The 56108-nt window shown below is 60.3% G+C and carries 53 protein-coding genes, 1 tRNA gene and 1 pseudogene (1 of these 55 cut by a window edge); 29 read left to right on the forward strand and 26 right to left on the reverse strand.

All coding sequences use genetic code 11. The features are described from left to right. From JNB85_RS18035 to JNB85_RS18055, 5 genes are all read left to right on the forward strand, one after another. Positions 1 to 1528, forward strand: partial view of a formate dehydrogenase beta subunit gene (locus JNB85_RS18035; RefSeq protein WP_220335692.1) — the 3' portion only. Its footprint begins 29 nt before the window's first position; the window shows 1528 of its 1557 coding nt (coding positions 30-1557); its start codon lies beyond the left edge, outside the window; it ends in the stop codon at positions 1526 to 1528. A gap of 3 nt (positions 1529 to 1531) precedes the next feature. Beyond that, on the forward strand, positions 1532 to 4411 hold the full coding sequence (gene fdhF / locus JNB85_RS18040; RefSeq protein WP_220335693.1) for a formate dehydrogenase subunit alpha: 2880 nt from the start codon (positions 1532 to 1534) through the stop codon (positions 4409 to 4411). Beyond that, positions 4411 to 5238, forward strand: a complete 828-nt coding sequence (fdhD, locus tag JNB85_RS18045; RefSeq protein ID WP_220335694.1) for a formate dehydrogenase accessory sulfurtransferase FdhD — start codon at positions 4411 to 4413, stop codon at positions 5236 to 5238. Before fdhF ends, fdhD begins: the two co-directional genes overlap by 1 nt. Then, a complete protein-coding gene (locus tag JNB85_RS18050; protein ID WP_183749510.1) occupies positions 5228 to 5473 on the forward strand; it encodes a formate dehydrogenase subunit delta in 246 nt (81 codons plus the stop codon). Before fdhD ends, JNB85_RS18050 begins: the two co-directional genes overlap by 11 nt. 92 nt (positions 5474 to 5565) lie before the next feature. Further along, on the forward strand, positions 5566 to 7224 hold the full coding sequence (locus tag JNB85_RS18055) for an OFA family MFS transporter (RefSeq protein WP_220335695.1): 1659 nt from the start codon (positions 5566 to 5568) through the stop codon (positions 7222 to 7224). A gap of 237 nt (positions 7225 to 7461) precedes the next feature. Here the strand turns inward: JNB85_RS18055 and JNB85_RS18060 are convergent, their stop codons facing one another. From JNB85_RS18060 to rocF, 3 genes are all read right to left on the reverse strand, one after another. Further along, positions 7462 to 7938, reverse strand: coding sequence for a chemotaxis protein CheW (locus tag JNB85_RS18060; protein WP_029868938.1), 477 nt, complete (start codon positions 7936 to 7938; stop codon positions 7462 to 7464). A 349-nt stretch (positions 7939 to 8287) separates the two neighbouring features. Continuing rightward, the gene (rocD, locus tag JNB85_RS18065) at positions 8288 to 9487 is read right to left on the reverse strand and encodes an ornithine--oxo-acid transaminase (protein WP_220335696.1); all 1200 of its coding nucleotides are present in this window, start codon (positions 9485 to 9487) and stop codon (positions 8288 to 8290) included. Positions 9488 to 9500: 13 nt separating this feature from the next. Continuing rightward, positions 9501 to 10436 (reverse strand): arginase, encoded by a 936-nt coding sequence (rocF, locus tag JNB85_RS18070; protein WP_220335697.1) that lies wholly within the window; start codon positions 10434 to 10436, stop codon positions 9501 to 9503. Positions 10437 to 10559: 123 nt separating this feature from the next. Here rocF and JNB85_RS18075 point away from each other — a divergent pair, with 123 nt between their 5' ends. After that, complete coding sequence (locus JNB85_RS18075) at positions 10560 to 10997, forward strand: Lrp/AsnC family transcriptional regulator (protein ID WP_220335698.1); 438 nt, start codon at positions 10560 to 10562, stop codon at positions 10995 to 10997. A gap of 22 nt (positions 10998 to 11019) precedes the next feature. On the opposite strand, the gene JNB85_RS18080 is transcribed toward JNB85_RS18075, so the two are convergent. From JNB85_RS18080 to JNB85_RS18090, 3 genes are all read right to left on the reverse strand, one after another. Then, complete coding sequence (locus JNB85_RS18080) at positions 11020 to 17124, reverse strand: translocation/assembly module TamB domain-containing protein (protein ID WP_220335785.1); 6105 nt, start codon at positions 17122 to 17124, stop codon at positions 11020 to 11022. Between the two features lie 78 nt (positions 17125 to 17202). Next, a complete protein-coding gene (locus JNB85_RS18085) occupies positions 17203 to 19128 on the reverse strand; it encodes an autotransporter assembly complex protein TamA (RefSeq protein ID WP_220335699.1) in 1926 nt (641 codons plus the stop codon). A 173-nt stretch (positions 19129 to 19301) separates the two neighbouring features. After that, the gene (locus JNB85_RS18090) at positions 19302 to 19556 is read right to left on the reverse strand and encodes a YMGG-like glycine zipper-containing protein (RefSeq protein ID WP_183749516.1); all 255 of its coding nucleotides are present in this window, start codon (positions 19554 to 19556) and stop codon (positions 19302 to 19304) included. 331 nt (positions 19557 to 19887) lie between these two features. Between JNB85_RS18090 and hemA the strand changes: the two genes are divergently transcribed. Beyond that, positions 19888 to 21102 (forward strand): 5-aminolevulinate synthase, encoded by a 1215-nt coding sequence (gene hemA / locus JNB85_RS18095; RefSeq protein ID WP_220335700.1) that lies wholly within the window; start codon positions 19888 to 19890, stop codon positions 21100 to 21102. A gap of 33 nt (positions 21103 to 21135) precedes the next feature. Here hemA and dxr read toward each other — a convergent pair whose 3' ends face one another. Continuing rightward, positions 21136 to 22311 carry a 1-deoxy-D-xylulose-5-phosphate reductoisomerase gene (gene dxr, locus JNB85_RS18100; protein WP_220335786.1) on the reverse strand — a complete coding sequence of 392 codons (1176 nt, stop codon included), beginning with the start codon at positions 22309 to 22311 and terminating at the stop codon, positions 21136 to 21138. A 377-nt stretch (positions 22312 to 22688) separates the two neighbouring features. Between dxr and JNB85_RS18105 the strand changes: the two genes are divergently transcribed. Together JNB85_RS18105 and JNB85_RS18110 are read left to right on the forward strand one after the other, a co-directional pair. Beyond that, positions 22689 to 23336, forward strand: coding sequence for a hypothetical protein (locus JNB85_RS18105; protein WP_220335701.1), 648 nt, complete (start codon positions 22689 to 22691; stop codon positions 23334 to 23336). A gap of 56 nt (positions 23337 to 23392) precedes the next feature. Continuing rightward, complete coding sequence (locus JNB85_RS18110) at positions 23393 to 23683, forward strand: BON domain-containing protein (protein WP_183828664.1); 291 nt, start codon at positions 23393 to 23395, stop codon at positions 23681 to 23683. A gap of 205 nt (positions 23684 to 23888) precedes the next feature. On the opposite strand, the gene JNB85_RS18115 is transcribed toward JNB85_RS18110, so the two are convergent. Together JNB85_RS18115 and JNB85_RS18120 are read right to left on the reverse strand one after the other, a co-directional pair. After that, on the reverse strand, positions 23889 to 24050 hold the full coding sequence (locus JNB85_RS18115) for a hypothetical protein (RefSeq protein ID WP_220335702.1): 162 nt from the start codon (positions 24048 to 24050) through the stop codon (positions 23889 to 23891). Between the two features lie 102 nt (positions 24051 to 24152). After that, positions 24153 to 24401, reverse strand: coding sequence for a hypothetical protein (locus JNB85_RS18120; RefSeq protein ID WP_220335703.1), 249 nt, complete (start codon positions 24399 to 24401; stop codon positions 24153 to 24155). A gap of 144 nt (positions 24402 to 24545) precedes the next feature. Between JNB85_RS18120 and JNB85_RS18125 the strand changes: the two genes are divergently transcribed. After that, positions 24546 to 25052, forward strand: coding sequence for a DUF2937 family protein (locus JNB85_RS18125; RefSeq protein ID WP_220335704.1), 507 nt, complete (start codon positions 24546 to 24548; stop codon positions 25050 to 25052). Between the two features lie 8 nt (positions 25053 to 25060). Here JNB85_RS18125 and JNB85_RS18130 read toward each other — a convergent pair. Both JNB85_RS18130 and JNB85_RS18135 read right to left on the reverse strand, forming a co-directional pair. Further along, a tRNA-Arg gene (locus JNB85_RS18130) sits at positions 25061 to 25137 on the reverse strand. A 72-nt stretch (positions 25138 to 25209) separates the two neighbouring features. After that, positions 25210 to 26373 (reverse strand): M20 aminoacylase family protein, encoded by a 1164-nt coding sequence (locus JNB85_RS18135; protein ID WP_220335705.1) that lies wholly within the window; start codon positions 26371 to 26373, stop codon positions 25210 to 25212. A 155-nt stretch (positions 26374 to 26528) separates the two neighbouring features. On the opposite strand from JNB85_RS18135, the gene JNB85_RS18140 reads away from it, so the two are divergent. Both JNB85_RS18140 and JNB85_RS18145 read left to right on the forward strand, forming a co-directional pair. Continuing rightward, the gene (locus tag JNB85_RS18140; protein WP_220335706.1) at positions 26529 to 27671 is read left to right on the forward strand and encodes a D-alanyl-D-alanine carboxypeptidase family protein; all 1143 of its coding nucleotides are present in this window, start codon (positions 26529 to 26531) and stop codon (positions 27669 to 27671) included. Between the two features lie 9 nt (positions 27672 to 27680). After that, the gene (locus tag JNB85_RS18145) at positions 27681 to 28832 is read left to right on the forward strand and encodes a CobW family GTP-binding protein (RefSeq protein ID WP_220335707.1); all 1152 of its coding nucleotides are present in this window, start codon (positions 27681 to 27683) and stop codon (positions 28830 to 28832) included. A 12-nt stretch (positions 28833 to 28844) separates the two neighbouring features. Here the strand turns inward: JNB85_RS18145 and JNB85_RS18150 are convergent, their stop codons facing one another. From JNB85_RS18150 to JNB85_RS18170, 5 genes are all read right to left on the reverse strand, one after another. Next, a complete protein-coding gene (locus tag JNB85_RS18150; protein WP_220335708.1) occupies positions 28845 to 29069 on the reverse strand; it encodes a sulfurtransferase TusA family protein in 225 nt (74 codons plus the stop codon). A 5-nt stretch (positions 29070 to 29074) separates the two neighbouring features. Then, positions 29075 to 30301, reverse strand: a complete 1227-nt coding sequence (locus JNB85_RS18155; RefSeq protein ID WP_220335709.1) for a L,D-transpeptidase family protein — start codon at positions 30299 to 30301, stop codon at positions 29075 to 29077. A gap of 185 nt (positions 30302 to 30486) precedes the next feature. Further along, positions 30487 to 31440, reverse strand: coding sequence for an acetyl-CoA carboxylase carboxyltransferase subunit alpha (locus tag JNB85_RS18160; RefSeq protein ID WP_220335710.1), 954 nt, complete (start codon positions 31438 to 31440; stop codon positions 30487 to 30489). Between the two features lie 62 nt (positions 31441 to 31502). Continuing rightward, complete coding sequence (gene xerD, locus JNB85_RS18165; protein WP_220335711.1) at positions 31503 to 32456, reverse strand: site-specific tyrosine recombinase XerD; 954 nt, start codon at positions 32454 to 32456, stop codon at positions 31503 to 31505. Positions 32457 to 32460: 4 nt separating this feature from the next. Beyond that, entirely contained in the window at positions 32461 to 32637 is a 177-nt protein-coding gene (locus JNB85_RS18170; protein WP_007822234.1) for a hypothetical protein, read from the reverse strand. Between the two features lie 146 nt (positions 32638 to 32783). On the opposite strand from JNB85_RS18170, the gene JNB85_RS18175 reads away from it, so the two are divergent. The 4 genes from JNB85_RS18175 to JNB85_RS18190 are packed head-to-tail and all read left to right on the forward strand — an operon-like array spanning position 32784 to position 36349. Beyond that, positions 32784 to 33374 carry a shikimate kinase gene (locus tag JNB85_RS18175; RefSeq protein WP_220335712.1) on the forward strand — a complete coding sequence of 197 codons (591 nt, stop codon included), beginning with the start codon at positions 32784 to 32786 and terminating at the stop codon, positions 33372 to 33374. After that, complete coding sequence (aroB, locus tag JNB85_RS18180) at positions 33371 to 34501, forward strand: 3-dehydroquinate synthase (protein WP_220335713.1); 1131 nt, start codon at positions 33371 to 33373, stop codon at positions 34499 to 34501. The genes JNB85_RS18175 and aroB overlap by 4 nt, the downstream gene beginning before the upstream one ends. Further along, entirely contained in the window at positions 34501 to 35811 is a 1311-nt protein-coding gene (locus JNB85_RS18185; protein ID WP_220335714.1) for an HlyC/CorC family transporter, read from the forward strand. The genes aroB and JNB85_RS18185 overlap by 1 nt, the downstream gene beginning before the upstream one ends. Before the next feature lie 58 nt (positions 35812 to 35869). Further along, entirely contained in the window at positions 35870 to 36349 is a 480-nt protein-coding gene (locus tag JNB85_RS18190) for a DUF2938 domain-containing protein (protein ID WP_220335715.1), read from the forward strand. A 3-nt stretch (positions 36350 to 36352) separates the two neighbouring features. Here JNB85_RS18190 and JNB85_RS18195 read toward each other — a convergent pair whose 3' ends face one another. Continuing rightward, entirely contained in the window at positions 36353 to 36634 is a 282-nt protein-coding gene (locus tag JNB85_RS18195) for a BolA family protein (protein ID WP_112545555.1), read from the reverse strand. A 104-nt stretch (positions 36635 to 36738) separates the two neighbouring features. Between JNB85_RS18195 and JNB85_RS18200 the strand changes: the two genes are divergently transcribed. The 5 genes from JNB85_RS18200 (at position 36739) to JNB85_RS18220 (ending at position 42225) form a co-directional block, all read left to right on the forward strand. Further along, a complete protein-coding gene (locus JNB85_RS18200) occupies positions 36739 to 37359 on the forward strand; it encodes a J domain-containing protein (protein WP_007822228.1) in 621 nt (206 codons plus the stop codon). A 313-nt stretch (positions 37360 to 37672) separates the two neighbouring features. Further along, complete coding sequence (gene cobS, locus JNB85_RS18205) at positions 37673 to 38665, forward strand: cobaltochelatase subunit CobS (RefSeq protein ID WP_220335716.1); 993 nt, start codon at positions 37673 to 37675, stop codon at positions 38663 to 38665. 12 nt (positions 38666 to 38677) lie between these two features. Further along, positions 38678 to 40579, forward strand: coding sequence for a cobaltochelatase subunit CobT (gene cobT / locus JNB85_RS18210; protein WP_220335717.1), 1902 nt, complete (start codon positions 38678 to 38680; stop codon positions 40577 to 40579). A gap of 21 nt (positions 40580 to 40600) precedes the next feature. After that, positions 40601 to 41599, forward strand: coding sequence for an esterase-like activity of phytase family protein (locus tag JNB85_RS18215; protein ID WP_220335718.1), 999 nt, complete (start codon positions 40601 to 40603; stop codon positions 41597 to 41599). 74 nt (positions 41600 to 41673) lie between these two features. Then, positions 41674 to 42225: an AAA family ATPase gene (locus JNB85_RS18220; RefSeq protein WP_220335719.1), complete on the forward strand. Its 552-nt coding sequence runs from the start codon at positions 41674 to 41676 to the stop codon at positions 42223 to 42225. Between the two features lie 295 nt (positions 42226 to 42520). On the opposite strand, the gene JNB85_RS18225 is transcribed toward JNB85_RS18220, so the two are convergent. Next, entirely contained in the window at positions 42521 to 43156 is a 636-nt protein-coding gene (locus JNB85_RS18225; protein ID WP_220335720.1) for a VUT family protein, read from the reverse strand. 135 nt (positions 43157 to 43291) lie between these two features. Then, positions 43292 to 43588: a 50S ribosomal protein L28 gene (gene rpmB, locus JNB85_RS18230; RefSeq protein WP_007822210.1), complete on the reverse strand. Its 297-nt coding sequence runs from the start codon at positions 43586 to 43588 to the stop codon at positions 43292 to 43294. Between the two features lie 241 nt (positions 43589 to 43829). Here rpmB and JNB85_RS18235 point away from each other — a divergent pair, with 241 nt between their 5' ends. Together JNB85_RS18235 and yddG are read left to right on the forward strand one after the other, a co-directional pair. Continuing rightward, a complete protein-coding gene (locus JNB85_RS18235) occupies positions 43830 to 44612 on the forward strand; it encodes a DUF3108 domain-containing protein (RefSeq protein WP_220335721.1) in 783 nt (260 codons plus the stop codon). 34 nt (positions 44613 to 44646) lie between these two features. Next, positions 44647 to 45543, forward strand: coding sequence for an aromatic amino acid exporter YddG (yddG, locus tag JNB85_RS18240; RefSeq protein WP_220335722.1), 897 nt, complete (start codon positions 44647 to 44649; stop codon positions 45541 to 45543). Here yddG and JNB85_RS18245 read toward each other — a convergent pair. Continuing rightward, complete coding sequence (locus JNB85_RS18245) at positions 45540 to 45980, reverse strand: cupin domain-containing protein (RefSeq protein WP_220335723.1); 441 nt, start codon at positions 45978 to 45980, stop codon at positions 45540 to 45542. The genes yddG and JNB85_RS18245 overlap by 4 nt on opposite strands. Positions 45981 to 45982: 2 nt before the next feature. After that, complete coding sequence (gene gloB, locus JNB85_RS18250; protein ID WP_220335724.1) at positions 45983 to 46753, reverse strand: hydroxyacylglutathione hydrolase; 771 nt, start codon at positions 46751 to 46753, stop codon at positions 45983 to 45985. A 54-nt stretch (positions 46754 to 46807) separates the two neighbouring features. Between gloB and JNB85_RS18255 the strand changes: the two genes are divergently transcribed. The 4 genes and pseudogenes from JNB85_RS18255 to JNB85_RS18270 all read left to right on the forward strand — a co-directional run bounded on the left by JNB85_RS18255 (position 46808) and on the right by JNB85_RS18270 (position 50123). After that, complete coding sequence (locus tag JNB85_RS18255) at positions 46808 to 47584, forward strand: class I SAM-dependent methyltransferase (RefSeq protein WP_220335725.1); 777 nt, start codon at positions 46808 to 46810, stop codon at positions 47582 to 47584. Positions 47585 to 47683: 99 nt separating this feature from the next. Continuing rightward, positions 47684 to 48781 carry a histidinol-phosphate transaminase gene (gene hisC, locus JNB85_RS18260; protein ID WP_220335726.1) on the forward strand — a complete coding sequence of 366 codons (1098 nt, stop codon included), beginning with the start codon at positions 47684 to 47686 and terminating at the stop codon, positions 48779 to 48781. Next, positions 48757 to 49704 (forward strand): annotated as a pseudogene (locus tag JNB85_RS18265) (prephenate/arogenate dehydrogenase family protein); the annotation flags it as partial. The gene hisC and the pseudogene JNB85_RS18265, both read left to right, overlap by 25 nt. Before the next feature lie 2 nt (positions 49705 to 49706). Continuing rightward, positions 49707 to 50123 (forward strand): GNAT family N-acetyltransferase, encoded by a 417-nt coding sequence (locus JNB85_RS18270; RefSeq protein ID WP_220335728.1) that lies wholly within the window; start codon positions 49707 to 49709, stop codon positions 50121 to 50123. On the opposite strand, the gene JNB85_RS18275 is transcribed toward JNB85_RS18270, so the two are convergent. Further along, entirely contained in the window at positions 50120 to 51136 is a 1017-nt protein-coding gene (locus JNB85_RS18275) for a DUF2125 domain-containing protein (RefSeq protein ID WP_220335729.1), read from the reverse strand. The two genes, JNB85_RS18270 and JNB85_RS18275, sit on opposite strands and share 4 nt — an antisense overlap. Positions 51137 to 51185: 49 nt before the next feature. On the opposite strand from JNB85_RS18275, the gene JNB85_RS18280 reads away from it, so the two are divergent. Then, complete coding sequence (locus JNB85_RS18280) at positions 51186 to 51719, forward strand: gamma-glutamylcyclotransferase (protein WP_220335730.1); 534 nt, start codon at positions 51186 to 51188, stop codon at positions 51717 to 51719. Here the strand turns inward: JNB85_RS18280 and JNB85_RS18285 are convergent. From JNB85_RS18285 to ftsE, 4 genes are all read right to left on the reverse strand, one after another. Next, a complete protein-coding gene (locus JNB85_RS18285) occupies positions 51716 to 52513 on the reverse strand; it encodes a lysophospholipid acyltransferase family protein (RefSeq protein WP_220335731.1) in 798 nt (265 codons plus the stop codon). The genes JNB85_RS18280 and JNB85_RS18285 overlap by 4 nt on opposite strands. A gap of 193 nt (positions 52514 to 52706) precedes the next feature. Then, positions 52707 to 53420, reverse strand: coding sequence for a YdcF family protein (locus JNB85_RS18290; protein ID WP_220335732.1), 714 nt, complete (start codon positions 53418 to 53420; stop codon positions 52707 to 52709). A 67-nt stretch (positions 53421 to 53487) separates the two neighbouring features. Beyond that, entirely contained in the window at positions 53488 to 54435 is a 948-nt protein-coding gene (locus tag JNB85_RS18295; RefSeq protein WP_420852279.1) for a cell division protein FtsX, read from the reverse strand. 67 nt (positions 54436 to 54502) lie between these two features. Continuing rightward, positions 54503 to 55162, reverse strand: a complete 660-nt coding sequence (ftsE, locus tag JNB85_RS18300; protein ID WP_183749604.1) for a cell division ATP-binding protein FtsE — start codon at positions 55160 to 55162, stop codon at positions 54503 to 54505. A 205-nt stretch (positions 55163 to 55367) separates the two neighbouring features. Between ftsE and JNB85_RS18305 the strand changes: the two genes are divergently transcribed. Next, positions 55368 to 56030, forward strand: coding sequence for a hypothetical protein (locus JNB85_RS18305; protein WP_220335734.1), 663 nt, complete (start codon positions 55368 to 55370; stop codon positions 56028 to 56030). Positions 56031 to 56108: the final 78 nt, after the last annotated feature.

Below are 56108 nucleotides of genomic sequence, written 5' to 3' on the forward strand. Positions count from 1 at the left end.
TGCCGCAGCGCTCTCGCTCGGGGCCGAGAAGGTGGCAAAGGCGATTACCCAGGAGATCGCCGCCCGCGGCCTCGATGCGACCGTCGTGCGCAACGGCTCGCGCGGAATGTTCTGGCTGGAGCCGTTGGTCGAGGTTGAGGTTTCCGGGAAACGAGTCGGCTATGGGCCAGTCAAGGCGAAGGATGTCGCGGGGCTGTTCGATGCGGGACTGCTGGACGGTGGGGCGCATGCGCTCTGTCTTGAGGAGGTCGAGGACCTGCCTTTCCTAAAGGGCCAGACCCGTCTCACCTTTGCCCGCTGCGGCATTACCGATCCGCTTTCGCTTGAGGATTACGAAGCGCATGGGGGGCTCGCCGGTCTTCGCCGCGCACTGTCGATGCAGTCTGCCGATATCGTCAAGGAAGTCACCGATTCCGGCCTTCGCGGCCGCGGCGGCGCCGGTTTTCCGACCGGCATCAAATGGAAGACGGTGCTCGATGCGGCGGGTTCGCGCAAGTATATCGTCTGCAATGCAGATGAGGGCGACAGCGGTACCTTCGCCGACCGGATGATCATGGAGGGCGATCCCTTCGTGCTCATCGAAGGCATGGCGATTGCGGGGTTGGCAACGGGAGCCACGAAAGGTTTCGTCTATACGCGTTCGGAGTATCCGCATGCCATCGCCACGATGACGGAGGCGGTGGAGATCGCCCGCAAGGCCGGCATTCTCGGCACTTCGGTGCTCGGCTCCGGCAAGACCTTCGACATGGAGATCCGCACTGGTGCAGGCGCTTATGTGTGCGGCGAGGAGACGGCGCTGCTCAACAGCCTTGAAGGCAAGCGGGGGGTCGTGCGCGCCAAGCCGCCGCTGCCGGCGCATAAGGGCCTGTTTGACTGTCCGACCGTCATCAATAACGTCATCTCGCTCGCCTCTGTGCCTGTGATCATGGACAAGGGGGCTCCCTTCTATCGCGATTTCGGCATGGGCCGGTCACGCGGCACCATTCCGCTGCAGATCGCCGGTAACGTGAAATATCGCGGTCTTTATGAAACCGCCTTCGGCCTGTCGCTCGGCGATATCGTCGAGAAGATCGGCGGAGGTACGGCGTCCGGCCGGCCAGTGAAAGCGGTGCAGGTGGGCGGGCCGCTCGGAGCCTATTTCCCGCGCGCGCTCTTTGACACGCCGTTCGACTACGAGGCCTTTGCGGCCAAGGACGGCCTAATCGGCCATGCCGGCCTCGTCGTCTTCGACGATACTGCCGATATGCTGAAGCAGGCCCGTTTCGCAATGGAATTCTGCGCAGTGGAAAGCTGCGGCAAGTGCACGCCCTGCCGCATCGGCTCGACACGCGGCGTCGAAACCGCCGACAAGATCGCGCAGGGCGTCGATCCGGAAAGGAACCGCGAGCTGCTGGCCGACCTCTGCAATACGATGAAATTCGGTTCGCTCTGCGCGCTCGGCGGCTTCACGCCCTATCCCGTGATGAGCGCCATGACGCACTTTCCCGAAGATTTTGCCCCGACTCCTCTCATAGAAGCGGCCGAATAGACCATGTCTCTTGTTCACGAAATCGACTACGGAACGCCGGCCTCGAAATCCGAAACGATGGTGACGCTGACCATCGACGGCCGTCAGGTGACAGTTCCTGAGGGGACCTCGATCATGCGCGCCTCTATGGAGGCCGGCATCGAAGTGCCGAAGCTCTGCGCGACCGATATGGTCGATGCCTTCGGTTCCTGTCGCCTCTGTCTGATCGAGATCGACGGCCGCAATGGAACGCCTGCTTCCTGCACCACGCCGGTGGCATCCGGCATCGTCGTCCATACGCAGACCGAGCGGCTGAAGAATATCCGTCGCGGCGTCATGGAGCTTTATATCTCCGACCATCCGCTCGACTGTCTGACCTGCGCTGCCAACGGTGACTGCGAGCTGCAGGACATGGCCGGCGCCGTTGGTCTTCGGGACGTGCGTTATGGCTATGAGGGCGACAATCATGTCAAGGCCCGCAACAATGGCGAGATCAATCTGAAATGGATGCCGAAGGACGAGTCCAATCCCTACTTCACCTATGATCCGTCAAAGTGCATCGTCTGCTCCCGCTGCGTGCGCGCCTGCGAGGAAGTGCAAGGCACTTTCGCGCTGACGATCGAAGGGCGCGGTTTTGATTCGTGCGTTTCACCCGGCATGCACGAGCATTTCGTCGAGTCCGAATGTGTGTCCTGCGGCGCCTGCGTACAGGCCTGCCCCACGGCGACGCTGACGGAAAAATCGGTCATCCGCATCGGCCAACCGGAACACTCGGCCGTGACGACCTGCGCATATTGCGGCGTCGGCTGCTCCTTCAAGGCGGAAATGCGTGGCGAGGAGCTGGTGCGCATGGTGCCGTGGAAGGACGGTCAGGCCAACCGCGGCCATTCCTGCGTCAAGGGCCGCTTCGCCTATGGCTACTCGACTCACAAGGACCGCATCCTCAATCCGATGATCCGAGAGAAGGTGACGGATCCCTGGCGTGAAGTGACCTGGGACGATGCCTATGCGCATGTTGCTTCCGAGTTTCGCCGCATCCAGTATCAATATGGCCGCGACGCAATCGGCGGCATCACATCGTCTCGTTGCACCAATGAAGAGACTTATCTTGTCCAGAAGCTGGTCCGCGCCGGCTTCGGCAACAACAATGTCGATACATGCGCGCGCGTTTGCCACTCGCCGACAGGCTATGGGCTGGGTCAGGCCTTCGGCACCTCAGCCGGCACGCAGGATTTCGATAGCGTCGAGCAGTCCGATGTGGTCGTCATTATCGGCGCCAACCCGACAGATGGTCACCCGGTCTTCGCTTCGCGTCTCAAGAAGCGGCTACGGCAGGGCGCCAAACTTGTTGTCATCGATCCGCGCCGCACCGATATCGTCCGCTCGCCGCATGTGGAGGCTTCTTATCATCTGCCGCTGAAGCCTGGCACCAACGTCGCTGTTATGACGGCGCTGGCGCATGTGATCGTGACCGAAGGCCTTTATGATGAGAAGTTCATCCGCGAGCGCTGCGATTGGTCGGAGTTCGAGGATTGGGCAGCTTTCGTGGCGGAACCGCAGCACAGCCCGGAAGCCGTCGAGAAATTCACCGGCGTCAACCCGGAAGACGTGCGCGGCGCTGCCCGGCTCTATGCGACAGGCGGCAATGGTGCCATCTATTACGGCCTCGGCGTGACCGAACACAGCCAGGGCTCTACGACCGTCATGGCGATCGCCAATCTCGCCATGGCGACCGGCAATATCGGCCGTCCCGGCGTCGGCGTGAATCCGCTGCGCGGCCAGAACAATGTGCAGGGCTCCTGCGACATGGGATCCTTCCCGCATGAACTGCCGGGCTATCGCCACATCTCAGACGATGCGACGCGCGATATTTTTGAAAAGCTCTGGGGCGTGAAGCTCAACAACGAGCCGGGCCTGCGTATTCCGAATATGCTGGACGCTGCCGTCGACGGCTCCTTCAAGGGTATCTATATCCAGGGCGAAGATATCCTGCAGTCCGATCCGGACACCAAACATGTCGCCGCCGGTCTTGCCGCGATGGAATGTGTCGTCGTGCAGGATCTTTTCCTGAACGAGACGGCGAACTATGCTCATGTCTTCCTGCCGGGCTCTACCTTCCTGGAAAAGGACGGCACCTTCACCAATGCCGAGCGCCGCATCAACCGCGTGCGCAAGGTCATAACGCCACGCAACGGCTATGGCGACTGGGAAGTGACGCAGAAGCTCGCCCAGGCCATGGGCCTCGACTGGCACTATACGCATCCGTCCGAGATCATGGATGAGATTGCCGCGACGACGCCGAGCTTCGCTTCGGTCTCGTACGACTATCTTGAAAAGATGGGCTCCGTTCAGTGGCCCTGCAACGAGAAACATCCGCTCGGCTCGCCGATCATGCATGTGGACGGATTCGTGCGCGGCAAGGGCAAGTTTATCCGCACAGAATATGTGGCGACCGACGAGCGCACAGGTCCGCGCTTCCCGTTGCTTCTCACCACCGGCCGCATCCTTAGCCAGTATAATGTCGGGGCTCAGACACGCCGTACCGATAATGTCGTCTGGCATTCCGAAGACAGGCTGGAGATACACCCGCATGATGCCGAGCAGCGCGGCATCCGCGATGGCGACTGGGTGAAGCTTGGCAGCCGCTCGGGCGATACGACACTTCGCGCTTTGATCACCGATCGCGTGGCGCCCGGCGTCGTCTATACCACCTTCCATCATCCGGATACGCAGGCAAACGTCATCACCACCGATTTCTCCGATTGGGCGACGAACTGCCCGGAATACAAGGTGACGGCGGTGCAGGTTTCGCCCTCCAACGGCCCGTCGGAATGGCAGATCGAGTATGACGAGCAGGCCCGCCAGTCCCGCCGCATCGCCGGCAAGATGGAGGCGGCGGAATAATGACGGAACGGCCGACCCGCATAAGCGTGACGAAGATTGCCCGGAGGGGCGGCGTCATGACACGGGGCGAGCGTATCGTACCCGAGGAAGTGCCGATCGCCTTTTCCTATGGCGGCAGTTCGCATGCGGTCATGATGGGCACGCCTGCCGATCTCGAGGATTTCGCGGTTGGCTTCAGCCTGACGGAAGGCATCATCACCGACCGCAGCCAGGTCGCCGGTATCGAGTTCCTCAAGGACGAGAAGGGCATTGATGTCCAGGTGACGCTTGTCGACGATGTCGAGGATGCTTTGAGGCGGCGGCGGCGCAGCATGGCGGGACCTGTCGGTTGCGGCCTTTGCGGCATCGAATCGATCGAGCAGGCGGTTCGCACCGTGCCAAACGTTTCCGAGGCCGAGCTGTCGCTGTCGCATGCCGATATCGTGCAGGCGATTGCTCTGCTTAACGATTCCCAGCCGCTGCATCGCGAGACGCGCGCCGTTCATGGGGCAGGCTTCTACGTCCCCGGCAAGGGATTGATCGCCGTGCGTGAGGATGTCGGCCGGCACAATGCGCTCGACAAACTCTGTGGTGCCGTCATCAGGACGGGAGAGGCCGGCGCTTCCGGCGCTGTTACCGTCACCAGCCGGCTCTCCGTCGAAATGGTGCAAAAGACGGCGATCCTCGGCGCACCCGTGCTAATCGCCATATCCGCGCCGACCGCACTTGCCATCCGCACGGCCGAAGAAGCGGGCATGACGCTTGTCGCTCTCGTGCGCGGCGAGGATTTCGAGATTTTCAGCCACCCGCATCGCTTGTCGCCCGGAAGCATCGCCGATGTCGCATGATACCAAGACCAAGCTTGTCTATATGGCAAACCAGATTGCAACCTTCTTCAAGACCCAGCCCGAAAGCGAGGCTGCGCAGGGGGTGGCGACGCATATCAACAAATTTTGGGAGCCGCGTATGCGGCGACAACTCTTCGAAATCCTGGAAAAGCAAGACAATGGCCTAGACGCGCTCGTGCTGCAGGCCGTTCCTCTGATCCGCAAACCGGAGCCGGCAGAACAGCCGCTTCGATAAAGCAACATCGGCGCATGAAAGAGGCGAGGCCGGATCAGCCCGCTTGCACATGCGCCTGTGAAAGCCAGGTCTGAATCAAGGAGGAGTTGTTCATGACTGCAGCGGATACTAGTTCAGGCGGAATTCCGGCAGGCGCGGGCCTGCTGGATCGCGAAAGGATCATCGCAAAACCCGGTTTCAACCGGTGGCTCGTACCGCCGGCCGCGCTCGCCATCCATCTTTGCATCGGCATGGCCTATGGCTTCAGCGTGTTCTGGCTGCCGCTGTCGAAATCTCTCGGCATTACCGCTTCGACGGCCTGCCCGGATCTGACGCTGGTATCGGCCCTCTTCACCACGACCTGCGACTGGCGCGTTGCCGACCTCGGCTGGATCTATACACTCTTCTTCGTGCTGCTCGGTTCGTCCGCTGCCATGTGGGGCGGCTGGCTCGAGCGGGTCGGTCCGCGCAAGGCGGGCGTCGTCTCGGCCTGCTGCTGGTGCGGCGGCATCATCATCGCAGCTTTCGGCGTCATTTCGCATCAGCTCTGGATCATGTGGATCGGCGCCGGCGTGGTCGGCGGCATCGGCCTCGGTCTCGGCTACATTTCACCAGTTTCAACGCTTATCAAATGGTTTCCGGACCGACGCGGCATGGCGACCGGCATGGCGATCATGGGTTTTGGTGGCGGTGCAATGATCGGCGCTCCGCTGGCCAACCTGCTGATGAACAGCTTCAGGACGGATACGTCCGTCGGCGTCTGGCAGACCTTCCTCGTCATGGCGGCCATCTATTTCGTCTTCATGATCGGTGGTGCCTTCGGCTACCGTATTCCGCCGGCCGGCTGGCGTCCGGAAGGCTGGACGCCGCCTGCCGCCAAAAGCACGATGATCACGACCAAGCACGTGCATCTGCGCGATGCTCACAAGACGAAACAGTTCTGGCTGATCTGGGCGGTGCTCTGCCTCAATGTGTCGGCTGGTATCGGCGTTATCGGCATGGCTTCGCCGATGCTGCAGGAAATCTTCGCCGGTTCGCTGATTGGGTTGCCGGATATCGGCTTTGCGCAGCTTAACGCCGGTCAGAAGGCGTCAATTGCGACGATCGCTGCCGGCTTTGCAGGTTTGCTCTCGCTCTTCAATATCGGCGGCCGGTTCTTCTGGGCTTCGCTGTCCGACAAGATCGGCCGCAAGAATACCTACTATACCTTCTTCATTCTCGGCATCGTGCTTTATGCTGCGGCTCCGACACTGGCAGATATAGGCAACAAGGCCCTCTTCGTCCTTGCCTTCGGCATCATCCTGTCGATGTATGGCGGCGGCTTCGCAACTATCCCCGCCTATCTCGCCGATATCTTCGGCACGCAGTTCGTCGGCGCGATCCACGGTCGCCTGCTGACGGCCTGGGCAACAGCCGGGATCGTCGGGCCTGTCGTCGTCAACTATATCCGCGAAGCACAGATCGCTGCTGGCGTGGCGCCCGGACCGGCGCTCTATACGGGCACGATGTACATTCTCGCCTGCATGCTGGCGCTCGGCCTGATCGCCAATGCGTTCGTCCGGCCGCTCTCCGACAAATGGTTCATGTCGGATGATGAAGTCGCTGCATTTCAGGCGAGGAGCGCTGCGGTCAATGCTGGCCCCACAGGCTCCTTCGGTATTGGCACGGGCGGTCTCGATGTCAAGGCGGCGCTTGCCTGGGCGGTGGTCGGTATTCCGCTGCTCTGGGGCGTCTGGGTCACGCTGAAGGCGACCCTGGCATTGTTCGGTTAAAAGCTCCCTTGCTGAGCTGCAGGGAGATGGGATTGGAGGAGACCGGGCGAGAAGCTTCCCGCCCGGTTTAGGAGGATCATTTGCAGGAACAAGCTTGGCAAAGCTTGACGAGGCTGGCCTCGAAACTGCTTGTCTCCAACGACATTGCGAGGCCGAACCTCCGGCACACAAGGAGAGCTTGAACAACAAAAACCGCTTGTGGGGCGGGTTCCTCGTTCATGTCATATCGCCAAGCGATCAGGCGGCCAGTTCGTCGGTCTCGTTTTCCTTGAACATCTTTGCGAGGTTCAGGAAGCAGATCATGCCGTTTTCGGAAGCTATGATACCTTCGCAGAAAGCACGGTCGAAGGAAGCAGTTACTTCCGGAACGGGTTGTACCTGGCTGGAAGAAATCGTCAGAATGTCGGAAACACGATCAACCAGCATGCCGATGACCATATTATGCACTTCGGCGACGACAATGGCGCTGCGCTCATTGGCGACAGTGCTCTTCATGCCGAGCTTGTAGGCAAGGTCGATGATCGGGATGACCGAACCGCGCAGATTCATGACACCGATGACATCTGCCGGAGAGTGCGGGATCGGCGTCGACGGCGCCCAGCCACGGATTTCGCGGATGGTCGTGGTCTTGACGCAGAATTCCTGATCATGCAGGCGGAAGGCAATGATTTCGAGCGTATCGCCGCTGAAGCTAGTGGAATTGATCGTGGCCATTAGAATTCTTCCCAACTGTCGTAAGCCAGGGCAGAAGCGGATGCGCCACCATTGGCGCGGACGAGCTTTGCCTTCACCCCACGCGATGGCTTTGCACTTAGCGAAGCATCGTTACGGTTATCGAAGACATTAACGGAAGAGTGTTGCGCAAATCTAAACTGCAGGACGAGATTGCGAAGGGTTTCTGTCTCGGACGAAAGTCGGGCGCTTGCCACCGTCGCCTCCTCCACCCCTGGAGGCATTCTGCTGGGTGCTCTGATCCAGAACGTGGACGGCTTTATTGATCGACAAGCCCAGCCGATTGTTCGCACGAGGATTTGACGGTCGCCGTAATATATTCTGCTTTGCTTCAGGTGAGGGTTTTTTCGATCTGCTCTACCGCCCAATCCACCTGTTCCTTATTGATGACGAGTGGTGGTGCAAAGCGAATCGTGTGGTCGTGCGTATCCTTGGCAAGAAGACCGCGATCCTTTAGCGCATAGCAATATTGCCGGGCACCACCGGCCTCCGGCTCCAATTCGACCGCGAGCATCAGGCCACGGCCGCGCACATCCTTGACGATATTGGAGCGAATGGAGCGCAAACCTTCGAGGAAGTAGTCGCCCATCGTCTCGGCGTTCCGGATCATTCCTTCTTCGGTCAATACCGTCAGCGCCGCGCGGGCGACCGCACAGGCCAGTGGGTTGCCGCCGAAGGTCGAGCCGTGCTGGCCGGGCTTGAGCACGCCAAGGACTTCCGAGTTCGAAAGCACGGCCGAGACCGGATAAAAGCCGCCGGAAAGCGCCTTGCCGATGAGCGTCACGTCGGCTTCGATGCCTTCATGTTCTTCGGCGAGCAGCTTGCCGGTGCGTCCAAGACCGGTCTGAATTTCGTCGAGGATGAGCGTGACATTGTTTGCCGTGCAGAGTTCGCGCACGCGGGTGAAATAACCGGCTGGCGGAATGATGACGCCAGCCTCGCCCTGGATCGGCTCGATCAGTGTTGCGACGGTGTTGGCGTTGATGGCCGCCGCGAAGGCCTCGGCATCACCGAAAGGAACGATGCGGAAGCCCGGCGTGTAAGGGCCGAAGCCGGTACGGGCGTCGGGATCAGTCGAGAAGCTGATGATGCTCAACGTGCGGCCGTGGAAATTGTTGGCGCAGACAATGATCTCCGCCTTGCCCTCCGGCACGCCCTTCACCTCATAGCCCCATTTGCGGCCTGCCTTTATGGCGGTCTCAACGGCTTCCGCGCCTGAGTTCATCGGCAGGATCTTGTGGGAGCCGGTCAGTGCTGCCAACTCCTCGTAGAGATAGGCGAGCTGGTCGTTGCGGAAGGCGCGTGAGGTGAGTGTCAGGCGGCCGGCCTGCTCGACCATGGCGGCAAGAATTTTCGGATGGCAGTGGCCCTGGTTGACGGCGGAATAGGCCGAGAGGCAGTCGAGGTAGCGCTTGCCATCCGTATCCCAGACATGAACACCTTCACCCCGCGTCAGCACGACATCAAGCGGCTTGTAGTTATTGGCTCCAAGACGCTGTTCGGTGGCGATGAGGTTCGACGAGATGTTCATGGCCGGTGCTCCCTTATGCGGCGCGTGTAGGACGATCGAAGATACGGCGGCCGAAGAGGCTTGCCGTCATCTCCACCATGATGCGGGCGCTCTTGCCGCGGTCATCAAGGAAAGGATTGAGTTCGACGAGGTCGAGCGAGGAGACGAGGCCGCTGTCGGACAGCATCTCCATGATAAGGTGGGCTTCGCGGAAAGTGGCGCCGCCGGGCACGGTGGTGCCGACGCCAGGTGCAAAATCGGGATCTAGGAAATCGACGTCGAAGCTGACATGCAGCAGGCCGTTTGCCTTTTCGACCGTTTCCAGAATCTGGCGGAGGATTACAGCCACGCCCTGTTCGTCTAGCGAGCGCATGTCGAAGACGTTGACGCCGTGTTTGCGGATTTCGACCCGCTCGGAAGCATCGACCGAGCGGATGCCTACCTGGAAGATCTTCTGGGGATCAACGAGTGGACGGTCCCTCGGCAGGATGTGGGCAAAATCCGCGAGACCGCAGAAGAAGGCGACGGGCATGCCGTGAATATTGCCCGACGGCGAGGTCTCCGGCGTATTGAAATCCGAATGGGCGTCGAGCCACAGCACGAAGAGCGGGCGATCCATTTCCGCGGCATAACGCGCCATCCCCGAGACGCTCCCCATTGAAAGGCTGTGGTCTCCGCCAAGGATCAGCGGGAAGTGGCCGGCTTTCGCCGCATCATAGGTGGCTGCTTCGAGCGCACGCGTATAGGCGCCAACGACGCGGAGATTATGTGCCTTCGGATGATTGGGAAGGTCCCTGGCCGGGACGATGCTGAGATCCCCGGTATCGACAACGGTGTGGCCGAGGTCGGCCAGCGCCTTGTCGATACCCGCGATGCGCAATGCTGTCGGCCCCATGCCCGCGCCTCTGCGGCCGGAACCCTCTTCAAGGGGAACACCAATAAGAGCGACAGATTGAGTTTGTACTTCCATTCCTAGGGCTCCGTTGTGAGGCCTGTTTCGGCCAATAGTGGGATAAAGTGGTGGTAGCAAATAGATGGAAAAATGTCAGAAATGGATTATGATTGCGCAGATTGATAAAGCTAATTCGACAAAGTGAACAACGTGGACGACCTCGACAACGAGCTTTTGAGTGCGCTTCGGCATAATGCGCGAATCTCCGTCTCCTCGCTTGCCGCCATGACCGGTGCTTCACGGGCGACAGTCGCCACGCGCATCGACCGGCTGGTCGAAAACGGCACGATCGCCGGCTTCACGATCCGCACCGGTCACGAGACGCGTTCGGCAGGTGTTCGGGCGATCGTCATGATCGAGGTGCACGGGAAGCTTGCCGACAAGGTCGCTTCCCAACTGCGCGGCCTGCCGCAGGTGCGCGCGCTGCACAGCACCAATGGCAAATGGGACTTCGTCGCCGAGCTGGAAGACCGTGATCTCGTCTCCTTCGACGAAACGCTGCGCCGGATACGCCTCATCGACGGCATCAATACTACCGAAACCAACATTCTGCTGAAGACCAGCAAGACGAGCTTTTAGGCTTCAGTCTTCCAGGCGGGCCTCAATATTCATGCTCGTAGACGATGCCGGCTTCGCCTGCGCCATTGCCGCCGGCAGCACCCCGCAGCTTCACGCCGCGGCCGACGTCCAGATTGATGATGGCCTTCGCGCCGGCTTCTCCGCCCTGCTGCAGCTCGAAATACGTCCGTTCGTTGAGATAGCGGCCGACACTGACGCTGGTCCGGCCCTTTTCGTCCGTGCTGATGTCAAGGTCGTCAACGCCGAGCTGGTTGCGGAGCCCTTCGAAGAGCGAGGTCGAGCGATTGCCGGCGAGCTGGCTGACCGCATCGGCAAGCTGGGCGATTTGCACCGGCGACAGCCTGGACATGGATTGACCGAAGATGAGCTGGGCCAGCACTTCGTCCTGCGGCAGGGCAGGCGACGAGGAGAAGGTTATGGCGGGGTCGGTCGCGAGGCCTGCGACATCCACCGTGAGCGTCGTCGTACCTGACGTGGACGTGGCCTCCAAGTCGAGGGCGGGCGTCAGGTCGCCGGCAAATGTGATGCGGCTGCGATCGGAGAAATCGAGACGGCGATTGAGGATCGTCAGGCGACCGCGGCGCATGGTGAAGGCACCAGCAACTTCGGGCGCGGCAGCCGAGCCGCGGATCGTGATATTACCGCCGACTTCCGCGTCGATGCCACGGCCGCGCACGAAAATCTGCGAGGGTGCATCGAGCTCGATATCCAGCATGATGGTCGAGGATTTTCCCCGGGGCTGCTGTTGAGCATTGTCCCTGAGCTGGGCGAGCACGGCGGGCGGCGCATGGATATGGCGGATATCGATTTCACGCAGCGATGTCGGCAGCCTCTCCGGCACGGTGATGGAAGCCTTGTCGATGCGAAGCCTGCCGTTCAACGTGGGATTGGAAAGCAGCGGTCCCTTAAGGCCGAGCGTGCCGTCGACCGTTGCGACAACCAGCGTGCCGTCGACATAGACCGCGCGGTCCAGGCGGATGGAAAGATCGGCGGGGAAGGTACCGCTGATGCCAACCGAACCGCTCGCCGAGATCGAGCCGCCGCTTGCGAGCCTGCCGTTCAGCCGCGAAATGACGGCCTGCTGGCCGTTGAACGTAATGGTCGCGCCGAGGCCTTCGAGGGCGAGGTTGCGGCGCACGTCGATCAGCTTTGCGCCATCAGTGGTGACCGTTCCGTTGATGACAGGGGCAGTCGTCGTGCCGCTTAGTTCCAGGTTTACATTGGCGACGCCTTCGGCAACGAGACCCTGCTGGGCGAGCTGTGCGCCGAGAACGGCGAAGGGGAGGCTTCCGTTGAAGCGCATCGACATGGCGCGGTTGCCTGTCATTGTAAGAGTGCCGCCGCCTTTCAGCGACAACCCGCCGTCGCCGGCAAGGCTGGTATCGACCGTCAGCTTGTTGTCGGTCAGCTTGCCGTTGGCGCCGAGGGTGAGCGGCGCAAGGCCGGCGCCCTTCGTCTGGCTCGTTTCGGCGTTCTTCCAGTCGACCTTGAAATCGACCGAGGGAAGGGGGAGCGATCCCGAGGCAGTCGCTGTCGCCGTAATGGCGCCTTCGGCACCAAGGTTCGGAACGAAGCCATTGGCGACGGCCGCCGGCAGATTGGTGACATCGGCCTTGGCATTGACCCCCTTGATACTCGTTCCGGCTATGTCGAGATTACCCGACGCCTTCAACGAGACACCGCCATCGCCGCTGAGATTGGCATCGAAATCCAGCCGATCCTTGCTGAGTTTTCCCGAGGCGGCGAGCGCCAGGCCAGAAAGGCCGGCAGTCCTGGTGTGTTTCGTTCCGGCGTTCTTCCAGTCGATTTTGAAATCGGCTGAGGGCGCGGCGAGCGTGCCGGATGCAATGGCCGTTGCCGTGATGGTGCCTTCTGCTCCAAGATCCTGAACGAAGCCATTGGCGACGGCGGCCGGCAGATTGGCAATATCGGCCTTTGCATCGATGCCCTGGATTGTGGTGCCAGCGAGCGCAAGATTACCGGCGGCCTTCAGCGAGACGCCCTTGCCATTGAGATTGGCATCGAAATCCAGCCGGTCGCTGACATATTTGCCCGAAGCGGCGATTGCGAGGCCTGAGAGGCCGGCAGTCTTCGTCTGGCTTGTTGCTGCGTTTGCCCAGTCGAGCTTGAAATCGACCACCGGTTCTGTCGGTGTGCCCGAGGTGACGGCAGTGCCGGAGATTATGCCCTCGGCGCCAAGACCGGGCACGAAGCCATTGGCGAGGTTTGCCGGCAGGCTGGCAATGTCGGCGTTGACGGCGAGGTCCCGAATGGCGGTGCCATCGATCGTCACGCCGCCGTTCGCCTTCAGCAGCGCGCCATTGCCGCTGCCGAGATTGGCATCGAAATCGACCCTGTTATTTTCATATTTGCCGGTGGCCTTGGCAGAAAGATCAGTGAGGCCGTTGCTCCTTGTCTGGCGGGTCCCCGCATTCGCCCAGGCCAGATCGAAGGTGACTGCCGGTGTGGGCAGCGAGCCGGAGGCCGACGCCTTGCCGGAAATCGTGCCTTCGGCGCCCAGATCGGGAACGAAGCCGTTGGCAAGGCCGGCTGGAAGGTTTGCGAGATCGGCATCGACCTTCAGATTGCGCACTGCCGTCCCAGCAAGCTCGACATTGCCCGTCGCCTTCAGCGACAGGGCCTTCGGTCCGGCGAGGTTGACATCGAAATCGAGCTTCTGGTCGGCAAAACGGCCGGTCGCCGCAAGATCCAGTCCGGTCAGACCAGCCATCTTGGTGTGCCGTGTCGCGGCGTCCTGCCACCTGAGCTTGAAATCCGCAGCCGGTGCGGCAGGCGTCCCTGACGCCGAGGCAGTGCCGGAAATCACACCGCCGGCATCGAGATCCTTCACGAAACCGTTGGCAATATTGGCTGGAACATTCGCAAGATTTGCGTCGATCTTGATGTCGCCGATCGTGCCTCCCGTAATAGCCACATTACCGAGCGCTTTCAGCGATAGTCCGTCCTTGCCGGTGAGCGCCGTATCGAAATCGAGCTTGTTGTCCGCAAACTTGCCGGATGCGTTCAGCGACAGACCCGCAAGCCTTGCGCTCTTTGTCTGGCTTGTCGCGGCGCCTTTCCAGTTCAGCTTGAAATCGGCCACTGGCGCTGTGGGCGTGCCCGTTGCCGTGACCGTTCCCGAAACCGTACCTTCGGCAGCAAGATCGGGAACAAAGCCATTGGCGACCTTTGCCGGCAGGCTGACGATGTCGGCGCTGATATCAAGGGTCGGGCCGTTCGGATCCGCAAGACCGACGTCGCCTGCCGCCTTCAGGGAAAGACCGTCAGCGCCGCTAATGCCGCCATCGAAGTTCAGCTTGTTGTCGGCGAAGGTGCCAGATGTCGAGATGCCGAGAGGGGCGATGCCGGCGCCCCTCGTATGGCTGGTGGCCGCATCCTTCCAGTCGAGCTTGAAATTGACGACGGGGGCGGCCGCTGTCCCGGTTACGTTCACCGTACCGGAAATCGTGCCGTCAGCGGCAAGATTAGGAACGAAGCTATTGGCAAGGCTTGCCGGCAGGTCGGTGATGACGGCATCGAGCTTCAGCGTCTCGCCGGCCGAACCGGTGACCGATACCGAGCCGCTGCCAGTCTTGACGGTGAGACCGTTCAGGCTGGCAACTCCCTTGGTGATGTTGACCTGTGCGGGTGACGCCAGTTCGACCGGAATGTTATGCGGCTTGGCGGCGAAGCGGTCGAGACTGAGATCGATCATGCCGCCTGCGGACTGCACGCTGCCTGCGGCCTGCAGCGGATTGCCGTCATAGCCTGCATCCAATTTGAAGTCGGTGCGGGTTTGCTGCTGGACGAAATCGAGCGCGATGCCTGTGAGCTTATTGGTCCCGACGCCGAACTCGTCGGCCCTTATCGTGCCGCTGGCTGCAAAAGCCTTGATATCGCTGACGGTCACGTCGATCGTCGGCTTGGCAATCGTCAGCCTGTCGCGGCGAATGCCGCTGCCGTTGGCAGCAACCTTGAGCGCAATCTTGCCGTCATTGCCGGTAATGTCGACTGAACCCTTGAGGTCGCCTTCCGCCTTCTGGCCGCCGAGAGCGGCAAGCAGGCTGATATCAGGGAAGTCGAAGGTCAGCGCACCAGCCGGCATCATGTCTGACGAAAGCGTGAGGTTGCCCGCCAGGCGATTGCTGCCGATATCGGCTGTCAGCGCGGGGATAGAGATGATCCCCTTCTCGGATTTGACGTCCCCATTGATGCCGATCGTCTGGCCGTCGATCGTGCCGGTCGCCGCAATCTGGCCATGCGGAGCAGCAGGATCGGCGGAGCCTGTCAGATCGATGTTGAGATTGCCGACCTTGCGATCGGCCATTTGCAGGCTGGCGGCTTTCACATTGGCGGTAAGTGCAAGGGCCGGAAGTGTGCCGCTTGCCTTGACGCTATAATCCGCTTCCCCGCTCGTGCCTGGCAGCAGCTTGCCGATATCGGGTAGCTTGCCGGCGAGATCGGCCGTCAGCACGTCATCATCGAGCGCGACGTTGCCGCCTGCCTCGATGGTCGGGGATTTGATCGTGATGTTCGACAGCGTCACCTTGGAGGGGATCGTGCCGCCAACCTGGGTTTCGACATCGATCGGCGCGTCGAACTTTCCGGCGATAGCCGGCGGCAGGGCGGCGGGCCGGACGGTCAATTTGGCATTGCCGGTCAATGCGTTGTCAGCCAGGCGATAGGAGCCGTTGAGATCGGCGCCGATATTGGCGCTTTCGATCGTCGTACCGTTGAAGCCGATGCCGTTTCGTGAAATCTGAAGCGGAGCGACGAGCGTAATCGGTCCCTGAACCGCGCGGCTGAGGTTGGGCTCGGTGAATGTCGCGTCACCCGCTACGAGGCGCAACTGGATATCGCCGGCACTGTTGGCGAGATTGAAAGCATCGCTCTTGGCCGTGAGCTTGATGTTGCCGATATCGGCCTGCGGCATCGTGACTGAATCCAGCGATCCGCTGGCATTGATGCGTACAGCCTGCGCCTGTCCGGTCATCGCCAGATTGAGGCCTGAAATCATGAAGCGCGCTTCGCCATCGGCAAGCGGCCAGCGGAAATCGACTGGGCCCGAGGTGCCGAGCACATTGGCATTCAGGCTGTTATTGCCGGCAGGATCGAGCGTACCGGACGCGGCGATGACGACGCTGCCGGTCGCGAGATTGCCGGTCTGAATATCGATCTTGCCGCGATCGTTGAAGGTCGCGGATACATCGACATTCGTCTGGCCTGCAAAAAGCGGCCGGAATGCCATGGGAAGCAGAGAGCTCACATCGCCGCCGCCCTTGAGATCGAGATGATGCAGGCCGTCGGGCGTGATCGCGTGCTTGCCTTCCAGGGAGGCGCGTTGCTGGCCATCGAGGGCAGCCTGCAGCTTGCCGTTCCAGTCTGAGATCGGACCTTCGCCGTTGAGCGCGATATTGACGGCCGGGCTGCCGGGCAGGCCGAGAAAGCCAGCGAGCAGGCCGCCCTGCGGTTCGGCAAGCCGGGCGTTCAGTCGCAGGCGGCTGTTTGCCGGGGTGAAGGCGACATCGGCGGAGAGCTTTGCGTCGGGAACCTGGTGGCGGTTGACGTTGACAACCCCTTCACCGCCGTCACCATCGGCTCTGAGGTTACCGGTGGCCGCAAGCGAGAACGCGCGGCCGGTCAGAGGTGCTCCAAGCGCGATATCCGGCAGGGCAATGTGCTCGATATCGATCTTGAGCGGCAGCCGGAAGCCCCCGCCGCTTTCTTGCTCTGGAGTCGCTGGCCTCGAAGGCAGAGTTCGGACCGGCCGGCGGCGCACGTCGATGGAGGCGACCGAGACCTGCTTGGCGTGGAAGGTGCCGGTCAACAGCGCCAGGGGATTCCAGTCGACGGAGATGCCGCGGATTTCGGCAAATGTGCCACGCGTGTCCGACAGGGTGATCTCGGCTGCACGCAACCCGCCGGTGAGCAGGCCCTCGGGTTCGCGCACCGATATCGTCATATCGCGGTTGGAAAGCGCGGAGGCGACGTTTTCGGTGATGATACGGGCGCCGAAGGAGGTGAAGCCGAAGATCGCCAAAGCAATGACGGCAAGGATGATCGCCGCGCCGAGGCCGTAGCCGACGAGCCGCATCATCCAGTTCATGATTTTCGCCAACATTTGCATAAGAGCGGACACTATCCCGTTTTCATGACAGCTCACAGGCCGGAAAACACTGCGAAATCGGCATTGCTGATAACTGGCCTAGAACGACTGGCCTATGCCGGCATAAATTCCATAATCCGTCCCACCATCGTACTTGTTCAGCGGTACGGCAAAATCAAGCCGGAGCGGGCCGAAAGGCGTTGCATAGCGGATACCGGCGCCCGCACCGGCTCTGATATCGGAAAAATCAGGTGCGATGCCGTCCGAAACCGTGCCGACATCGATAAAAGGCACGATGCCGATCGTGTCGGTGATCTTGATGCGCGCCTCGAAGGAGCCGGTCACGTAGGAGCGGCCGCCGGTCGCGTCATCGTTTTCGTTATAGGGCGAAATCTCCTGATAACCGTAACCGCGCACGGAGCCGCCGCCGCCGGCAAAGAAACGCTGGGTGGCGGGAATATTCTCGACACCGCCGCCGCCGATCAGCGTGCCGGCTGCGAGCTTGCCGGCCAGGACGATGCCGTCTTCGGCACCGAGACCGAGATAGCCTGATATCGAGCCCTGGAAAGCCGAATAGACCGTGCCGTTCATGAACTCATAGCCCGGTTTCGCCGACAGCGTGGCGTGATAGCCCCCTGTCGGATTGTATTTGTCGTCGCGGGCGTCGCGATCGTAGGTGATCGGCAGCGTGAAGGTCAGATAGTTGTTGTTGCCGAAGGCATCGTCGTCATTCTCGAAGCTCACCTCGCCGGCTGCGGAAATAGTGTCCTGATCCGTCAATTCATAGGAGAGGCCGAGCGAGGCAGTGACAAGCTTGGCGTTATAGGCATCCGGATTTTCCGTCTTCGCGACGATGCCGGCCTTCAAGGTGGCGGACGGATGGATGAAAGCCGGTTTCGTGAAGAGGATGCCGGCGGAGTAATCGAGATCGCCGAGGTCGGACGCTTCGCCGAGGCGCGAAACGGCGCCTTCGATGCGCAGCGATTCGGCCCCCCCGAACAGGTTGCGATGGCCCCAGTAGCCGTTGACGCCGAAACCGTCGATCGTCGAATATTGTGCGCCGATGCCGAGGTAGCGCCGCTTACCTTCGGAAACTTCAATCGTCATGGGCAAGGTCCCGTCGGAGGCCAGTGCGTCACCCTCGTGGATCGTCACGCTGGAGAACACGCCAAGCGCGCGCAGGCGCTCGCCCGCCTTCCTCAGCGCTACGGGCGAATAGGCTTCGCCCTTTCGCAGGCGGGAGTAGCGCTGGATGAATTCCGGCTTTACCCTTTCCTCGCCAGTCACGCCGACGTCGCCGATCGGTGCAACCGGACCACCTTCGGCAGCGAGAACGATATCGACGGTATTCTTGCTGTGGTCGGCGACCACGCGCCGTTCGGTCAGTTTGGCAAAGGGCCTTCCTTCGCTCTTCAACTGGTCGACGATTGTATCGCCGGCCTTGATGATGGCCAGCGAACCAGCCTGCTCGCCGGGCGCCAGATCGTAATCGGCGGGATTGCGGTGGGCAGCATCGCCGCCGAATTGCACTTCATTCACGGTGAAGACCGGGCCAGGGGCTATATCCACTTTGACCGGGACGGGCTTTGAGCGGTCAAAAGTCGGGTTCGGCGGCAGATCGTCTATGTTGCGGCCGTCGATGGTGATCGTCACCACACCGCCGTAGCGCGCCTTTTCGTAGAGTGTCGCGATCAGCCTGTCGCGGTCGTCGCGGGCTTTTACGACGACGCCTAGATCCCCCGAAACCGGACCGTTCTTATCGCCGACAAGACGAGAGCTTTTCTCCAGCGCCTCTTTGAGGTCGCTATCTGCCGTTCCAGTTTCCAGGTCCACGTCATAGCGCACAGGATCGGGCACCTGCAGGTTCTCGTCCTCGTCCTTGCCGAATATGGTGATGCCAAAAAGCTTGAATGCGTAAGCGTTGCCCGCGAGGACGGGTGAAAACGCAGCCGCAGCTGCGACCACCATCACGGCGCCTGCTCGATACGCAATACCAGTTTTCAGGCCCGTCCCTCTAATCCGCATCCGCCGCTTTTGGGTTACATTAAAATCAAGCTCTGCGTTGCCCAGCCGATAGCAAGCTTAGCGACAAAATCGCGCCACGTGTACCAATTTAATCTGCTGGCGCACTAATTTAGTACAAAAAAATCCCGGACGTGGGTCCGGGATTCCCATTTTTTCCATTCTGATTGCAGATATCAGCGGCAATCGTCGATGTAGCGGCGACCATACTGGTCTCGGTAATAGCATTGACCGGGCTGCTCTGCGACCCTGCCTATCAACGCACCCGAAACGCCACCGATCGCCGCACCGACTGCCGCGCCGCGCACATTGCCGGTGACTGCGCCGCCGATGATGGCGCCCGACGCCGCGCCGATACCGGCACCTTGTTGTGTGGGCGTGCAGCTTGCGATCGAAAGGCCGACCAATGCGAGTACGAGGATTTTTTTCATCTCTTCTCTCCGAGGTTTTTGGCGCCCCAGCGGGCGGATGTCGTCCCTAACCTGTTTTTTGTCAGGCTAGCCCGGAAACTATGTCGCAAGAAAGGCTTGTCCACTACCGCCGAGCTTTTTTCGTAAGGCGCGGGTTTCTTTCCACGATTAAAAGCGGATTTTTCGCCGGAATTGACGCCGATCAATTTCCCAGATCACGTCTCGCATATTTTTATCTGGAATCGTTCAAAAGTCGGCGCCTTTTGCCGCAGTTGATGTTAAATCAGTGACGTAAGGGTTGACGTCCGGTTGTCGTCTCAGCAAGAAACAGCCGTACGAACTGGAGCATATGATGGATTTCGAAGCGTTTTTCAAAAACGAGCTGGATGGGCTTCACGCTGAAGGCCGCTACCGCGTTTTTGCCGATCTGGAACGCCATCGCGGTAACTTTCCGCGTGCGACGCGCCACACGACGAACGGCGAACAGGAAGTGACCGTCTGGTGCTCCAACGATTATCTCGGGATGGGCCAGCACCCCAAGGTGATCGAGGCGATGAAGGAAGCCATCGATCACTGTGGCGCGGGTGCGGGAGGCACCCGGAATATCTCTGGCACCAACCACTACCATGTTCTGCTCGAGCAGGAGCTCGCCGATCTGCACGGCAAGGAAGCCGCGCTGACCTTCACGTCAGGCTACGTTTCCAACTGGGCAGCGCTTGGCACGCTCGGCGCCAGGATCCCCGGCCTCATCATTTTCTCCGATGCTTTCAACCATGCCTCGATGATCGAGGGTATTCGCTACGCCAAGTGCGAGAAGGTCATCTGGAAGCACAATGACGTGGCCGACCTCGAGGCCAAGCTGGCCGCTGCCGATCCCAAGGCGCCGAAGCTTATCGCCTTTGAATCCGTCTACTCGATGGACGGCGATATCGCGCCAATCAAGGAAATCTGCGATCTTGCCGACAAGTATGGCGCCATGACTTATCTCGATGAAGTGCATGCCGTTGGTATGTATGGCCCACGCGGCGGCGGCATTGCCGAGCGCGAAGGCCTGATGGACCGCGTCACCGTCATCGAAGGCACGCTTGCAAAGGCTTTTGGCGTCATGGGCGGTTATATCGCAGCTTCCGCGGCGCTCTGCGATTTCATCCGCTCTTTTGCATCGGGCTTCATCTTCACGACGTCGCTGCCGCCGGCCCTCGCTGCCGGTTCGGTCGCGTCGATCCGGCATCTGAAGGCAAGCCCATTCGAGCGGGCTCGTCATCAGGACCGTGTGCGAAAGTTGCGCACGCTGCTTGACCAGCAGGGCATTCCGCACATGCCCAACCCAAGCCATATCGTGCCGGTCATGGTCGGCGATGCCGCCAAGTGCAAGTGGATCTCGGACCTGCTGCTCGACAATTTCGGCGTCTATGTGCAGCCGATCAACTACCCGACGGTGCCGAAGAAAACCGAGCGCCTGCGCATCACGCCGACGCCGCTGCATTCGGATGCGGATATCGAGCACCTCGTCGGCGCGCTGCATTCGCTCTGGTCGCGCTGCGCGCTTGCCCGTCACGTCGCCTGATGTCACGTCGACTGATTTCTCAGGAAAATTTCTTTATCGGATGAGCCCGGCAGCCCGCTGCCGGGCTTCCTTATCTGCGGCAAAGACATCGTCCATCGTCGCGGCCGCCGGCAGATCAATGAGATCGTCCATCACTTTCTCAGTAATCTCGGCCATGGCGAGGAAGGGCAGGCGGCCCTCGATAAAGGCTTCGAGCGCGACTTCCTTGGCGCCGTTGAGCACCGCGCCCTGTACGCCGCCGCGCGTCATCGCCAGCCGGGCGAGCCGCAAAGCTGGGAAACGTTTTTCATCGGGCGCCTCGAAATCCAGCCGCGCGAGCTTGGCGAAATCCAGCCGCTCGATCGGCAGGTTCGCCCGGCGCGGGTGGGAAAGGGCATAGCCGATTGCGGTGCGCATATCCGGTGCGCCGAGCTGAGCCAGCACCGAGCCATCCGTATAGCCGACCATCGAATGGATGACCGATTGCGGATGGACAATCACCTCCACCTGCTGGGGGCGCAGGCCGAAAAGGTGCTTCGCCTCGATCATCTCCAGCGCCTTGTTGAACAGCGACGCACTATCGATGGAAATCTTCAGGCCCATCGACCACCTCGGATGGGCGCGTGCGGTTTCCACCGTGACATCGGCCATTTCCTCCAGCGAGGATGTGCGGAACGGACCGCCTGATGCCGTCAGAATGATACGTTCAACGGCATGGCGCTGGTTTTCCTCCAGCACCTGAAAGATCGCATTATGTTCGCTATCGACGGGCAAGAGCTTGCCGCCGCCTTTTTTCACCGACTCGATGAAAAGATCGCCTGCCGAGACGAGACATTCCTTGTTGGCGAGCGCGATATCGGCACCGCGGCGCGCCGCGGCAAGCGTAGGAGCAAGACCGGCCGTGCCGACGATAGCTGCCATCACCCAGTCGGCCTCGCAGTCTGCTGCCTCCATCATGCCGGATTTGCCGGCAGCGACCGCGGTGCCGCTGCCCGAAAGTTCGCTCTTCAGTGATTCGTAATGCCGGCCATCGGCGATGACGGCAAGGCGTGCGCCTGATGATCTTGCCTGCTGCGCCAGCAATTCGACATTGCCGTTGCCGGTCAGGACGGAGATTTCAAAATTTTCTCGGCCGCCCAGATGATCGATTACATTGAGCGTATTTTGGCCGATCGAGCCGGTAGAACCGAAGATACTAAGGCGCCGAGGCGCAATCATGCTCGTCATCAGAGTCGATTTCGCAAGAAATTGCATATCCGGCATCGGCTCTACAGGGGATCGGAAGTGGCAGCAAGTGTGCGATGCAGCAAATTTCAACTCCAGAGGGGTTTACATAGCTCCGCCACAGTGTGATCCTGATAACATTCCTCACGGGGATGATTATTTGCTGAGGCCGGTTACGGTCGAAAGGCAAATCCGCTGGGCGCTGATGCGTCCGACGAGCAACCGGCAATTTGCGCCACCGGCCGCGGGCCAAACCAAAACCGAAGATGGAACGGGGACTGCGTGCATGCGCCGTCCTTCATTGCGTTCGACGCGAGCGCTTCCACGTCCGCTCTGTGCCTGTCGGTGCGCGATCGATGTGCAAGTTCAAACGGTGCGACATTATGACGAAAATAAAGATTGCATGCTTTGTTTTTGCCCTTCTGCCTCTGGCTGATCCGGTATTTGCGGATGATCTGGTGATCTGGTCGCCGGTGAAGGTGTCCGCCCGTTCCTACAAAACGACGGTCGGGTTTCGCCTGCCGATGGAATGGGAGACGAGCGCCGGCGCAGATCTCGCGCTTGCCTCGAACAAGAACGGCGCACCTCTGCCGGATTCCGGCCAGGCGATGCTCTGGGGCAAGCTGCAGAAGGTTAGCGTTACGCCGGCCAGCCGTGCGCAGCAGGATGTGACGCTGCAGGTCGACACGTTGCGCGGCAGCGGTGCGCTTATGCTTAGCCGCTCGCGCAGCTGGATACTCTCCGACTCGCTCGACTTGCAGACGACACGCACGGTAAGTCTCGGTTACAACGCGGTCGATGCGCGGCAGGCGACGGTGTCGGCTTCGCAGGCGGTCAAGCTGATCTATCCGTGGACCGGCACGTCGATCTCTGCCGGCAGCAGCATCAGCGATACCGATGGCGATTTTTCCAGCACCGTTGGCGTCAACCAGAATATCCTACCCAATCTCGGACTGAGCGCGTCCGTGTCCGATCCGCTTTCGACCGGGCGGACGGGAAATGTCAATTTGAATTATCAGCTTCACTGGTAAGCGAAACCAAAGCCCCCTCAGACGCGTTTCTTCCCACCAGCAAGGAGGACAGAACGATGGTCTTCAAGGAACAAACATTTCATGGCCATCAGCCAGAAGCTGAGGCCGAATATGCCAATCGCGCGACGTTGGAAGCTGCGGTTGCAAATGCGCTGGCTGTCGCCGGTGGTATCGATGCCGCCGATGTCGAGGTTACGGCCGAAGGCGACGAGATCGTTTTGAGCGGCAGTGTCGGTACAGTCGATGAAATCGAGCGGGCAACTGTCATCGCCAGAGCAGTTGAAGGCGTACACACGGTTCGAAACCGTATTTTGCTTGCGGGTTCGATGAGCGACGTTCGGCATTAGTCACCAACCGAACATTCTACTTCTCGTATTCCGTATAACGGCATCGGCTCCATCAATGTCGGGGCTGCAGATCGGTCCTTATTGGAGGCAGACGGCGGTGGCTCGGGCGAAAGCCGCGCCCATTCCATCGTCTGCTGTAATCTCCGATGGAGCTGCGCTTCCGGCTCCCTACGCACGCAAGGGCTTCAAGCCATGGCTCAGCTGATCAGCCGAAGCGCTCGGTCAGGAAATCGGCGGGGGCTTTTTCACCGACAAGCCGATCGGTCTTCGGCGTCGTGACAGAACCTTGCGGCTGGTAGCTGATGGCGAGCAGCAGAGCGCCGGCGATTGCACAGCCAATTGCAAGCAGGGTCATTCGAATACGCATGACGGACACTCCTATTTTTCCGTTAAAACGCGAGTGAAATTCCGAAGTTCCTCATGCTCAGAACAGCAAACCTGGCTGGTCTCCAGCCAAGGTCTTCATGCCTTAGCGGCAGACACGGGTCTTTTCGATCACGATATGGCCGTGCCTATGGAAGCGTTCCGTGCGGGTAAAACAATCATGCGAAACGCGACGCGGCGGCAGGTGGCGGCGGTAGTAAGGGCGCTCCATCATGCGGTGATATCCGTATCCGTCGTTGTCGGTTGTGATGGTTACACTGGCCGCCTGGGCGGTAAGAGCACTTGCAAGAATGGTACCCGCAACACATGCGGAAGCGATGACGATATTCTTCATGACTAGCCTTCCTTTCTAAGTTCGTCAGGAGAGGAACTCGAACGAAGCGCAGTCAGTTCAATCACATAGCGTTACCAATTATGTCGATGGCAACCTTTGCCCGCCCGAAATCGTTCTCGTGTCGAAGCAGCCGGAGACATCGTAATGGGACAAATCGGAAGGGCCGTTACACTGGCCGTCGGGCTTGCCGGCGGCATGCTTTTCTCGCAGGCGCCGGAATTCGCCCAGCAATATCGCCAGCGCATCGGCGGGGCGATCGATGAGCTCAGGATCATCGTCGACGACTTCACGAAACAGGCGGCCAACCATCATCTCGATCGTCAGCAGGCACTCGAGGTCTATGCCCGTTCTACCGACGATTTCCTGCGCGATCGCGGCCTTTCGATGCGCGGTACGCTGGAGCGCTATGAGCGTCTCGTCACCCAGCAATCGGATCTCGGTGTCGCCGCGCCGATCGCAAGGCCCTTCATTCTCATGCGCAATGCCGACGAGGGGATTCTTGCCAATACATGGCGCGACTTCGTGCCGGGAGTCCCCGTCAGCTTCGCGGGCTTTGTTTGGGCTGCAATCGGGCTGGTCGGCGGATGGATCGTCGCCGTGCTGTTCGGGGCTGGCGCAAAACGCGCAGTGCGGTGGCGACCAAGTTATTGACGAAATAATGGTGATCCCGACGCGATTCGAACGCGTGACCCCCAGATTAGGAATCTGGTGCTCTATCCTGCTGAGCTACGGGACCACTTGGATGCCATGCATACAAAAGGCTTGGCAGGAAGCCAAGCCTTTTCAGTGTTTCTAATGTCGTTTCATCTCAGGCGCCGAGGCGCTGTTCGGCAAGGCGCACCCAGTAGGAAATACCGTGGGCGATTGCATCGTCGTTGAAATCGTAGGCGGGGTTATGCAGACCGGCGGTGTCGCCGTTGCCGATGAAGATGAAGGCGCCGGGGCGGGCGTTCAGCATGTAGGAGAAATCCTCGCCGCCCATCATCGGATCGACCTCAGGATTGACGTTGGCTTCGCCGGCTATGTCGCCGGCGATGGCGACGGCGTGTTCCGTTTCATCCGCATGGTTGAAGGTGACGGGGTAGTTGCGGTGGAAGTTGATATCGGCTTCAGCGCCATGGGCGGCGCAGATGCCTTCGACCACTTGGCGAAGGCGTGCTTCGGCCTGGGCACGCACCTCGTCATCCAGCGTGCGGATCGTGCCGGCGAAGGTTGCGTCATTGGGTATGACGTTATGGGCGAAGCCGGCATTGAACTTGGTGACGGAGACCACGACCGAGCGCAGCGGATTGACGCTGCGCGAGGCGATCAGTTGCAGGTTTGTGACGATCTGTGCGCCAATGGCGATCGGGTCGATCGTACGGTGCGGCTGGGCCGCATGGCCGCCGCGGCCCTTGATGGTGACGGTGAACTCGTCGGTTGCCGCCATGATGGGACCTTTGCGGGTGGCGAACTGGCCGACGGGCAGACCCGGGAGATTGTGCATGCCGTAGACCTCGTCGATGCCGAAGCGCTCCATCATGCCGTCCTTGACCATCAGGTTGCCGCCGCCGCCGCCTTCTTCGGCGGGCTGAAAGATCACAGCGACATTACCATTGAAGTTGCGGGTCTCTGCGAGGTACTTCGCTGCACCCAGCAGCATGGCCGTATGGCCATCATGACCGCAGGCGTGCATCTTGCCAGGTGTTTTCGATGCCCAAGGTTTGCCAGTGATTTCGGTGAGCGGCAGGGCATCCATATCGGCGCGCAGGCCTACCGTGCGGCTGCCTTCGCCCCTGCCCTTGATGAGGCCGACGACGCCGGTGCGGCCGATGCCGGTGACGATTTCATCGACGCCGAATTCCTTCAGCTTTTCAACCACAAAGGCAGCCGTGTTTTCGACTGCAAAGAGAAGTTCCGGCCGGGCATGGATGTGGCGGCGCCACTCTGCGACTTCGTCCTGAAGTTCGGCGGCTCTATTCAGAATCGGCATTCTTGGCTTCCTGTGAATGAAATGCGTGGGGCCTGTCTGAAAGCATCACAGGGCGTGATGCCTTGGAAATAACTTAGTCAATGACCTTTGCCATGTCATAGCCATATAGGGTAAATAGGGGAAGGTTTCGAGATAATTCCCTGAAGGACGAGCACTTGTCGACGCGCCACGATCGTTTGTTCGCCGCTTTGCGGCCCTTTTCTTTTGTAGCGACAGCAACAACGGTTCTTGTCTCGTCCGTTACACTTGCTCACGCCAATCCGCATATTCTCGTCGACGTGCAGACCGGCCGCGTGCTGGAGCATGAAGAAGCCTTCCGCAAGTGGTATCCGGCTTCGCTCACCAAGCTGATGACCGTCTATACGGTTTTCGATGCGATCCGCTCCGGCCAGATCAGTCTCGACACCCCCGTTGTCATGAGCAAGCGGGCCGCGTCCGCGCCGCCGGCTAAGATGGGTTTCAAGCCGGGCCAGAAATTCACGCTCGACAGCGCGTTGAAAATCCTGATGGTGAAGTCGGCCAATGACATCGCCGTTGCCGTTGCGGAAGCTGTCGGCGGCACCCAGGAAGCTTTCGTCGTGCGCATGAATTCCGAGGCGGCGAAGCTCGGTATGACGGATTCGCATTTCGTCAATCCGAACGGCCTGCCGGGCAACGGACAATATACGACGGCCCGCGACCTTGCGATTCTGACGGTGGCGCTGCGCCGCGACTTCCCGCAATATGCCGGCTATTTCTCGCTGGAAGGTTTTACGAACGGCAAGCAGAACGTCCCGAACATCAACATGCTGATCGGTCGCTTTGCCGGCGCCGATGGCATGAAGACCGGCTTCATCTGCGCGTCTGGCTTCAATCAGATCGGTTCTGCGACGCGTAACGGCCGTACGCTGGTGTCGGTCGTTCTCGGCACCGACAGCCTGGCGGCCCGCGCTGACGCCACCGCAAACCTGCTCCAGAAGGGCTTTACCACGCAGTTTGCGGCGAACGACACGCTGGGCTCGCTGAAGCCTTACGGCCCCGGGCAGGACCAGGTGAGTGACATCACGGCCGATATCTGCAGCGCAAAGGGCGCAAAAGTGCGTAGCGAAACGCGTGACGAGGTTGGCCGCATGAAGGTGCAGTCACCCTATATCCACGAGATGGATCATGAGCCGCAATTCGTGTTCGCGGGCCTCATTCCGGGCCAGGATACGCAGCCAGTGGCCCAGAATGACAAGTCCGACAAATCGGCCAAGGGCGATGCTGTGGAAGCGCTCGCAAATGTGCCGGTACCGCTTCCGCGGCCGGCATCCTTCTAAGGAAAAATCATGAGCACGCTTAGCCACAAGATTCCGGTCACCATCCTGACCGGCTTTCTCGGTGCCGGTAAATCGACCCTCCTGAACCGGATCCTCAAAGATCCCGCTATGAAGGATGCAGCCGTCATCATCAATGAATTCGGCGATGTCGGCATCGACCATCTGCTGGTCGAAAGCTCCGGCGATTCCATAATCGAACTCTCCGATGGCTGCCTCTGCTGCACTGTGCGCGGGGAACTGGTCGATACGCTGGCGAACCTGATGGATGCGGTGCAGACGGGACGCGTGAAGCCGGTCAGACGCGTGGTCATCGAAACCACCGGCCTTGCCGACCCGGCTCCTGTCATGCAGGCGATCATGGGCAATCCTGTCATCGCGCAGAATTTCGAGCTAGATGGTGTGGTCACTGTTGTCGATGCCGTGAATGGCCTGCAGACCCTCGACAATCACGAAGAGGCGCGCAAACAGGTGGCTGTTGCCGATCGGCTGATCGTTTCGAAGAAGAGCATAGCCGGCGACACGGATGCGCTGACGGCACGCCTGCATGGCCTCAACCCGCGCGCCGCCATCATGGATGCCGACAGCGATCAGGCAGGCTCGGCGCGTATTTTCGTCAACGGGCTTTATGATCCCGGCACAAAAATCGCCGATGTCCGCCGTTGGCTGCATGATGAGCATGAGCACGAGGGGCACCATCATCACGACCATGGCCACGATCATGATCATGGGCATCACCACCATCACGGCCATGAACATCAGGACCCACATGATGTAAACCGTCACGATGCTTCGATCCGCTCCTTCTCGATCATCGAGGAGAAGCCTATCGATCCGATGGCGCTCGAAATGTTCATCGATCTCCTGCGTTCTGCGCATGGGGAAAAGCTCTTGCGCATGAAGGCGATCATCGCAACGTCCGACCGGCCGGAGCGACCGCTGGTGTTACATGGCGTTCAGAGCATCTTTCATCCGCCGGTGCGGCTTCCAGCCTGGCCGGATCCCGAAGACCGGCGCACACGTATGGTGCTGATCACGAAGGATCTGCCGGAGGCTTTCGTGAAGGATCTTTTCGATGCGTTCGTGGGCAAGCCGCGGATCGATACGCCGGATCGGACTGCACTCAGCGACAATCCGCTCGCTATTCCGGGGATGCGTATTTAGCTGCGAAAGACCTTATCCCTTACGGATCAGGAAACGGTGGCCGCGCTCGGTCTTTTCCGTGCTGATAAGCTCGTGGCCGTCTTCATTGCAGAAATGCGGGATGTCGATGACGGCAAGCGGATCGCTGGTATCGACGAGGATCGTTGCGCCGCTCGGCATAGACGTCAGCTTCTTACGCGTCTTGATAACGGGAAGCGGGCATTTCAGCCCGCGCAGATCGTAGAGAACGGCGTCCAAGCCGATCAGTTCCTGGCCCAGAACTTCCAGAACGGCTTCTTGGTGGCGTCTGCAGTTTCCTGTGGTGCGGGCTCAGGTGCGGCATAGGCCAGCGGGTTCTGCATCGGCACTGGAATGTTTGCCGGTAGTGCTGCAGCGACGGTGGTCACCTGAGCCTGTGTGGTCGGCGTTGCGCCGTTGGCAGTCTTGGCGACAACGCTCTGGGCGGACTGCCTGGCCATCATGTCTTCGAGTTCGGCGACCTTAACCATGCGGCCGGCTTCCAGAGAAGTGCCTGTTGGAGCATAGGCCAACTCACGGCCCTTGCGCAGCTTGGCGACGACTGCCTTGCGCTCGGCTTCCGTCGGGTCATACCAGGCAAGGCCATCATACTTCTTCAGGGCCGTCTGGTACTCGGCATCGTAGGTCTTGCCGTAAGAAGCGAGAGCGGCCGTCAGCGCCGGCGGCGTCGACATGGCCGGGCACTTGCCGGCCGGATTGAAGCTGCCGCCGTCGGCTGCCTGCTGGTTGAAGACATATTTCTTCTCGCAGACATTCACTTCCGGCGGGCGCTTGGTGACTTCGAAATGGTCGTAGCCGACCTTCAGCATCTTCCAGAAATCATAGTTTGGGTCGAGGCGGTGCTTGACCATGTTCTCGGCCGTCATGCGGAAGGGGAAGGCCTGAAGCTGGACGCTTTCCTGACCGCCCTTGAAGGCGTCACGGGCGAAGGCGTAGATTTCCAGAACCTGCTGATCGGTCATGGAATAGCAGCCGGACGATGAGCAGGCACCGTGGATCATCAGGTCGCTGCCCGTGCGGCCGTTGACGGCATCATAGCGGTTCGGAAAACCGGTGTTGATCGCCAGGTAATATTTGGAATTGGGGTTCAGGTTGGCGCGGCTCAGGTTGTAGAAGCCTTCCGGCGCCTGCCGGTCGCCGGTCTTGACCTTCGGGCCCAGCTTGCCGGACCACGCACAGATCTTGTAGCCGGCGATCTTCTCGAACCGGTTGTCCGTCTTCGCCTTCCAGACTTCCAGCGCACCTTCTTCCTTGAAGATGCGGATCATGATCGGCGAGTTGCGGTCCATGCCCTTGGCCGACATGTCGGCAAGGATATGGGCGGGAAGCGGCTGCTCCACCTTGTTCTTGACCGTCGAAAGGTCGATGCCTTGAGCCGATTCCAATGCGTCATTGCAGCCGGTCAGAGCCAGCGCCATGAGCGAAACATAGGCAAAATGACGTATGCGCATTCAATCAGCCCATCAACAATGCGACCCAACCCGCTTACGGAAACCGGGCATAGCGCGGAATCATAGGCGGCTTATACTTGATAAATCCTTACCAGCCTATGACTTGCGCGGACGTGTCCTGCAAGTACAGATAACAATATTGTGGCCAAGATTTGGCCCCAATCGGCTGCGCCGGCTTGTGGGATCTACAGATTGCGGCCCATGGCGAGGAATTTCTGGCGGCGGTCGTTGCGCAACTGTTCGCCGGAGCGGGAAGCCATTTCGGCCAGCGCATTGGCGATGACGTCGCCCGTCGCGGCGATGACGCTGTCGGGATCACGGTGTGCGCCGCCGAGCGGTTCGGGGATGATGCCGTCGATGACGCCGAGCCCCTTCAGGTCCTCGGCGGTGATCTTCATGTTGGTCGCCGCTTCCTTGGCGCGGGTGGAATCGCGCCAGAGAATCGAGGCGGCACCTTCCGGCGAGATGACGCTGTAGATCGAATGTTCGAGCATGTAGACGCGATTGCCGGTGGCAATCGCGATCGCACCGCCTGAGCCCCCTTCGCCGATGATGATCGAGATCAGCGGCACCTTGACGCCAAGGCACATTTCCGTCGAACGGGCGATGGCCTCGGCCTGACCGCGCTCTTCGGCGCCGACGCCCGGATAGGCGCCTGCTGTATCGACGAGCGTGATGACAGGAAGCTGAAAGCGGTCAGCCATCTCAAGAATGCGGATCGCCTTGCGGTAGCCTTCCGGACGGGCGCTGCCGAAATTGTGCTTCAGGCGGCTCTTGGTGTCGTTGCCCTTTTCCTGACCGATAACGGCGACCGGCTGGCCGCGGAAGCGGGCAAGACCAGCCTGGATGGCAGCATCCTCGGAAAACTTGCGGTCGCCGGCAAGCGGCGTGAATTCCTGGAAGAGCGTCTTGGCATAGTCGACGAAATGCGGACGCTGCGGATGGCGCGCGACCTGCGTCTTCTGCCAGGCGTTGAGCTTCGAATAGATCTCGACGATCGCCTCGCGGACGCGAACTTCGAGCCTGCCGACTTCGTCGGAGGTGTCGATGCTTTCGTCTTCCGTCGCCAGCTTCTTAAGCTCGATGATCTTACCTTCGAGGTCGGAGATCGGCTTTTCGAAGTCGAGATAGTTGTGCATGAGGTGCGTTTCCGTTCCTTGTGCGCGGGGCAGTTTCCTGGTTCCGTCCCTTGTCGCCGGTCCTATTCGTGCTTTTTCGCCTGTTTTGCAAGGGGGTGGTGCGTGTGGACGAGTTGCTGGAGCCGTTCTTCCAGAACATGCGTATAGATTTGTGTCGTCGAAATGTCCTGATGGCCGAGAAGTTCCTGCACCACGCGCAGGTCCGCACCATTGGCCAGAAGGTGGCTCGCGAAGGCGTGTCGCATGACGTGCGGAGAGATCATCGACGGTGCGAGGCCCGCGCGGATTGCCAGATTCTTGAGATCGCGGGCGAAAACCTGTCGCGGCAGGTAACCTTCTTTCGAGGCGGCCGGGAAGAGCCAGGGGCTCTCCTGGGGCTGTTTTGATGCGGCGTTTTCAGACGCCAGCATGCGGCCGTAGGTTTTCAGCGCGGCAATTGCCGATTGGGAAAGCGGTACCAGCCGCTCCTTGTTGCCCTTGCCGCGGATCATCAGGAAACGGCCTTCCTGATCGAGAACGCGGGCGGGAAGCGAGACGAGCTCGCTGACACGCATACCGGTGGCATAGAGCAGTTCCAGCAGTGCCAGCATGCGCATGCGGTGAAGCTGACCGGCGGCAGGGTCAGCGGCCTCGGTTTCTGCCTGCGTCAGCAGCTTGGTCACTTCATCGACGCCCATCGTCTTCGGCAGGGAGCGGCCCTTCTTCGGTGCGTCGAGAATGCCGGTCGGATCGTCGGTGCGTAGGCCCTCGGCGTAGAGGAACTTGTAGAACTGGCGCATGGCGGCAAGCCTACGGGCTTGCGAGGAAGGCTTGAAACCCTGCGCGGACAGCGAGGCGAGATAGGCGCCGAGATCGCCGGATGCCGCCTCGGTCAGGCGGATGCTGCGGCCGTGCAGGAAGCAGCGCAGGTCGTCCAGATCGCGTTCGTAGGATTGCAGCGTATTGACCGCAGCACCCCGTTCGGCACTCATCATTTCCAGGAATGATTCCACATGGACGCGGCCGAGGTCCTTCATCGCGTCACTTCTTCGTGGTGTTGATGGTGCCCGTCGAGGGCGGGTTTACGCGCTCGGAAGGGATGCGGATCGTCACATCGCGTTCCTGCGGCTCCACGAAGGTGACGAGCGCCCACATCGCTCCATAGATCAGTCCGGCGATGACCGCCAGGACGGACAGGAAACGGATCAGGCTCGGCATCCGGCTACTCCTTAGAACTGCTTCTGTTATAAGAAGCATGTTTGCAAGTGCAAGAAGGCGCAGTGAGACCATGATTCCCTTGCCCGCGACTTGACGCTACACCCGCATTTGTCGATACCGTTTGCAAACAAAGTGTGAATGGACCGATGAGTGAACCCCCAGTTTCCGTTGCAGATAGCCTGAGAGATAGAGCTCGCGCCGCGCTCGGTTCACGCAATCTCATCCTCGTCGGCCTCATGGGAGCCGGAAAATCCTCGGTCGGTCGCCTCGTTGCGCAACAGCTCGGCGTTCCCTTCGTCGACAGCGATATAGAGATCGAACGCGTCTCCCGCATGACGATCACCGAGCTTTTCGCCGCTTATGGGGAAGAAGAGTTCCGGGCGCTCGAAGCTCGGGTGATGAAGCGTCTGCTGAAGGGCGGGCCGCGTGTCGTCTCTACTGGTGGCGGCGCCTTCATCAATGCCCGCACGCGCAAGCATATCAAGAAGGGCGGCCTTTCGATCTGGCTGAAAGCAGATCTCGACGTGCTCTGGGATCGGGTCAACAAGCGCGATACACGTCCGCTGCTGAAGACCGAAAACCCGAAGCAGACGCTCGAAAATCTGATGAATGCCCGCTACCCCGTTTATGCCGAGGCCGATCTCACGGTGCTTTCGCGCGACGTGCGCAAGGAAGTCATGGCCGATGAAGTGCTGAGAGCCGTGGTCGAGGCCCAGAAGGAAAGTGCAGTATCATGAACACGATCGCGTCAGCTTCCGCCGTCCGCAAGGTGCATGTGCCACTTGGCGAGCGAGCCTATGATATCATGATCGGGCCGGGGCTCATCGCCCGCGCCGGCAGTGAGATCGCCTCGCGGATCAAGGGCCGCAAGGCCGCTGTTATCACCGACGAGCATGTGGCACCGCTTTATCTCGATGCCTTGAAGGCGAGCCTCGATGCTGCCGGCATCGCCTCGGCTGATGTCGTGCTGCCGGCCGGCGAGAAGACCAAGAGTTTCGAGCATTTGATCAATGTCTGTGACAAGGTTCTGGAAGCCCGCGTCGAACGCAACGACTACGTCATCGCGCTTGGTGGCGGCGTCATCGGCGACCTCTCGGGTTTTGCCGCCGGCATCGTCAGGCGCGGTGTGCGTTTTGTACAGGTGCCGACCTCGTTGCTCTCCCAGGTTGATTCCTCCGTCGGCGGCAAGACCGGCATCAATAGCCGCCACGGCAAGAACCTCATCGGTGTCTTCCATCAGCCGGATCTGGTTCTTGCCGATACCGATGTCCTGAATTCCCTGAGCGAACGCGAATTCCGCGCCGGCTATGCCGAAGTCGCCAAATACGGACTGATTGACAAGCCGGATTTCTTCGCCTGGCTGGAGAACAACTGGCAGGCAGTCTTTGCCGGCGGTTCTGCTCGTATCGAAGCGATTGCGGTGAGTTGCCAGGCCAAGGCGGATGTCGTGGTTGCCGACGAGCGGGAAAACGGCCAGCGGGCGCTGCTCAATCTCGGCCACACCTTCGGCCATGCGCTGGAGGCCGCGACCGCCTATGACAGCAGCCGGCTGGTCCATGGTGAAGGCGTTTCGATCGGCATGGTGCTGGCGCATGAATTTTCGGCGCGCATGAACCTTGCAAGCCCCGACGATGCCCGCCGTGTCGAGGCGCACCTGAAGGCGGTCGGCCTGCCGACACGCATGTCGGAAATCCCGGGCACCCTGCCGCCCGCCGAAATGCTGATGGATGCGATCGCTCAGGACAAGAAGGTCAAGGGCGGTAAGCTCACCTTCATTCTCACCCGCGGCATCGGCCGGTCATTCGTCGCCGATGACGTGCCGGCTTCCGAAGTAATCAGCTTTCTCAAGGAAAAACATCCCTGATGTCAGTCGAGGGCACCCTGGCGTTTTTGTCGGTCTACTGGCCGGAGATCCTTTCGATCGTGGCTCTGGTGTTGATGTCTGCCTTCTTCTCGGGATCCGAGACGGCGCTGACCGCGGTTTCGAGAAGCCGGATCCATACGCTGGAAGCCAATGGCGACGAACGCGCCGGTCTTGTCAGAACCCTCATCGAGCGCCGTGACCGGCTGATCGGTGCGCTGCTGATCGGCAACAACCTCGCCAACATCCTGTCGTCGTCGTTGGCGACAAGCGTATTTCTGGGGATCTTCGGCAATTCCGGCGTGGCGCTGGCAACGCTTGCCATGACCATCATCCTCGTGATCTTCGCGGAGGTCTTACCAAAGAGCTGGGCGATCTCCACGCCCGAGCGTTTTGCGCTCAGTGTTGCAATACCGACGCGTCTCTTCGTTGCCGTCGTCGGCCCGATTTCTTCCTTCGTCAATGCGATCGTCCGCCGGATTCTCGGCCTCTTCGGTATCAACCTGTCGCGTGAAGTCTCGATGCTGTCGGCACATGAAGAGCTGCGCGGCGCGGTCGACCTGCTGCATCGCGAAGGCTCGGTCGTGAAGGCCGACCGCGACCGTCTCGGCGGCGTACTCGATCTCGGCGAACTCGAGCTTTCCGACATCATGGTTCATCGCACCGCAATGCGGGCGATCAATGCCGACGATCCGCCCGAGGCGGTGGTGCGGGCGATCCTCGAAAGTCCCTATACGCGCATGCCGCTCTGGCGCGGTACGATCGACAATATCATCGGCGTTGTGCACGCCAAGGATCTGCTCAGGGCGCTGGCCGAGCCGAACATGGAGCCGCAGCAGCTCGATATCGTCAAGATCGCCCAGAAGCCTTGGTTCGTGCCCGATAGCACCAATCTCGAAGACCAGCTCAATGCCTTTCTGCGCCGCAAACAGCATTTCGCCGTCGTCGTCGACGAATATGGTGAGGTGCAGGGCATCGTGACGCTCGAGGATATTCTCGAAGAGATCGTCGGCGACATCTCGGACGAGCATGATATCGACATGCAGGGCGTACGACAGGAGGCCGATGGTTCCATCGTCGTCGATGGTGGCGTGCCGATCCGCGATCTCAATCGTGCGCTGGACTGGAACCTGCCGGACGAGGAAGCCACGACGATTGCCGGTCTCGTCATCCATGAATCGATGACCATTCCCGAAGAGCGGCAGGCCTTTACCTTCTACGGCAAGCGCTTCGTCGTCATGAAGCGGGAGAAAAACCGCATCACCAAGCTGCGTATCCGTCCCGCCGAGGAAGATGAGACTAAAGCCACCTGACTAAGATTTCCGTTACCGGCGCCATTTCCGTGCACCGCCCCATCCTACAGGATCTGACATGTTCGACATTTTCTGGCGATCCGTCGCCATCGGCCTCGGGGCGACAGTCCTCATGGATATCTGGGCGATCCTGCTCGCAAAGCTCGGCGTGACGCCGGCGCCCAACTGGGCGCCGGCCGGCCGCTGGTTCTGGCACCTCGGCAAGGGTAAGGTCTTTCACGATAGTATCGCTGATGCCGCGCCCTATGCCAACGAGCTGGCGCTCGGCTGGATCGGCCACTATGTGGTCGGAATCCTCTACGGCATCCTGTTGGCGATCTTCGTTGGTCCGGCGTGGTTTGCTGCGCCGACTTTCCTGCCGGCCTGGATTCTCGGCATCGTCACCGTCGGCGCGGGCTGGTTTCTGATGCAGCCTGGCCTCGGCCTTGGGTGGGCGGCTTCGAAGACGCCGAACCCTACCAAAGTTCGCGTGCTCAATTTGCTGGCCCACACAGTGTTCGGTTTCGGGCTCTACGCGACCGCACTGATTATTCGCTGAGGATTACCAGCGCGTCGGTTCGCCAGGCGCTGCCGGCTCGACGGCCAATGCGTGAAGCCCGGCATCCAGCTCGGGCTTCAAGAGGTCTGTGATCGCCCTATGCCGTTGCAGCCGAGACATGCCGACGAATTTTGCGGAGACGATTCGAACGCGCATATGTGTCTCGCCCGCGCCTGTGATGTCTGGCTGGTGGCCGGCATGCAGATGACTCTCGTTAATGACGGAAAGGCGTTCGGGTGCGAAAGTCGCCTTGAGCTTCTCTTCGATGCTGGTCTGGAGTGTCATCGCCGGTCTTCTGAGTTCACGAAAAAGGTTCCCACCAAGCCAGCAACATTCGTGTTTGTCAATTCTTGTTGTCGTCAGTCAGCAGCCCCATAATTAGCGCCGCCATGAGACTTGATTCCAAATATTTCGATCGCATCCGAACGCGCCGCAGGCGAGAGCAGGAGCCTGAACAGGCGCCTCCAAGCTGTCAGTGGGACGGCTGCGACAAAAAAGGCACGCATCGCGCTCCTGTGGGACGCAATGCGGAAGGCCAGTTCTTTCTGTTCTGTTTCGAGCACGTCAAGGACTACAACAAAGGATACAATTATTTCTCCGGCCTCTCGGACGGCGAAATCGCGCGCTATCAGAAGGAGGCGATAACAGGTCATCGCCCTACCTGGACTGTCGGCGTCAACAAGGATGCCAAGAACTCCCCGCTGCATGCCGAAGTTCGCTCCGGCGCCTATTCACGCGTACGTGATCCGTTCGGATTCGTGAAGGAAGGTGGCGGCAAGGGCAGCGGCCCGCGCTTTCCGCAGGCCCGCAAGCTGAAATCGCTGGAGGCTAAGGCTTTCGATACGATGGGACTTGCAGCGAACGCCACCTCGGCGGAGATCAAGAGCAAGTACAAGGAACTGGTCAAGAAGCATCACCCCGATGCGAATGGCGGCGATCGCGGCTCTGAAGAGCGTTTCCGCGCGGTCATCCAGGCCTATCAATTATTGAAGCAGAACGGTTTTTGTTAATTCCCGTCCTTGCTCTTAAGCTTCAATCGGGTATGGTCCACATCGGCTGAGGCCGCAGGCAACCGCGGCATATATATTTGTGCGTTTTCCCGACATCGCCTCTGCCGACCTTCCGGACGCGGCGTTTCTTGTCCGGGACTCTTTCAAGAATGCTCGCCAGCGGTCATTATCCCGCCGAGGTTTCGTTTCAGTCCCGGAGAAGTATCGCCGACGTTCCGACCCTTGGAGAACGCGGAAAAGATACTGCGGCGCCATGGTCGCGCAATGGCTGAGATAGTGTGGTCGGGTGACCGTCACCCGCCTTGGAGACATGATGAGCAAGATTGACCTTGATATTTCCGAACTGCCCGACACCACCGTTTCGGTCCGGGAGGTCTTCGGCATCGATTCCGACATTCGTGTGCCCGCCTACAGCAAGGGCGACGCCTATGTTCCGGATCTCGATCCCGACTATCTCTTCGACCGTGAGACGACGCTCGCGATCCTCGCCGGCTTTGCCCACAACCGACGCGTGATGATCTCCGGCTACCACGGCACGGGTAAGTCTTCGCATATCGAGCAGGTTGCCGCCCGCCTCAACTGGCCGTGCGTGCGTATCAACCTCGACAGCCATGTCAGCCGTATCGATCTCGTCGGCAAGGATGCGATCGTCGTCAAGGACGGGCTTCAGGTCACCGAATTCAAGGACGGCATCCTGCCCTGGGCCTACCAGCACAATGTCGCGCTCGTCTTCGACGAATATGATGCTGGCCGCCCGGACGTGATGTTCGTCATTCAGCGGGTGCTGGAATCCTCCGGCCGCCTGACGCTGCTCGACCAGAGCCGTGTCATCCGTCCTCACCCGGCCTTCCGCCTGTTTGCGACCGCTAACACCATCGGTCTTGGGGATACGACAGGCCTCTATCATGGCACGCAGCAGATCAACCAGGCACAGATGGACCGCTGGTCGATTGTCTCGACGCTGAATTATCTGCCGCACAACCACGAAGTGAATATCGTCGCCGCCAAGGTGAAGAGCTTCGGCAAGGACAAGGAAGGCCGCGATACGGTTTCCAAGATGGTTCGTGTTGCCGATCTCACGCGCGCTTCGTTCATGAACGGTGATCTTTCCACGGTCATGAGTCCGCGTACCGTCATCACCTGGGCCGAGAATGCCGAGATTTTCGGCGATATCGCCTTCGCCTTCCGGGTCACCTTCCTCAACAAGTGCGATGAGCTGGAGCGTCCTCTGGTGGCCGAGCACTATCAGCGCGCCTTCGGCGTGGAACTGAAGGAAAGCGCTGCCAACATCGTGCTGGGGGCTTAAGGCCAGTCGATCATGGCATCTCGTGGTGACAATTCGAAAGCAAAGCCTGGTGCGCCCGTCGATGTCGAGCCGTTGCGGCGGGCGATAACGGGGTGCGTGCGCGCGATCGCGGGCGATGACCAGGTCGAGGTAGCCTTCGCCAATGAGCGTCCCGGCATGACGGGCGAGCGTATCCGTCTGCCGGAACTTTCCAAGCGCCCGACGGCGCATGAGCTGGCGGTGACGCGCGGGCTCGGCGATTCGATGGCACTGCGTATTGCCTGTCACGACGAGAAGGTCCATTCCAGCATGGCGCCGCAAGGCTCCGATGCCCGGGCGATCTTCGATGCCGTCGAGCAGGCGCGCGTAGAATCGATCGGTTCGCTGCGGATGGAAGGCATGGCCGCCAACCTGCGTTCGATGACAGAGGAGAAATACGCCAAGGCGAATTTCACCGGCATCGAACGGCAGGAAGACGCGCCGGTCGGCGAAGCCGTTGCGATGATGGTGCGCGAGAAGCTCACCGGTCAGAAACCGCCGGCTTCCGCCGGAAAGGTTCTCGATCTCTGGCGGTCCTTCATCGAAGAGAAGGCGGGCAGCGAGCTCGATAATCTCTCCGGTGTCATCAACGACCAGCAGGCTTTCTCGAAGGTCATCCGCAACATGCTATCGGCTATGGAAATGGCCGAGGAATATGGCGATGACGACAGCAACCCCGATTCCGATGACCAGTCAAACGAGGACGATCAGCCGACCGGCGACGAGCAGAACGAGGATGAGGTCGATGAGGATGCCGGCAGCGATGCCGCACCGGTCGAAGACAGCGAAGTCGCTGACGAGCAGATGGAGGACGGCGAAACCGAAGGCGCCGAAATCTCCGACGACGACATGATGGAAGAAGGCGACGACGATTCGGAGACGCCTGGCGAAACCCGCCGCCCGAACACGCCGTTTGCCGATTTCAATGAAAAGGTCGATTACCACGTCTATACGGAGGAATTCGACGAGATCATCACGGCCGAAGAGCTCTGCGATGCCGCCGAACTCGAGCGCCTGCGCGCTTTCCTCGACAAGCAGCTGGCGCATCTGCAAGGTGCTGTCGGTCGTCTCGCCAACCGCCTGCAGCGCAAGCTGATGGCACAGCAGAACCGTTCCTGGGATTTCGATCTCGAGGAAGGTTATCTCGATACGGCCCGCCTGCAGCGCATCATCATCGATCCGACGCAGCCGCTTTCCTTCAAGATGGAGCGCGATACGCAGTTCCGCGATACGGTCGTGACATTGCTGATCGACAATTCCGGCTCCATGCGCGGCCGCCCGATCACTGTTGCCGCGACCTGCGCCGATATCCTGGCGCGCACGCTGGAGCGCTGCGGCGTCAAGGTGGAAATCCTCGGCTTCACGACGAAGGCCTGGAAGGGCGGTCAGGCACGCGAGAACTGGCTTGCCAACGGCAAGCCGCAGACGCCAGGCCGTCTCAACGACCTGCGTCACATCGTCTACAAGTCGGCCGATGCCCCATGGCGGCGCGCGCGCACCAATCTCGGCCTGATGATGCGCGAGGGCCTGCTCAAGGAAAACATCGATGGCGAGGCGCTGATCTGGGCGCATAACCGGCTGCTGGCGCGGCGTGAGCAGCGCCGCATCCTGATGATGATTTCGGATGGCGCGCCGGTCGATGATTCCACGCTTTCGGTCAATCCAGGCAATTATCTGGAGCGGCATCTGCGCGCCGTGATCGAGCAGATCGAGACGCGTTCTCCGGTCGAGCTTCTGGCAATCGGCATCGGTCACGATGTGACGCGCTATTATCGCCGTGCCGTGACGATCGTCGATGCAGACGAGCTTGCCGGCGCAATGACGGAGCAGCTTGCCGGGTTGTTCGAGGATCATGCCGCGCAGCCGCGCGGTGGCCGCCTGCGCCGCGCTGGCTGATACAGTCCGGGGAAACACCGCATGGCGTTTGAAAACCTGTCTCGCGCGGCTCTGGTCGTCCTCGGCCTCGCGACAGGCTTGTCAGTCGCTCATGCGGGCGAGCCTGCGACGATCGTCAGCCGCAAGATTTCGGATTTCCATATCGGTCGGGACGAAACCCGTTTCGGTCCGCTGGAATTTATCGGCGGGCTGGAGATGGTGTCGAGCAATTCGCTCTTCGGCTCGCTTTCTTCCATCCGCATGCGCCCTGACGGCAAGAGTTTCGTCGGCGTTCTCGATACCGGGCAATGGCTGACGGGCAACATCGAACGCGACGCCATGGGCAGGCTGTCCGGGCTTTCCGATGTCGAAATCACGCCGATGCGGGATCGGGTTGGCCGGACCTATGAGGGCAAGGGGCATATGGATGCCGAAGGCCTCGCGCTGGATGGCGACCGGATTCTGGTTTCCTTCGAACAGTATCATCGCGTCGACGTCTATCCGGATCCAGGTTTTCTCGACTCGCGATCCCTGTCGACGGTCGGGATCCTCATTCCACGTGACGAGATGCGGTCAAACCGCGGGATTGAAACAGTTGTCATAGCCCCCGCCTCGAGCCCGCTGAAAGGCGCGCCCGTAATTGTGGCGGAGCGTAGCCTAGACGAGGACGGCAACCGGCTTGCGGCCATTCTGAGCGGCCCGCTGAAGGGGCAGTTCACGGTCGAGGAGGATGGCAGCTTCGATGTGACCGACGGTGCCTTCCTGCCGGATGGCGACCTGCTGCTGCTGGAGCGGCGCTTCAATATGGCCGAAGGCATCGGCATGCGCATCCGCCGTATCAAAGAGGCGGATATCAAACCTGGCGCCATTGTGAATGGGGAACTGCTCGTCGAGGGCAATTTCAACTACAATATCGACAATATGGAAGGGCTCGATGCCTTCCAGGCGGCCGATGGCACGACGCATGTCATCCTGGTGTCTGACGACAATCACTCCATCCTGCAGCGCAATCTGATGCTGGAGTTCCGACTCATCGATTGAGGACCGTCGAACGGGTGTCATAACTTTGCGCTATGCGGGCCGTCCTTTTCGACATCAGCCTTTGAGAGCGTACCATGCACATCCACATCACGGGAGCGTCGGGCTCCGGCACGACCACGCTTGGCCTTGCGCTGGCCGAGTTGCTCGGCATCCGTCATCTCGATACCGATCATTTCTTCTGGATGCCGACCGATCCGCCCTTCACGACGCAGCGCGAGGTTGGGGCGCGTATCGCGATGCTCAGGCAGGAAGCTTTGCCCGATGCCGGCTGGGTGCTCTCCGGCTCGGCAATGAAATGGGGCTCGGAATTCGAGCCGCTTTACGATCTGGTCGTCTTTCTGAGGATCGATCCCGTCGCACGTATGGAGCGCATCCGCAGGCGCGAGGAGGAGCGGTACGGCGATAGGATCAGGCCCGGTGGCGACATGGCGGTGAAAAGCCGCGAATTCATGGAATGGGCGGGGAGCTACGATACGGCGGGACCGGAACGCCGAAGTCTCGTTGGGCATGAGGAGTGGCTGAAGACGCTGACGAAGCCAATCCTGCGGCTCGATTCATCACGGCCTGTCGGAGAACTCGTTGCGGAGGTGCTGAGCCATCCGGCGGTCATTGCAAGGCGCCCTTAGAGCGCCGTGCGTCCATTCGGACGCACAAAGGACGCTCTAACTCTTTGAATCTACGCATCAGGCTTTCCGAAAATCGATTCCGATTTTCGGGCCGATGCTGTAGTCGTCGTGAGATCTTCGGCTAGTGCGCAACGGCTTGTGCGGACTGGCTGCAGCAAGCCTACAGCCAGTCCGTCCAGCATTCATGGTCAGAGCGTTTTCCTGGGCCGCTCAGCCAGAAATGATCCCATCCAAAGCGAGGAGCAAGGTGGGGAATTCAGAGATTCCGATCCTGCGGTGGATTGCAGGCTGGTCTTTACCGCGCAACGGCCGACTGCATGGGGCGCAGCACGTTCATGAGGGCGCCATAGGGCAGCAGCATCACCAGGCCGACAAGCATCTTTACCGCGAAATCGCCGAGTGCCCAGGAGAACCAGCGCGGAGCTTCCGTCGAGAGGACACCGAAGATCGGCGCGTTTTCCAGCGCGAAGGGTTCGTTCGGGCCGAGGAAGACGAAGAAGGCGGCGAAGGACAGCGAGAAGAACATCACGGTGTCCAGCGCCGAACCGATCAATGAGCCGAGGAGCGGCGCGCGCCACCAGGCCTGACGGCGCAGGCGGTTGAAGACAGCGATATCGAGAAGCTGGCCGGCGAGATAGGCGGAGCCGGAGGCGATTGCGATACGCGGAACCGAGGTGAAGAAAGAAAGCGCAACACCAACGACGAAGCCGGCGAAAACCACCTTACGCGCAGCCTGCGGGCCGAACTGGCGGTTCGTCAGATCGGTGATCAGGAAGGCGATCGGATAGGAGAAAGCGCCCCAGGTGAGAATGTCGGCAAGATTGATGCCGGCAATCGTGGCGTTCAGCGGAAACTGAACGAGGAAGTTAGAGGCGACGACGACAAGCGTCATCAGGGGGACATAGGCAAGCGTGTAGCGGGTCTTCAGCATTTTTTTATCCTGGGTGATGCCACCAGTTCGAGTAAATTTCAGGCTGGAACGAGGGCCAGCCTGGCAAAGCAAAAGGCTTGTCCGGGTATTATCCGTGCAAGCCTTTCAAAGCTTTAGAAGGACGTTGGCCGAAGCTTAAGCAGCAGCGGCTTCAGCGGTCTTCTTGACAATCTGACGACGCAGCAGACGGGCGCGCATCGAAAGTTCGCCTTCGTTTGCCTTGAGCAGGAAGGCATCGAGGCCGCCACGATGCTCGACGGAACGAAGAGCAGCAGCCGAAACGCGAAGACGGTAACGCTGGCCGAGCGCGTCGGAGATCAGCGTAACCTGGCACAGGTTCGGGAGGAACCGGCGCTTGGTCTTGTTGTTGGCATGGCTGACATTGTTACCAGTCAGGACTGCCTTGCCGGTCAATTCGCACATGCGGGACATGGAACACCTATTCTTGTTTTTCTCGGGCCATTGAATGACAATCCGGCAACAACCGGCTGCGCGATCCATCAGGCCATGATTGGAAAGTTGCGGTTCTATAGTCAGACCGGTCGCGCGCGTCAAGCCAAACCTTGGCCTTTCCCGCAATTCTGTCAAAAAGCTGCTGTTTTCTTCGCAATGCGGCAGGAGTATAGACCGCAGTTCAAGGGCGCACTCGGCCCGGCAAGACAAGGCTCTCACTATGGCTCACCTTGGCAGACAGATATTGGTTTCGGCATTTGCGGTGCTCCTGGCCCAGCCGGCCGGTGCGAGCGAAGTACAGCATCGCACGGAATATAAGGTGGCCCTTGCCGGCCTGACGATCGCGCGCGCCGCCTTCCTCACGAAGATCGAAGACGATCACAGCTACAATATTGACGGCGATATCAAGTCGGCCGGTCTTGCCGATCTTGTGACCGACATCCTGGCCAAGACCAGTGTCAGCGGCGTTGTGCGCAATGACAGGCTGCAAGCGGCGAAATACGTTCTCTATTATAAGAAAGGCAAGAAGGCGCGGACTTATGAGGTCAGCTACCGCAACGGCGACATCGTTTCGGCCACCACGACGCCTGAGCCACGCAGGCCGAAAGAGTGGATTCCGGTAACGCAGAGTGACATGCGCTCTGTGCTTGACCCGATCTCCGGTCTCATCTTCACCGGTGATACGAATGTCTGCTCACAGAAGCTGCCGATCTTCGACGGCGAGACGCGCATGGACCTCGTGCTTTCGCCGAAGGGCGACGAAGATTTCTCGACGGATGGGTTCAAAGGCAAGGCGACTGTCTGCGGCGTGCGCTTCGTTCCGCGCTCCGGTTACAAGAAGGGCCGCAAGGATCTCGTCTATCTCAGCAAGAGCAATCGCATGGAAATTTGGTTTGCCAAGGCGGAGGCGGCAAATGTATATGCTCCGGTCTACGTCCGCATTCCCACGGAATACGGTACGGTGACGATCACGGCTGTGAAATACGGCCGCGTGAACAGCTGACGGAGCTAGCGCAAGTCTCCGCGAGGGGGATGGCGTGAAGCTTCAGGCAACGTTGATCGGTTTTACGGCCATTCTCATGTGGTCGTTCCTGGCGCTCTTTACGGCTGCGTCAGGCAAGATGCCGCCGTTCCAGCTTTCAGCCATCTGCTTTGCCATCGGCAGTCTTCCCGGCATTTTCGTGCTTACCCTCAACCCATCGCGCATCGCCCTCCTGAGGCAGCCGGCAAAGGTCTGGATCACCGGTATTGCCGGTCTGTTCGGCTACCATTTCCTCTATTTCACGGCGCTGAGAAACGCACCGGCCGTCGAGGCAGGCTTGATTGCCTATCTGTGGCCGCTGCTGATCGTGGTCGGTTCGGCATTGCTGCCGGGCGAGAGGCTGCGCTGGTACCACATTGTCGGCGCTCTGGCAGGTCTCTGCGGCACTTTCCTGATCGTCGGGCGCAACGGCATCGATTTCGACGGCGCCTATGCCGTCGGCTATGGTGCGGCCTTCCTCTGCGCCTTCACATGGTCCGGTTATTCGCTGCTGACGCGGCGTTTCGATGCGGTCTCGACCGATGTGGTCACTGGCTTTTGCCTTGCGACCTCAGTGCTTTCGCTGATCTGCCATCTGGGACTGGAGACGACGATCTGGCCGGAAACAGGCTTCGAATGGGTTGCGGTGGCTGGGCTTGGTCTCTTCCCTGTCGGTGCGGCCTTCTATGCCTGGGATTACGGTGTCAAGAACGGCGATATCCAGATACTCGGCGCGGCAAGTTATGCCGCACCGCTGCTTTCAACGCTGATATTGACCGTTTTCGGCATTGCTGAGCCGAGCTGGCGTATCGCGCTTGCCTGCCTGCTGATCACTGGAGGTGCAGTGCTGGCAGCGCAGGAAATGTTCCGCCGCAAGCCGCAGATGCAGACGGTCGAGGCTGAGCGGGCTTAGATAATGCCGGGCTTCCAGTCCGGCGGCGCCATCTCGAATTTGGAAAATTCAAAGCCAGGGGCCACCGTGCAGCCGACCAGCGTATAGTCGCCCAGCGTCTCGGCCGATTGCCACCAGTTGGCGGGGATGATCGCCTGCGGCCGCTCGCCGCCCGCAATGTCCGTTCCGAGTTTCAGCGTTTCGCTGCTGCCACCATCTTTGGAGCGATGGAGAGCCAGCGGCGCGCCGGCATAGTAGTGCCAGACCTCTGCCGCGTCGTGTACACGATGCCAATGCGAGCGCTGGCCCTTGGCCAGCAGATAATAGATTGCCGTCGAATGGCCGCGCTCCCCGCCATTCGTGTCGCGGAAGGTCTGGACATACCAGCCGCCTTCGGGGTGCGGCTGCATGCTGAGTTCGCGAATGATCTCCTCGGAAGTGAGTTCTTTTCCGGCCATGCCTAAAAATTGTCCTTGCGCTTACGAATCTCGGCGAAGACCTCTTCGTTCGTCTTGCCTTCCATCAGCAGGTTGCGGCGGATAGCGGGATCGGCCGCGCGCAGAAAGGGGTTGGTTTCTTTTTCGAGCGCCAGCGTCGTCGGGATGGTGAACTTGCCTTCGGCGCGTAGCGCCTCGATTTCCGCGGCGCGGCTTTTCAGACGCTCATTGTCGGGGTCGATGGTAACTGCGAAGCGGGCGTTGGAGAGCGTATATTCGTGGCCGAAATAAATAGCGGTCTCATCCGGCAGGACCGCCAGCTTCTGCAGCGAATGCCACATGTCGGCGGCGGGTCGTTCGAACAAGCGGCCGCAGCCGAGCGCAAAGAGCGTGTCGGCGGCAAAAAGCAGCTTGTCGTCGACAAAGTGGTAGCAGATGTGGCCCGCAGTATGGCCGGGCGTTTCGATGACGTTCACCGTATGGTCGCCGAAGAGGAAGCTGTCGCCGTCGCTCATCGTCTTGTCGAGGCCGGGGATTGCCACGGCTTCATTAACTGGGCCGATGATCTCAAGGCCATACTGTTCCTTCAACGCCAGATTGCCTTCCACGTGGTCGATGTGGTGGTGGGTCGTGAAGATGTGAGTGACGTTCCAGCCGCGGCGTGCGGCAGCAGCTTCGACGGCTGCCGCATCGGGCGCGTCGATCGAGGCGGTCTGCCCGGTCTCCGTATCATGGACCAGAACGCCGAAATTGTCGCTGCGGCAGAGAAAAACTTCTAATTCCAAAGGTTTCATCGCTCAAATAATCCCTTATCCCTCGAACTGACCGGGAATGTAGAGGTTCCGGCCTTGAAGTCCAACGGGTCGCTGATAACATTTGAAATAATGCACGCCGATATCGTCGATCTTCGCCAATTCTATCATTCCGAACTGGGGCGCATGGCCGAGCAGTCGATCGCCATAGCGTTATCGTCGCTTTGGGTTCGGCTGCCGCAGGAGCGGCTTGTGGGCATCGGCTATTCCGTGCCTTTCCTCGACCGGTTCCAGGCCGATACGGAGCGCACCTTCGCCTTTATGCCGGCCGGCCAGGGGGCGGTTAACTGGCCTGTCGGTTCGCTTTCCTCCACCGCGCTGATCTTCGACGAGGAACTGCCGCTGCCGGATTCTTCGATCGATCGCGTCCTGATGGTGCATTCGCTAGAATTTGCGGAAAGTCCGCGCGAGACGCTGAAGGAACTCTGGCGGGTACTGGCGCCGGGCGGCCGCCTCGTTATCGTCGTACCGAACCGCCGCGGTGTCTGGGCGCGCATGGAGCATACGCCCTTCGGCTCCGGCCGGCCATATTCCCGCGGCCAGCTGACCCATCTGCTGCGAGAGACCAATTTCACGCCGGGTGCCACAGCCGAGGCTCTGTTCTTCCCGCCATCGAAACTGCGCGCCGTGCTGCGCTTGCGTCGCGGCTTCGAGCGGATCGGCCGCATGCTCTGGCCGGCTTTTTCTGGTGTCATCATCGTCGAGGCACAGAAGCGGCTCTATCAGGGTCTGCCGGTTGCCGCCCGCGCCTCCCGCCGCGTCTTTGTGCCTGTGCTTGCGCCGCACGGCGTGCCGACCACACGCAGCCGCTGAGCGCTGCAGCACTCGACAAAATCGCCGTTCCGCTTTAATTGCACTCAAGTCTTTCGCCGGCTTTCCGGCAGTTTCCAAGGTCGATCCATGAGCGTTGAGATGAGCAAACCCGTTCCGCGTCCCGGTATTCTCGATATCGCAGCCTATGTGCCGGGCAAGGAGCATGCACCGGGTGTCGCCCGCGTCTACAAGCTCTCCTCCAACGAGACCCCGCTTGGCGCGAGCCCCAAGGCGATCGAAGCATTCAAGGCGGCAGCAGGCAATCTTGAGCGTTATCCTGATGGACAGGCGCTTGAGCTACGCGAGGCTATCGCTTCGGTACATGGGCTCAACCCGGCAAACATCCTGTGCGGCAACGGCTCCGACGAATTGCTGGGCTTGCTCTGCCACGTCTATCTCGGCCCCGGCGACGAAGGCATCATCACTGAGCACGGCTTCCTCGTCTATAAGATTCAGATCATGGGCGCGGGTGCGACGCCTGTCGTGGTCAAGGAAAAGAACCACACGGTCGATGTCGATGCGATCCTTGCTGCGGTGACAGACAAGACGAAAATCGTCTTCATCGCCAATCCCGGCAATCCGACCGGCACTTATATTCCAGTCAGCGAGATCCGCCGCCTGCAGGCCGGCCTGCCCAAGCATGTCGTCCTCGTGCTTGATGCAGCCTACGCGGAATATGTCCGCCGCAATGACTACGAATCCGGCATCGAGGTCGTCTCCTCGAACGCCAACGTTGTCATGACCCGTACCTTTTCGAAGGCTTACGGTCTTGCAGCTCTACGCGTCGGGTGGATGTATGCCCCCGTCGAGATCATCGATGCGCTGAACCGTGTGCGCGGTCCGTTTAATATGAATGCGCCGGCAATCGCGGCGGGTGCGGCAGCCATTCGCGACCAGTCCTTCGTTCAGGAAGCCGTGTCCTTCAACCAGATGTGGATCGAGAAGCTGACGAGCGCATTCGAGGCCATTGGCCTCAAGGTCACGCCCTCGGTCGCCAACTTCGTTCTCATCCATTTCCCCGAAACCGACGGCAAACGTGCCGCAGATGCCGACGAATTCCTTACGAGCCGCGGCTATATCCTGCGCGCAGTACGCAGCTATGGCTTTCCGAACTCGCTGCGCATGAGCGTCGGTCCGGAAGAGGCCAATCACGGTGTCATCGAGGCGCTCGGCGAATTCATGGGGCGCAAGGCATGACGGTGCAGTTCGATCGCATCACCCTGATCGGTATCGGTCTGATCGGCTCCTCCCTTGCTCACGATATCAAGCGGCTCGGACTTGCCAAAGAAGTCATCGTCGCCACGCGCAGCGCCGAGACGCTGAAGCGCGCTGAGGAGCTGAAGCTTGGCGATCACTATACGACCTCCTCGGCCGAGGCGGTAAAGGATGCCGATCTCGTGATTGTTTCGGTGCCGGTCGGCGCTTCCGAGAGCGTGGCGAAAGAGATTGCCGGAACCCTGAAATCCGGCGCGATCGTCACGGATGTCGGTTCCACCAAGGCTTCCGTGATTGCGCAGATGCAGCCGCATATGCCTAGCCATGTGCATTTCATTGCCGGCCACCCGATCGCGGGTACGGAAAAGTCCGGCCCGGATGCGGGCTTCCCGGGCCTGTTCCAAGGGCGCTGGTGCATCCTGACGCCGCTCGAAGGAACCGACCCGACAGCGCTGAAGACGCTGCGCAGCTTCTGGGAAGCGCTCGGCTCCCGAGTCGACGAGATGGATGCCCAGCATCACGACAAGGTCCTCGCCATCGTCTCGCATCTGCCGCATCTCATAGCTTACAATATCGTCGGCACGGCCGACGATCTTGAGACCGTCACGGAATCAGAGGTCATCAAATATTCCGCCTCCGGCTTCCGCGACTTCACCCGTCTTGCGGCATCAGATCCGACGATGTGGCGGGATGTCTGCCTGCACAATCGTGACGCGATCCTGGAAATGCTCGCGCGTTTCTCGGAAGATCTCGCCTATCTGCAGAGGGCGATCCGCTGGGGCGAGGGCGACAAGATCTTCGAACTCTTCACGCGCACCCGCGCCATCCGCCGCTCGATCGTCCAGGCAGGGCAGGATGTTGATGCGCCGGATTTCGGCCGCCCGCATCCGCTGGAAAAGAAATAGTCATGATCGAGATCGCGAAGCCGGGCCGGACGGAGAAGGAATGGCTGCTTCGCGAAGATCATGTCGGCGAAGCCTGGGTTTCCCGCTGCATCGATCTCGGCGAATACCTGATCGCCCGAGAGCAAGATGAAATCATAGGCTTTCTGCGCTTCTCCCGTTTCTGGGGACGGATTCCCTATATGGAAATGATCCGGGTGCTGGATGGCCATCGCCGGTCCGGCGTCGGCACGGCGCTGTTTCTCGCCTGGGAAACGGAGATGCATGAGAGCGGCGCGAGCCTTTTGATGACGTCGAGCGAGTGCGATGAAAGCCGTCCGCAGGATTGGCATCGCCGCAACGGCTTTTCCGAAACCGGATCGATCGAACTGCCCGGTATCCAGACGGTGCCGGAAGTCTTCTTCCTTAAAAAACTCGGTTAAACCGGCGGGATTTTGCCGAGCGGGATGAAGCCGCTCACCGTTGCATTGCCGTGGTCGACGACGAGATCGACGGAAACCTTGTCGCCGCCGCCAGCAAGCGCCTTCAACAGCTTGGTCGCGGTATCGACTGTCGAGGCGACATCCGGGAATGCCTCCTTGATGCTTTTGCCCCAGGGACCGAGCTGCTCGATCTCCAGCTTGAACTTGCCGGACAGGAAACCGTTTTCGTCGAAGGCAAAGGGGCCGGAGACGGTCATCACCTTGCCATCGCCGATATCGGCGACGATGCGGCGAAGCTCGCCCTGAGAGCCGTGGATCCCCTGTTCGTCGGTGCCGTCGATCATTCCGGCTTTGCCAATCAACGTCAGGTCGGCGCTGGCGGAGAATTTCGGAAAGACCTGCGGCCATTCCTTGATTACAGCATCGGCGTTTTCGACGGAGATTGCGCCGTCAAGATCCGCTCCGTTCTGCCGCAGGTGGATTTCGGTGCGGGCGGCATCGAAATTGACGGTCTGACCGGTAAAGGAGGAGATGGCCACGGCCTTCAGCCCGTCGATGACCGTCGAGGTACGGTCGATGCCTTGTGCTTTGGTGACGAGGCTCGATTGCAGATTGTCCCATTGGGCATTGACGGTCAGGCCCTGCGCGGTACGGATTTCGGCAGGCGAGTCGAGTTCCCAGACGATGTGGCCGGGGGCATAGACCTGAGCGGCGGAGCGAAGAGCGCCGAAGGTGGCGGAAATACCGTTTACATTGTCGTCCACATCCACCTTGGAGCAAAAAAGTCCGATGCGGAAAGGAAAGCCGCGGAATTCGATATCGGAGCACTCGCCGCTCACGCCGACATCGGCGCGGGGCGCGATCGCGGTCAGCACAGTCTGTTTCAGTGCGGAGGCCGCATAAAGCCAACCGCCCGCATAGAGGGCGATCACCAGAAGGATGGCGCCACCCAGCAACCAGAATTTCCTACCGCTGCTATATTGGCCGCTGCCGGATTGGCTTGACGCTGCCATGATGTTCTCCAATGGTGAGAGCGAAATCTGATTTGATCTGGCGTGCGATATGGACGAATTTTGGGTATTTGGCTACGGCTCGTTGATGTGGAATCCGGGCTTCGAATTCGTCGAGCGATGGCAGGCCCTGGTTCGTGGTTACCGGCGCTCGCTCTGCGTCCGCTCCTTCGTCCATCGCGGCAGTCGTGAAAATCCCGGTCTCGTCCTCGGCCTAGACAGGGGTGGTGCCTGCCGTGGCACGGCCTTCCGGGTCGCTCCCGACAATAGGGACGAGGTGATCGACTATCTGCGCGCCCGCGAACTCGTCACCAACGTCTATCTCGAACGGCACCTGCCGCTACAGCTTCCCGATGGTCGCAGCGTGCGGGCCGTCGCCTATGTGGTCGATCGTGCGCATGAGCAATATGCCGGCGCGCTGGATGCGCTTGCCGCCGCGCGAATCGTCAACGTTTCGGTCGGCCAGTCGGGGCCGAACGATGCCTATGTCTTCAACACGCTGGCACATCTCAAGGAGATGGGTATCCGCGACCAGTGGCTAGAGCAGGTGGTCCAGGAAGTTATGCGGCTGCGTAACACAGCTTAAGCAGTAACAGCCCTTTTTTTGCGCAGTTCAGCCAGCCGTTCAACGGCGGTCGGCGGCAGCGGAACATGCGGATTGCGCTCCACGGTATCGATCAGAAGCTGATCGCTGGCGCTTTCCGTCACGTCGATCAGATGGGCGAAGAAGGCGTCGGGATCCATGCCGGGCATGATGGGCGGCAGGATCTGCACCTTGAAATGACCGGGATAACGCATGGTGCTGCGGCGCGGCCAGAACAGACCGGGATGCATGACGATGGGCACGACCGGGAGCTTCAAATCGCGGTACATGCGGGCGATGCCATATTTGTACATTGGCTCGGCACCCGGTGGGCGTCGCGTGCCCTCGGGATAGATGATGAGCTGGCGGCCGGTGGCGAGCTCTTCTTTGGTGCGCTTCAGGACCTCCACCATCACCTTGCCGCGTGCGCCACGATCGACCGGGATCATGCGCTGCCTCTTGGCATACCAACCGAACAGCGGGATCCACATTAGCTCGCGCTTGAGGATATAGACCGGGTCCTTGAGGTTGGGCAGCAGCGCATAGGTGTCCCAGAAGGACTGATGCTTCGGCGCAAGGATGTAGCTGCCATCGGGCAGGTTCTCCAAGCCCTCGATCTCGAAGGTGGTGCCTACGATCACCCGCATCAGCCAATGGTTCGAGCGCGCCCAGTTCTTGGGGACGTTGTAGGCGAGCTTGCGCGGCGCGATGAAGTAGAAGGGAGAGAGCACGATCATCCTGACGATGAGGTTGGCATAGAAGATCGTGTTGAACAGAACGGAACGCAGAGCGATCATGAAACTTTCCCGAAGCACGGTCACGCCGACCGGCCTACACGATATTATCTATCAGAAAAAGCGCCTGATTGCCGTTACAGCGCTGTGCGTCCATTAGGACGCACAAAGGACGCTCTAACTCATTGAATTCACGCATCAGGCTTTCTGAAAATCGATTTCGATTTTCAGGCCGATGCTGTAGCGCGTAAAAGCGTCAGCTCTGGCCGGCCAGGCTGGCGGAACGCAGGCCGGTATGGCGCAGGCCGAGGATGTTGCGCGCGCCGGCCATCAGCAACTTGGCGTATTCGGCCAGCATGACGCGCAAGGCATTCGGATCGATAAACCAATCACGTGTCTTCAGATCGGAATTGACGACAGGATAGGGGATGAATTCGATGTCGGGATCCACATAGGCGAGTTCTGCGAGGCTGCGCGGCATGTGGTAGTTATTGGTGACGACGAGTATGCTCTTGTAGCCTCTGTCGTGGATCCAGTTCGACGCCTCCTCCGCATTGCCGATCGTATCGAGAGCGTCGTAGCCGATGTCGACACAGCAGGAGAAAAGATCGGCAGGCCCTTGAGTCATCTTGCGGATCTGCGTCGGTGTGGTGGACGGATGCGCCCCCGAGATAAGCAACCGCTTGCCGGCGCCTTTCTGCAGGAGCTCGACGGCCTGATCGATGCGCTGATAACCGCCGGTCAGCACGATGATTGCGTCTGCCCTCGGCTCGGCGGGGGGCTTCAGCGTCGTCACCGAATCTGCGAAGCGCAAAAAGCCGCCAAAGATCAGCGCTGCGAGCAACACGCAGGAGAAGCCCATCCAGCGCAAGACGCGACGGACCGGGCCACGCCGCGGCGAAACGCTCTCGGGGCGTTCAAGCTCCGGCTCCGGGCGAATCGGATTGCGTGTCGTATGGCCCATCGTCATGGGTCGTGATTATACGCTGATTGCGGCGCGGAACAGACGCTTTGATGGCAAAAAGGCATGGCTGCGGCTAATTCACGATGCCGTCCGCGCGTGTTGGATCGGAACGCAATGTATCGATTTCATAGATTGTGCGCATGACGGTGAGCCGCGCCGTGAGCGTCGTCAGCAGTGCGATGACGATCATCGTCGCGAAGATGCCGAGATAGCCGAGGACGCCGACCGAAAAAGTACCGAAGAGGGCCGTTGCCTGATCGGTTTCCGGCGTGGCCAGTGTCTTGCTCTGCAAGAAGCCGGCGCCGGCGAAAAAGAGGGCGGCCAGTGCACTGCCGATCGCCGAACCCTTGAGGCTGATCTTCAGGAAATGCTTCTGGAATTCCGTTGCGACGAAGGAGCTCTCGGCACCGACGAAATGCAACACTTCGACGATGTGGCGGTTGCCCGAGAGCACGCCGCGCGTGGCAAAGACCACCGTCAGCACCATCGCGGCAAAAACAAGCAGCAGGATGCCGGTACCGATCATGACCGTGGTGCGAGCCATCGCTACCAGCCGGTCGACCCAGGTGCGGTGATCGTCGAGGAAGGCTTGCGGAACGCTTTCCTTCAGGAGATCCCGCATTGCCGCAAAGTCGGGCGGATGGTTCTCGTCGATGGTGATGATCACCAGTCGCGGCACGGGGAGTTCCTTGATGTCGAGGCCGCTGCCGAGCCAGGGCTCCAGAAGGCGCGCGGTGGCGGCTTCATCGACGATCTGCCCACTCTTCGTGCCGACGAAGGTCAGCGCGATATCACGGGCCTGAACGAGAGTTTTTTCCATATCCAGATTGTCGTCTGGCTTGATCTGAATGGTGATTTCGCGGGAGATCTGGCTTTCCCAGCTCGCTGCCGTCGAGCGAACCATGCTGACGCCCCCGAGCGTCAGGCAGGCGAGGAAGGCCATGATGGCGATGACGACCATCAGCGCATTGCCTTGAATGTTCGATGGCGGCAGGATCGGCGCCGTCGGGCGCACGCGCATCTCCGGGCGCTTGGGCTGCTGGGCAGGAGCAGCGGCGGGCACCTTTGCTCGGGTCCTGGTCGGCGTTTTAGTCATAAATATCGAGATGCCCTTCCGAGAGGATCATGCGGCGGGCTTCTACCTGGTCCATCAGCGAGAGATCGTGAGTGGCGATCACCACGGCGGTGCCCAGACGATTGAGTTCCATGAAAAGGTTCAGCAGGCGCTTGGCCATAGGTGGATCGACATTGCCGGTCGGCTCGTCGGCAAGCAGCACTTCCGGTCGATCCATCAATGCGCGGGCGATTGCAGCGCGCTGCTTCTCGCCACCTGAGAGCACGGGCGGCAGCACGTTGATGCGTTCGCCAAGACCGACCCATTTCAAAAGTTCCAGCACGTCAGTCTTGTAGGTACTTTCATCCTTGCCGCGCACGCGAAGCGGCAGGGCCACATTTTCATAGGTCGTCAGATGGTCGAGGAGACGAAAATCCTGAAAGACAAGGCCGACGCGGCGGCGCAGCAGCGGCAGTTCAGGACGCGGGATTTCGGAGATGTCGCGTCCGAACATGCGGATCAGGCCGCGGGTCGGCTGCAGTGACATGAAAAGCAGGCGCAGAAGCGTCGTCTTCCCGGCGCCGGAGGGGCCAGTTAGAAACTGAAACGACTTTTTCGGGATGTCGAAGGTCAGGTCGCGGAGGATTTCCGGACCCATGCCATATCGCAAACCGACATTCTCGAAGTGGATCAACGGGCAGCTCAGTCTTTCGTGGTTTCACCGCATGACTTGTTAACCAACACCGTTAACAGCCGGTAAATTTTGCCGGAAAGACGCCCGTTTGATGGCGATCTTTGCGAAGCATTAACCATTTAAATTTACGACTGGGCTGGATTCGTTTCAATGCCAAGATTGTCTCAGGCAGTGAAACCATGTGGACATCCGAGAGGCCGCCACCATGGAAGCATCCTCCTTCAGACGACAGGCCGCCGGCCGGGCCTATGATTTTCTGCCGCCGGAGCCCGGTATCCGCCAACCCCGCCGCATGTCGCGCAGGGATGACGTTGCCGATGCCGAATTCATTGTCGTCGGCAAGGCGCGGTCACAAGGTGCATCTGTCAGTGCCCGTGATGCGACCCATAACGACAATCGCCGTCGCGTCCCGTCAAAGGCTCGGCCTCCGGTCTTGCTTGCCACCGCTGCCGCAGTCGTGCGCGGTATGGAGGTCTGGCTGCAACGGGCGTCGCTACGGGGCTTTGCGGCACTGGTGATCTCGCTCTTCGTACTGGTCTTCGGGCTTGCCGGCGGATTTTCCGGTCTTTCGAACAGCGGAGCGTCGCCTGCTGCTGCGCTCCACTTCTCACATGTGACGATTACCCCGCGCGACGCCAATGGCATGCGCATCCTGCTGATCAATGGCATCATCGAGAACGCAAGCGGCGTGACACAACAGGTCAAGCCGATCCGTGCCGACCTCGTCGCAGACGAGCGGCTGACTGCCAGCGTCGTCATCGAGCCGCCGACGGACGCCATCTATGCCGGGCAGAGCCGGGGTTTTTCCACCCGCGTGCAGCATGCCGGCGGCAAGCTGCCGGAGGTTCGGCTTTCCTTCATGCCGTGATCGCCGGCAGGCGCTTTTAGGCTGATCGATAGGAAAACCTCTCCTTGCGGGGTGTGTCGCCGAAATTAATGTGCTAAC

The organism is Rhizobium mesosinicum (genome assembly GCF_019511345.1).
GTDB lineage: Bacteria > Pseudomonadota > Alphaproteobacteria > Rhizobiales > Rhizobiaceae > Rhizobium > Rhizobium mesosinicum.

Coding starts and splice junctions, on each gene's coding strand:
- JNB85_RS18285 (WP_220335731.1), bottom strand. CDS start 52,513: ATGATCGCTCTGCGTTCCGTTCTGTTCAACACGATCTTCTATGCCAAC.
- JNB85_RS18110 (WP_183828664.1), top strand. CDS start 23,393: ATGGTCTTCAAGGAACAAACATTTCATGGCCATCAGCCAGAAGCTGAG.
- JNB85_RS18085 (WP_220335699.1), bottom strand. CDS start 19,128: ATGCGGATTAGAGGGACGGGCCTGAAAACTGGTATTGCGTATCGAGCA.
- JNB85_RS18275 (WP_220335729.1), bottom strand. CDS start 51,136: ATGGCAGCGTCAAGCCAATCCGGCAGCGGCCAATATAGCAGCGGTAGG.
- gloB (WP_220335724.1), bottom strand. CDS start 46,753: ATGAAACCTTTGGAATTAGAAGTTTTTCTCTGCCGCAGCGACAATTTC.
- JNB85_RS18160 (WP_220335710.1), bottom strand. CDS start 31,440: ATGCACAACTATCTCGACTTCGAAAAGCCGATCTCCGACCTCGAAGGT.
- JNB85_RS18280 (WP_220335730.1), top strand. CDS start 51,186: ATGGACGAATTTTGGGTATTTGGCTACGGCTCGTTGATGTGGAATCCG.
- fdhF (WP_220335693.1), top strand. CDS start 1,532: ATGTCTCTTGTTCACGAAATCGACTACGGAACGCCGGCCTCGAAATCC.
- JNB85_RS18135 (WP_220335705.1), bottom strand. CDS start 26,373: ATGCCGATTCTGAATAGAGCCGCCGAACTTCAGGACGAAGTCGCAGAG.
- JNB85_RS18195 (WP_112545555.1), bottom strand. CDS start 36,634: ATGACACTCCAGACCAGCATCGAAGAGAAGCTCAAGGCGACTTTCGCA.
- JNB85_RS18215 (WP_220335718.1), top strand. CDS start 40,601: ATGGCGTTTGAAAACCTGTCTCGCGCGGCTCTGGTCGTCCTCGGCCTC.
- JNB85_RS18080 (WP_220335785.1), bottom strand. CDS start 17,124: ATGCAAATGTTGGCGAAAATCATGAACTGGATGATGCGGCTCGTCGGC.
- aroB (WP_220335713.1), top strand. CDS start 33,371: ATGAACACGATCGCGTCAGCTTCCGCCGTCCGCAAGGTGCATGTGCCA.
- rocD (WP_220335696.1), bottom strand. CDS start 9,487: ATGAACATCTCGTCGAACCTCATCGCCACCGAACAGCGTCTTGGAGCC.
- JNB85_RS18270 (WP_220335728.1), top strand. CDS start 49,707: ATGATCGAGATCGCGAAGCCGGGCCGGACGGAGAAGGAATGGCTGCTT.
- JNB85_RS18200 (WP_007822228.1), top strand. CDS start 36,739: ATGAGACTTGATTCCAAATATTTCGATCGCATCCGAACGCGCCGCAGG.
- JNB85_RS18305 (WP_220335734.1), top strand. CDS start 55,368: ATGGAAGCATCCTCCTTCAGACGACAGGCCGCCGGCCGGGCCTATGAT.
- JNB85_RS18155 (WP_220335709.1), bottom strand. CDS start 30,301: ATGCGCATACGTCATTTTGCCTATGTTTCGCTCATGGCGCTGGCTCTG.
- cobT (WP_220335717.1), top strand. CDS start 38,678: ATGGCATCTCGTGGTGACAATTCGAAAGCAAAGCCTGGTGCGCCCGTC.
- hemA (WP_220335700.1), top strand. CDS start 19,888: ATGGATTTCGAAGCGTTTTTCAAAAACGAGCTGGATGGGCTTCACGCT.
- JNB85_RS18290 (WP_220335732.1), bottom strand. CDS start 53,420: ATGACGATGGGCCATACGACACGCAATCCGATTCGCCCGGAGCCGGAG.
- JNB85_RS18175 (WP_220335712.1), top strand. CDS start 32,784: ATGAGTGAACCCCCAGTTTCCGTTGCAGATAGCCTGAGAGATAGAGCT.
- hisC (WP_220335726.1), top strand. CDS start 47,684: ATGAGCAAACCCGTTCCGCGTCCCGGTATTCTCGATATCGCAGCCTAT.
- cobS (WP_220335716.1), top strand. CDS start 37,673: ATGAGCAAGATTGACCTTGATATTTCCGAACTGCCCGACACCACCGTT.
- JNB85_RS18060 (WP_029868938.1), bottom strand. CDS start 7,938: ATGGCCACGATCAATTCCACTAGCTTCAGCGGCGATACGCTCGAAATC.
- JNB85_RS18055 (WP_220335695.1), top strand. CDS start 5,566: ATGACTGCAGCGGATACTAGTTCAGGCGGAATTCCGGCAGGCGCGGGC.
- rpmB (WP_007822210.1), bottom strand. CDS start 43,588: ATGTCCCGCATGTGCGAATTGACCGGCAAGGCAGTCCTGACTGGTAAC.
- JNB85_RS18115 (WP_220335702.1), bottom strand. CDS start 24,050: ATGCGTATTCGAATGACCCTGCTTGCAATTGGCTGTGCAATCGCCGGC.
- JNB85_RS18105 (WP_220335701.1), top strand. CDS start 22,689: ATGACGAAAATAAAGATTGCATGCTTTGTTTTTGCCCTTCTGCCTCTG.
- JNB85_RS18185 (WP_220335714.1), top strand. CDS start 34,501: ATGTCAGTCGAGGGCACCCTGGCGTTTTTGTCGGTCTACTGGCCGGAG.
- rocF (WP_220335697.1), bottom strand. CDS start 10,436: ATGGAAGTACAAACTCAATCTGTCGCTCTTATTGGTGTTCCCCTTGAA.
- JNB85_RS18145 (WP_220335707.1), top strand. CDS start 27,681: ATGAGCACGCTTAGCCACAAGATTCCGGTCACCATCCTGACCGGCTTT.
- JNB85_RS18225 (WP_220335720.1), bottom strand. CDS start 43,156: ATGCTGAAGACCCGCTACACGCTTGCCTATGTCCCCCTGATGACGCTT.
- JNB85_RS18235 (WP_220335721.1), top strand. CDS start 43,830: ATGGCTCACCTTGGCAGACAGATATTGGTTTCGGCATTTGCGGTGCTC.
- JNB85_RS18170 (WP_007822234.1), bottom strand. CDS start 32,637: ATGCCGAGCCTGATCCGTTTCCTGTCCGTCCTGGCGGTCATCGCCGGA.
- JNB85_RS18090 (WP_183749516.1), bottom strand. CDS start 19,556: ATGAAAAAAATCCTCGTACTCGCATTGGTCGGCCTTTCGATCGCAAGC.
- JNB85_RS18125 (WP_220335704.1), top strand. CDS start 24,546: ATGGGACAAATCGGAAGGGCCGTTACACTGGCCGTCGGGCTTGCCGGC.
- JNB85_RS18120 (WP_220335703.1), bottom strand. CDS start 24,401: ATGAAGAATATCGTCATCGCTTCCGCATGTGTTGCGGGTACCATTCTT.
- JNB85_RS18295 (WP_420852279.1), bottom strand. CDS start 54,435: ATGCGCGTGCGCCCGACGGCGCCGATCCTGCCGCCATCGAACATTCAA.
- JNB85_RS18220 (WP_220335719.1), top strand. CDS start 41,674: ATGCACATCCACATCACGGGAGCGTCGGGCTCCGGCACGACCACGCTT.
- xerD (WP_220335711.1), bottom strand. CDS start 32,456: ATGAAGGACCTCGGCCGCGTCCATGTGGAATCATTCCTGGAAATGATG.
- fdhD (WP_220335694.1), top strand. CDS start 4,411: ATGACGGAACGGCCGACCCGCATAAGCGTGACGAAGATTGCCCGGAGG.
- JNB85_RS18245 (WP_220335723.1), bottom strand. CDS start 45,980: ATGGCCGGAAAAGAACTCACTTCCGAGGAGATCATTCGCGAACTCAGC.
- JNB85_RS18050 (WP_183749510.1), top strand. CDS start 5,228: ATGTCGCATGATACCAAGACCAAGCTTGTCTATATGGCAAACCAGATT.
- JNB85_RS18190 (WP_220335715.1), top strand. CDS start 35,870: ATGTTCGACATTTTCTGGCGATCCGTCGCCATCGGCCTCGGGGCGACA.